The organism is Williamsia sp. Y853 (genome assembly GCF_056786495.1).
Map to the genome: position 1 here is coordinate 2,572,716 of NZ_JBXCJC010000001.1, position 42,965 is coordinate 2,615,680.

The window sequence follows — 42,965 nt, forward strand, 5'->3', positions numbered from 1 at the left end:
CGGGGTGGCATCGATCTGGAGGGAATCGAGCCGGTGCCGAAGCCGAGATGGCATCACCTGCCGCAACTTCGACATCGCCCGCGCTCCGGCTTCGTCGAGCCCGGTGACCGATGCCGTGGCTCCGGCTCCGAGCCCGAGCGCCACCGCCAGGACCTCTTGGTCGTCGAGGAGTAACGGAGGCATCTCGGCGCCTGCACCGAGTTGATAGCCGCCGCCGACACCCACCGTGCCGTCCACCGGATAGCCGAGTTCGCGGAGTCGGTCGATGTCTCGACGGACCGTGCGGGTGGTGATGTTCAGGCGTTCGGCCAGATCGGCACCCGACCATTCTTTGCGGGTCTGCAACAGGCTCAGTAGGCGGAGCAGTCGCGCTGACGTGTCCAACATGCGTTTCACCATGCCAGATATTGCGGACCGTCTCTGTCCTCATTGCGTCGTAACTTCATGTCGACGCAGTTCGCGGGCAATTTCTGGAGGGACATGATGACAATCAGCACAGGTAAGGCAACGCCGGCGATCGAGGTCGCGGCACTGACCAAGACATTCAAACAGGGGAAAAACACGGTTGAGGCGGTCAAGGGAATCGACCTGACCGTGGCCGAAGGGGAGCTCCTGGCCCTGCTGGGCCCGAACGGGGCGGGAAAATCGACGACCCTACGCATGATCACCACGCTGCTGCGGCCGACCTCGGGTTCGGCCTGGCTCGCCGGTCACAACATCGCCGACGACCCCGACGCCGTCCGGCGCCAGATCGGTTACGTCGGACAGGGCAACGGTGGTGGCAACAATCAGCGCGTCCGTGAAGAACTCGTGACCCAGGGGCTGTGCTACGGCTTGAAGAAGTCCGAAAGTGCCGCCCGTGCAGATGAATTGATCGGCGCTCTCGATCTGAGCGGCATGGAGAGCAGGAAAGTCAGCACGCTCTCGGGTGGGCAACGTCGGCGCCTCGATATCGCCCTCGGAATAGTTCATCGGCCGCCGGTGATCTTCCTCGACGAACCGACCACCGGGATGGATCCGCAGAGCCGAGCCAACTTGTGGACGCACATCCAACGACTGCGCGCCGAGACCGGAGCCACCATCGTGCTGACCACGCACTACCTCGAAGAAGCCGACACGATGGCCGAGCGGGTGGTCGTCATCGACAAGGGCACCGTGATCGCCGACGACTCCGCGGCAGCGCTGAAAGACAAACTGTCCGGCGACCGCATCGAGTTCACCGTGGACTCGACCGCCGACGCCGACGAATTGGCCCGCCTGGCAACAAGTTTTGACCAGACCCGGGGCGCCACAGTTGACGCACTGACCGTGGGACTGCAGGTGGAAGGCGCCGATGTGATGTTGCCGAAGTTGATCGCCGCGGCCACCGAGCGGGCGATCACCATTCGAACGGCACAGGCGACCCGTCCGACGCTCGATGACGTCTTCCTGTCACTCACCGGGCGCAGCCTGCGCGAATCCGCAGCCGCCTGATCCACTGCATCCAAGGAGAATTCAGATGACAACAAACATCGTCCGAGATAGTTCGATCGTCCTGGTTCGCGAGCTACGTCCCACCATCCGTGACCCGTTCACGGTGATCTTCAGCCTGGTGCAACCGTTGATTCTGCTGGCACTGTTCGGCCCGCTTCTCAAAGGTGTTCCGGGCGCGGCAGATTCGGGCAACGTCTGGAATTGGTTCATCCCGGGTGTACTTGCGATGATCGCGATCTTCGGAACCTCGATGACCGGCGCCAACCTGCTCGATGAGATGCACAGCGGTAGTCATGAACGGATGCTCGTGACCCCCCTGAGCCGCAGTTCGCTGCTGCTCGGCCGCGCTCTCAAAGAGATGGTCCCGCTGGCGGCGCAGGCAGTGGTGATTCTCTTGATCGGATTGCCGCTGGGCTTTGACATCAACATCGGGGGAGCGGTGATCGGGATCGGAATCCTGGCCGTCTTCGGTGTCGGACTGGGGTCGTTGTCGTACAGCTTGGCTCTGGCTGTCCGCGACCAGGATTGGGTGTTCTGGACCGTGCAGCAGACCCTGATGTTCCCGCTGCTGATCCTGTCGGGAACGATGTTGCCGCTCGACGACGCACCCGGATGGATGCGGTTTCTGGTCAACATCAATCCGTTGCACTACGTCGTCGAAGCCGAACGGGCGCTCTTTGTCGGCGACTTCGATTTCTCGGTGATCGGTGCCGGTGCACTCGCCGCCGTCCTGATGGCATGCGGCGGTCTGGTCGTGGGCATTCGGGCGATGGGCGCGGCCTCCCGAGCCTGACCCGGGGTGGGTCAGGTGAGGATGTTTGCGGCCTTGGCGGCGCGGAGCCAGTCGGGGAACTCGAAGAGCAGCCGCTGGTAGAGCTCGTCGTCGGAGACCTTGTCGATGTCGTCGAGGGCGAAGAAGCCTGCGTTGTCGACAACACGGCCGTCCATCTCATCGAGCTGTTCGAGTACGCCGTAGTTCGCCTTGCCGATACCGACGAACTGCCAGAAGACGGGGGCGTTAGATGCCGCCCGCATCAGTTCGCTGATCGGACCTTTCTTACGGAATCCACCGTCGGTGAAGAACAAGACCAACACCGGATGCCCCGGTGTCACCGAACTGAGGATTTCGTTCATGATCGGCAGTTCGTCGTTGGTGGCACCGATCTCGTCGTAGTCGAACCCGCCGTGCTTACCGTAGATGTGGAGGTACTCGCCGGTCCAGGCCTCGACGTTGCCGACGTTGATGTCCGGCACCCGTACGAAAGACTTGGCGTACATGTACGGCTCGAGCTGCCCGTCGTCGTCGATCTGGGTGGCCACGGCCAACATTCGCTCGACAACGCGGTGGATCACCTTTTTGGAGTACTGCTTGGCCATGCTCCCGGTCTTGTCGATGACGATGACGACTCGGGCGCGCACGCCGGTGGCGTTCTTGGAGAGCAATACCTTGTGGACTTCACGCTTGCGCATATCGAGGCGCTGACGCTTTTCGAGGGAAAGTTTCTCCTCACCCGCAACGTTTCTCACTTCTGGGTCGGTTGGTGGTGGTGTGGCCGGGGCGTCGTCGACGCTCACCCCGTGTTCGCGGACGAGATCGGCGAACCCGCGGTCCCATCCGGCGCTGACGTTCCGGATCTTCCATTGACCGCCGCGGCGGTAGACCTCACCGAGTACGGCCGCACGCTCGGTCGTGAGTCCACTGGCCGGCAATTCCACCGCGACGCCGGAGCCACTGGCGGCGACGGCGAGGTCGGGCAGCGAGGCCAGGCCCGCGGTGAAACCCTCATCGCACGCGACGGCGATGGCGATGGTGTCGATGTCGGCGGGGATCCGCGCGAGGTCGATCGAGAGTGTGGCGGTCCCGGTCAGGACAACCGCGCCTTCTGGGGAGGACGGTTGGTTGAAGAAGATGAAGTCGTTGTCGGTGCGCGTCTTGTGATTGCCTGCCAATTGGAAGGCCATCACATCGACCATGCCGGGTTGTGCTCCCGAGACCTCAACAGTCAAAGGGCCGGTACTGATCGGAGTGTTGGCGCCACGCGTCAGGGAGACCATCGGCCCATTATCTACAGCTCCGGAAGGTTCCCGCGCGGGACGCCGTCCTCAGGCGGCGGGTAGGCCCGCGAGCGGTTGCGTTGTGCGGGCCATGCCGTACCGGGTGCTCCAGGGGTATTCGCCGGTGGCGTCAGGCCACACCAACTGCCACGCCGACACCTCCCCGTAGACCGCTCGCGCGACTCTGAGATCGCTCGTGGTGAGTGCTTCGATCACCATCAGATCGAGATCGTCCGTGATGAATCCGGAGAGGCGTTCACCCGCAGTGAGTTTGCCTCCGGCCAGTGCGATCCGATGGCCGACGGTGTTGAGGATCGATCCGGCGATACCCGGCTCGAGCCCGTACACGATCAACTCGGGATGACCGAGGGACGTCAGTCCTGTGGTGTACGCGTGCGACGGAAAACCTGCCCCGGGGTTGGCGCGTACCGCGGTGACGGTCCAGTACCGCTTGGCGATGGCGCGATGGGCGAAGTCGACGGGATCGGACTGCAGGTGCATCGTGTCCTCCTGTGTCGGGTGGGGGCGTGTGGCGGCGATCTTCGGAGCCGATCGCGTATGCGGTGGACCCTAATACCCGGCTCCGACAATCGAATCGACAAAGTGGTCAGACCGCTACGCCACTGACCGGATAGAGTTCGGCGGATGCGTGATGTGGCGGTGGTGGTCGGTGTCCTCGCGCTGATCAACGGGCTTGCGCATTTTACGTTTGACCACGCGATTTCGTTGTTCGTCCCACTCGGAGCACTCGGCTTGCTCATCTATGCCCGGTGGCGGGGATACGGCTGGGACGAGTTGGGGCTGGCCCGCAGTCAACACCGCAAGGGACTCAAATGGGCTGCGGCGATCCTGATCCCCGTTGCGGTCATCGCGATCGGGGGCGCGCTGCTGCCGTGGACCCGGTCCCTGTATTTGTCAGATCACTACGACACGGTGTCGGTGGCGCTGTGGGGTGCGTTTGTGATCATCCCGCTGCAGACGGTGATCCCCGAAGAACTTCTCTTCCGGGGTGTGCTCAACGCGGCCCTGGTGCGGGTCGCTCCGGTGTGGGTTGTTTACTTCGCCGGTGCGGGGTTGTTCGGGCTCTGGCACATCTCGTCGTCCCTCGGGTTGACCGAAGGCAATGGAGGTCTGAGCGATCTACTCGGGACAGGTGTGCTCGCTCAGATTGCCGGAGTGGCAGGGGCCGTCATCGTCACGGGTGTGTCCGGGTTGATCTTCATCTGGCTACGACGACGAAGCGACAGCCTGTTGGCGCCGATGGCTTTTCACTGGGCGGTCAACGGCACCGGTGCACTCGGTGCGGCGTTGGCGTGGCATCTGGCGGGATGACAGCTCTCACCGATAGCGGCGAAAGCCGGAACCGACATCGTGCTCAACCAGGGGCGGACTGCCTCATAGGTGCGCAATGTGTACAGCGCTGTGCGTTTCGTGGCTGTTGGCAAAGTCGTTCGGGCGGTTGACTTATAGGCGGAACATTCGAGAAATGAAGGAGAAACCATGGCGCCCCGCGTCAAACTCGTCCCCGATCTTGACAGCCTGTCTCCCGAGGCCAAGCAGGTCCTGGACGACTACGCCAAGAAGACCGGCGGTGAGTATTTCCAAATCGCGCAGACAGTCGATCACCCCTTTCGAGAGAAGGGAAGCGATGCGCATCACGAGTGGGTGAGTCAGTTCATCCGCGTCCTCGGGCTGAGCCCCGGCCTGCTGAAGGCATGGCTCGACAAGGACTGGTACATCGTTCGCGAGAGCCTGATTTCGAAGAAGGACCCGCAACTGGCCGAGTTGGTCGGCCTGGTCGTCGCGTTTGCCTTGGAGTGCCCGTACTGCATCGCATGGCATTCAGCGGCGTCACGGTTCGAAGGCGCCGAAGAGAGCTTGGTCGCCAAGATTCACACTTACGACGAGAATCGGGATGCATTCGACGAGCGCGTCCTTGCGGTCTTCGACTACTCGCGCAAGATTGCTCTGCATGCGTTCAAAGTGACCGATGAGGAAGTCGACAACCTGCGTCGCTGGTACTCCGATCCAGAGATCGCCGAGCTGACCGAGCTTGCCGCCCACATGTCCGCGCTGTCGAAGTTCTTCTCGGCACTTGACGTAGAGATCTGGTGACCATGACCATCGCAATTCTGGTGACCTTTTCCAGCGTCGCCGAACCAGAAGAACTCGGCGCGATCGCCGATGACTTTGCCGGGGCCCTTGGCGGCGTCGATGGACTGCTGAGTAAGACATGGCTCGAAATCGAGGGCGGTAGTGGAGGTTTCTACATCTTCCGGGACGACGCCGCAGTGGACGCCTATTTGACCGGCCCTCTGGTGGCTCAGCTCCGGACTCATCCGAAGTTCTCGGACTTCGACGTTCAGCGGTTCGGTCTTGACGAAAAACTCAGTGCTCGCACCAATGGGTTGCCGAAGTCCTGACAATGTTACATCCGAGCTGCCGGCGGCGAGACACCGTCGTCGGCAGTTCCGGTGTTTGTTACTGCGCCAGAACCTCTTTCGGGTATCTCCCAAAGGCGCTGCGGAACTCGGAGGCAAAGCGTCCGGGATTGTGGTGACCCCACCGTGCCGCGACGGTGGCCACTGTGATGCTCTCGAGGTCGGCCGCCGCCAGATCGTCGTACGCGCGCTGGAGTCGGACCTTCCGCACATATTCCATCGGTGTCATGTCCCGGTGTCGTCTGAATGCCACCTGTAGCGCTCGTGAACTCAAGCCGACCGACAGTGCGATGTCTCGCAGCGTGAGTGGATCTCCGGCATGCTCCTCGATGTACGAGACGGCGCGATCGACCGGTGGGCATGAGATGAACGGAACGCGTTCATCGCCCGAAACTCGAATCGCGGCCGGAAAGGCGTCGAGCAAGGCCGATGCTGTGGCCCGCGCAAGGTGAAACTCGGTGAGCGTGGGCAGCCTGCTGTCCACGAAGACTCCGGTCTGCGCAGCCATCACTGCAATCATGCGACCCCACGTCTCGATTGCAGGTCCGGACGGTTGCAGTTGCAATGAGAAGTCGAGACAGACCTTTTCGGCCGAGAGCCCACAGGACTCGGCGGCCACTTCGCGAGCCAGATCTCGGTGTATCACGACCTTGTACACAACGCTGTTCTTGCTCCAGTGCGTCCGGTAACGCTTACCCGCGTCGAGTACAACCGGCAGGAGGGGGTTGGAGACAACACCAACCGAATCGGCACTCACACCGATTCGGCCGGCGAGTGGATGGATGACCACGATGTGGTTGTCGTTCGGCTCGGGACGTAGATCAACGGCTGCCCCGCCGTAGGTCATCCTGTGCACCTGGACGCCGGGCATTGAGGTTGCTTGCGCTCTGGCGAGGAAGTCGACCACCCCATCGGGAAGTTCCATCCGGTGAGGTCCCAACGACTCGGTCAGGTGCTGGTGAACTTTGTCCGGGTCACAGGATTCGAATGTCCACGACGACGTATGTGCATGAACGGGATCTGCCTGAGCCTGCGAGAAGCCGAGTACAGCAGTCATGCCTCACCTTCAGAAGTAGAACGATCCATGCGAAATCTACTGAGCCCTGCGTCAACGGTCGAGAGTTGAGATCGACCAGATTTGAACCCGCACCTGGTTCGTGGAATGCGGGTGGCTGTGGATCAACACTCGTTCGCCCGCTCCCGGCGGTGTCAGAACCCGATGCTTCGTGGCCCGCAGGTATCCGTGTTGTTTACGTCGCCGGTGCGGGGTTGTTCGGACTCTGGCATATCTCGTAGTCCCTCGGGTAGGAGCTGGATCGGTGCCATTGCAGTCGGCGAATTACCCGAAAGGTAATCGACGTGACTCCCCGCCTGTTGCCACAATCGAACACATCCCAACGACGACAGGAAGCCAAACCATGAGCGAGAGTTATGCGGTCGCCGTCCTCACCGACGTCTCCATGGGAGACGACATCGCGGAATACCTCCAGCGTATCGACAGCACCCTGGCGCCATTTGACGGTCGGTTCATCATCCACGGCAGCAAGCCGAACGTCGTCGAAGGAACGTGGACGGGGGACCTCATCATGGTTCGGTTCCCGACGTCGGATGGCGCTGCTCGCTGGTACGACTCGGATGCCTATCAGGCCATTGCCCCGCTTCGCGTGAACAATTCCCGCGGGACCCTCGCGACTTTCGAAGGTGTCGATCCGGACCACCGGGCAACCGACATTCTCGAGAACTGAGCCCGGGGGATCGGCGACGACGGATCAGTGCCCGAGGCGGTCTCGTCCCCCGGCGATCCGGGCCTCGTCCGGATACCAGCGTGCATACACGTCCGGATGGGCGCGGGTTCGGCTTTTCCAGGTGTTCGCACCGTATGTCGAATAGAGCGGATTGGCCGGATCCTGTTCGACGCCGCGGGCATTGGCGGCGAGTTCGTCGGGCAGGTCGACCGTGGGTATCACCGCATCGAGAGCGGGACTGAAGAAGTACGGAATCGACAGGCGCTCGCCCGCACCGGGTGGTGTCAGGACCCGATGTCTGGTGGCCCGCAGGTAGCCGTGGGTGGCCACCTCCAGCATCTCGCCGATGTTGACGACAAAAGCGCCGGGCAGCGGCGGTGCGTCGATCCAGCTCCCGTCGGAGGTCTCGACCTGCAGCCCCGAGGAACCCTCCTCGAGCAGGAGTAAGGTCAGCACTCCCGAATCCTTGTGTGCCCCAACACCTTGGTCGCCGGCCACGGCCGCAGCAGGCCGGGCCGGGTAGCGCACCAGTTTGATCAGCGTCGCCGGGGCGTGCGCAAAGGTGTCGTCGAACAGGTTCGGATCGGCAGACAGCCCGGCGGCCCAATGACGCAACAGCCGAAGCGACACCTGTGACATGGCGGCGTCGTAATAGGCGATCGCCGAACGCAATTCGGGCAATGACTCGGGCCACTGATTGGGTCCCTGCAGGCGCATGTAGCCCCTCGCGTGATCAAGCGGGTCCCGCTCGGGTCCGATGTCGATCTGCTCGCGCCAGTCGACTTCACCATTGGTGAACTCGCCACCGAGGCGGTTGTAGCCACGGAAGTGGCGACTATTGATCATGGCGATCGACAGTTTGTCCTCATCCGGGAGCGCGAAGAAGGCGTGGGCGGCGGCCTGGACCCGGCTGATGAGCTGGGGGTCGACCCCGTGGCCGACGAGATAGAAGAAACCGACCTCGTGGGTGACGGTACGAAGTTGTTGGCGGCCTTCGGGTGTATCCAGTTCGGCCAGATCGATCACGGGTAGCACACCGACAACGGTAGTCCGTCGCGCAATCGCCGCAACCTGTCGACACCGATCCCAATTCCCGATTGTGTTTCATCGCGGCGAATGCAAGGTGGGCACTGCCGAAGCGGCGCATTTTGACATGCTTTTGCGATCGTCAGCGGATAACAATCGCCGGCGTTGCAGATTTTGTGTCCGAATTCGACCCATAGCGCCGCGTTCTGAGTATATGGTTCACTCACTCCTGTACGAATGTACAGCAGACTCCGTCGTCGAATGGTGACGGAGAACCCTTGCTCGACACCGTAATCCGGTCAAGTTGAAACCGGCGGTGTCGGCATCCGTTGTCCCCGGCCTTGGCCCCTTCGGCGAAGCAGCGTGGTCGCCGCATGAGTTCGCCTGCGCATCAGGTTCGGTAAGACCCCGAATCGAGCCGGATTGTCATCGCAATACTGCTCTGCCCTGATTGGTCATTGAATCGAGAGGTCGACTATGTTCCGAGATAAACGCTGGCCGCAATTGGCAATATCGTCCCTCGCCGTTGTGCTGCTCCTATTCGTGGCTGCCTGCGGCGGTGGCAGCACGTCCACCGGCAGTGGTGCGTCCGAAGGCGAAGGTATCCCGGTGGCGGGGGGTTCCGCGCGGATTCTGCAGAGCGGTGAACCGCGATCTCTCGACCCCGCGGCGCTGACAAACACCTGGTCGCACCAGCCAGTCCTGGGCAACGCGTTGTATGGCGCACTGATGGTCAACAATGGGGAATCTCTCGCGGTCGAGTACAAGATGGCCACCGATTTCTCCTCCTCTGACGGAGGCGTCACCTTCAATCTCGCCTTGCGACCGGGTCTGACGTTCACCGACGGCACCGCGCTCGACGCCGCAGCGGTCAAGTTCAATTGGGATCGACTGAAGGATCCGGCACTCGGTTCGACGTCGATCCGACAGGCGACCCAGGTGGCCTCAACCGAGGTGATCGACCCGCAGAACCTCAAGGTGACCATGGCAACCGCCAATCCGCATTTTGCACAATCGCTGCTCAGCGGGTCGATGAACTGGATCGCTTCTCCCACCGCCCTCGCGAAGGGAACGAAGTTGTTTGACGAAAACCCGGTCGGCGCAGGACCGTTCGTCCTGTCCAACTGGGCCCGCCAGGATGCGATCGACCTGACCAAGAATTCGGGGTTCTGGGGCGCACCCAAGCCGTATCTGGACCGAATCACCATCACCACCGTGGCTGACAGCAATCAGAGAATCAACGTGATGACCACCGGCGGTGCCGATCTCGCCTCCGAGACCAATTGGGCGAACATCCACAAGGCCGAAGATGCAGGCCTGACCGGACAGGTCGTCCCCACCAGCGGCGGCCAGATCGTCGGCATGAACTTTCGTCGGGCCCCGTTCAACGACGTTCGCGCCCGGGAAGCCATTGCGCTGGCCGTGGACCGCGACGCACTGAACACCGTTGTCTACAACAGTGAAGCAGAGGTTCCGGCAACGCTATTGGCCAAAGAATCCCCGTTCTTCAGCGATGTTCAGATTCAATCGGCCGACAAGGAACGTGCGCAGCAACTGTTCGATGAGTTGGCCGCAGAAGGAAAACCGGTCTCCTTCACGTTCCTGTCCTATCCCACCACCGAGAGCAAAGCGGTCGCCGAAGGCGTTCAGACACAATTGAGTGCGTTCGACAATGTCGACGTCAAGGTCGAGGTCGTGGACTACGCAGCGGCCACCGCACGTGCCGGTCAGCGCGATTTCGACATGACCATCACCGCATCACTCTTCGAAGATCCGGACACCGGCCTGTGGCCGTCATTCCATTCGGCATCGTCGGGAAACTTCCTGGGTGTCAACGATCCTGCGCTCGATCAGGCGCTGGATCTCGGACGAACCGCACCGACACCAGAGGGACGCACACAAGCCTACGAAACCGTCCAGAAGCGCTTGGCTGAGCTCTACCCCGGCGTCTGGTACGTCCGGGCGCTGCCGAGCGTGATCGTCGGGAAGGACGTGCACGGCGTCGATCTGTACACCCTCGGCTCACCGCTGCCCGAAGACATCTGGATGAACTGACGGGTCGCGCAGCACTTTGCCTGCGGCGGCGAATCCACGGACCCGGGCGTTGTCCCAGACCTGCGCAGGCACGCCTCCGCCGAGGAGTGCGCGGGTCAGCGCGGGGGACCGGCCGATCTCGGTATCGCTGCCTGCGATCACGATGTTGCCGTAGCGCCGCCCCTTGAGCATGGCGGGATCGGCGATGATCACCATGTGCTCGAAGACCGTGCCCATGGTCGCGGCCTCGGCCCTCGCCAGGGTCAGGTCGCGGGTGTCTCCGCAGTTCACGACGTAGATGCCGCCGGGCGCCAATACCCGTCGTACCTGAGTCACGAACTCCAGGGTGGTCAGCTCCGACGGCGTCACAACTCCGGAGAACACGTCCCGGATGATCAGATCGCGGGTCGTGTCGGTCAGCGACTCGGTGACCTCGCGCGCGTCACCCGCACGCAGTCGCAGAAGTGGCGCGCGCGGCAGGTTGAACCACTCGCGGACCAGTTCGGTGAGCCGCTTGTCGATGTCGACCGCAACCTGCCTCGCGTCGGGGTAGGTCGCGGCAAGATAGCGGGCCATCGAACACGCACCGGCACCCAGGTGCAGTGCGCGCAGTCGCTCGGTGGTCGGCCAATGGTCGCCGATCAGTTCGGCCATCCACTGCATGTACTCGAAGTCGAGCATCGTCGGATCGGCCAGGTTGATATGCGAGCTCTGGGCGCCGTTGACGGTGATCATCCAGCCGTCGGTCAGGTGATCGCGGACGAGTTCACACGTGCCCGTGTCGATGGGGTAGATGCCCGGCTGCGGCCCGTCGGTTTCGCGTGCCGGTGCGGTCTTACGGGACTGCGTGTTCTTGCGCGATTTGGCCATCGACGTCAGTACACGTCACGCAGATAACGCTTTTCGCGTTTGAGGGTGTTCACGAAGTCCTCGGCGGCGTCGGTGTCGAGGCCACCGTGCTCGGCGACCACATCGTGCAGCGCGGCGTCGACATCCTTGGCCATCTGCGACGCGTCGCCGCAGACGTAGAGGTATGCACCTTGTGCGAGCCAACGGAACAGTTCATCGCCGTTCTCGCGCATCCGGTCCTGGACGTAGATCTTGTGTTCCTGATCGCGGGAGAACGCGAGGTCGAGGCGCGTGAGAACGCCGTCACGCTGGAACTGGACGATCTCGTCCTCGTACATGAAATCGGTGGCCCGGTGATGGTCACCGAAGAACAACCAGTTGCGGCCGCGGGCGCCGCGGGCCTTGCGCTCGTAGAGGAACGACCGGAACGGCGCCACCCCGGTGCCGGGGCCGATCATGATCACCGGTGCCGAGTCGTCGGTCGGCAATCGGAACGCCTTGTTCTTCGAGAGGAAGACGCCCGCGGTTCCGCCTGCGCTGATCCGGTCGGCCAGATATGTCGAGCACTGTCCGCGTCGATCGCGCTCGGCGCTACGGTGCCGCACCGCCGCAACGGTCAGATGGACCATGCCGCGATGGGTCAGAGGACTCGACGAGATCGAGTACACGCGGTGGGCGAGCGGGCGCAACAGGTCGATGAGTTCGGTGGCGGAGATCTGCAGGGTCGGTTCGAGGTCGAGGAGATCGAGGACGTCCTTGCCCCACAGCCAGCCCTCGAGCGAGTCACGGTCTTCCGTCGACAGGATATGGACGAGTTCGGCGTCGCCGGAGTGATCGGCCATGTGGTTGATCAGCTCCCGCGTCGGCAACGAGATCTCGTAGTCGTGGGAGAGCAGGTCGATGAGTGTCGACTCGCCGGTTCGGGTAGTGATCATCTCATCGGGGTCGGCGCCGATGCGCTCGATCAGCGCGGCCACCAACGCCGGATCGTTGACCGGCTTGATGCCGAGGCCGTCGCCGGCTTCGTAGTCGATGTCGCTGTCACCGAGATCGAAGACCACGTGGCGGACATCTTTGCGAGAGTCTGATCCGCGTAGGGGACGGTTCGCGACGAGTGTTGCGCCGTACGGATTCTTGCGGGTCCAGGGGGAGCGTTTCGGTTTGTCCGCCCGTGGCAGAGAAGGGGTTTCGGTGGTGGCGGTCACAGCGTGCAGAATCTCCGGTGCATCAGTTGTCGTATCGAGTTCACGTAGCGCGATCAGAGCGCGGGCGAGTACATCCTCGCGGGTCGCGACGGTGGTTCCGGACGTCGATCCGGTGTCGTAGCCGGCAAGGAAGCCGGACAACCACAGCCGCTCGTCTCCGGTGAACTCGGCGTCATCGGGCAGGTTGGACGTTTTCATGGCCTGGCTGTGCTCTTTCGAAGTCTGCGCGTACGTGTTCACTGCGTCGGGCACCGCTGCTCCGTTGAAGCGGCACCAGACTGGCTAAGGGTACCCTCAGCTGGTGTTGGCGGCCGATCGCGTGGATCTAAGATGTGGCCGGTGAAGTCATCGGGAGTGCACCGCAGCACAGGGTTGGCGATCGGCTATCTCCTCGATCGTAGGTTCGGCGATCCGCGGCGATTGCATCCGGTGGCTGGGATGGGGATATCGGCGGGCAACCTCGAACAGCTCCTGTATCGCGATTCGCGGCCGGCCGGAGCGGTCTTCACCGCGGTCTGCGTGGGCACCGCGCTGGGTGCCGGAATCGTCGGCGGACGCTGCGGTGTCGTCGGAGTTGCGTTGGCCACGTGGGTTGCGCTGGGCGGATCGTCGTTGGCGGCCGTCGGCGACCGGTTGGCCGACGAGTTGGAAGCCGGTCACATCGACGGTGCCCGTGAGCTCATCCCGAGTCTGTGCGGCCGCGATCCGAACAGCCTCGACGAATCCGGGATGGCACGAGCGGCCGTGGAATCAGTGGCAGAGAACACATCTGATGCGGCGGTTGCGCCGCTGCTGTGGGGTGCGGTGGCGGGCGTTCCCGGCTTACTGGCCTATCGGATGATCAACACCCTCGACGCGATGGTCGGATACCGCAACGAGCGATACGAGAACTTCGGGTGGGCCGGCGCACGGCTCGACGATGTTGCGAACTATCTGCCCGCGCGTGTGACCGCTGCGCTGGTGATAGCCATCGGACCGAATCGGCGACGTGCGGTGGCCGCGGTCCGGCGTGATGCCCGGGCGCATCCCAGCCCGAATGCCGGTGTGGTCGAGGCCTCGTTTGCCGGGGCGCTCGGTGTTTCGATCGGTGGGCGGACCGTCTACCGCCATCGGGTCGAGGACCGGCCCGTACTCGGCCAGGGGCCGGCGCCGGCCGCGGTGGACGTACGACGGGCAGCGCAGCTGTCGCGGCGCGTACAGGTGGGAGCGTTAGCGACCGTAGCGATCGGACAACTTGTCGCTGCCATCCTGATCGGCCGTCGGACCCGAACCGATCACCCCGCCGCGAACCTCTGAATCGGCGCCACCGGTCGACGACGCAGCCAGCGCATCGCGGGTCTCGCGTCCACGTTCGCGGGGCTTCTTGGGGATCGTTCCTTCTTTGGCGGCGCGGCGTTGCTTGTACTCCGACCAGGCGAAGTAGCCCAACCCCAACGGGGCCATCACACCGAACGCGATCCACTGCAATCCGTATGACAGGTAGGGACCCGAATCGAGTTGGGGCAGATCCATGGCCCCGAGGCCGCCGGGTTGTCCCTCGTCGAGTTGGAGGTATCCGTTTGTCAGCGGGAGATCGACGGCGGCACTCAGGACCACCGGATCGATGGAATACACCTGCAGGGCACCGGCTTCGACACGTGGCTCGCGCCCGGGACTGGTGCCTTCGGCGGAACGGATCCGCGCCTCCACCGAGACCTCGTCGGTCGGCGGCGCCGCGATCGGTGGCAGGGCCGTGCCCTGTACGGGCGTCACATATCCACGATTGACGAGATAGGTGGCACCGTCGGTGCTCCGCAGCGGTGTGAGCACCTCGTATGCGGGGGCCCCGTCGATGTGGCGCAACCGGACGACGGCCTGCTGCTCGGGTAGGTAGGTGCCGGTCACCTGTACCTTGCGCCACTCCGAATCCTTGACCGGCTGGCCATCGTTGTACAGATCGGCGATCTGCACGGGGTCCGTGGTCTCGGCTTTGCGGAGCAGGTCGTTCTGATGTTCGGTGTTCGAGTTCTTGCCCAACTGCCAGGGCGCGAGAAGCCAGAAGCACGCCACCGCAAAAGCGACCACAACTACGGCGAGCAGAAGCCAGCCGGGCCGAAGGAAACTACGGAGGATGCGCACCCCTATACGGTACCGAGCGCATCGATGTGGCCCTCGACTCCCCATACCCGGCTTTCGAACCCTGCCGACCCACCTCGTCCTGGCTAGTCTTGGCGGGGTTGGCGTGCGGTCGGCGCGCCACGTCTTGGGGAGGCTCAAATGCGCGATCTGGTCTGTCGTAAATGTGGACAGAAGTTGTCCTTCGAGAACACGTTGTGCTTGAGCTGCAACAGCCCGCTGGGGTTTCATCTGCCGTCGCGCACCATGTTCACACTCGACGAGGACGCGACCACCGAGACCGACGGCGACGTCCTCGTCCGGTGTGCCAACTTCAAGCTGATTTCGTGCAACTGGTTGGTACCGCCGGTCGAGCCGGGTGCGAGCACACCTGACGGAGAACCGAATCCGTCGACGCTGTGCGAATCGTGCCGCCTGACGCGAACCCGTCCGGCCGACGAGGACACTGCTGCGATCGTGGCCTTCGGCACCGCCGAGACCGACAAACGACGCGTGATCCTGGAGCTCAGTGAGCTCGGTCTGCCCATCGAAGGCCGCGATGTCGATCCGCAGACCGGGCTGGCCTTCGATCTGCTCTCGAGCGCCAAGACGCCGGTGATCACCGGTCATGCCGACGGGGTGATCACCCTGGATCTCGCCGAGGGCGACGACGTACACCGCGAACAGTTGCGGGTGTCGATGGACGAGCCCTACCGGACCCTGATCGGGCACTTCCGCCACGAGATCGGGCACTACTACCAAATGGTGCTGGTCGGAACCGGTGAGCACCGACCACGCTTCGAAGAGCTCTTCGGCAACCCGGACGACGACTATCAGGCAGCCCTCGACCGGCATTACAGCCAGGGCCCGCCCGACGACTGGAAGAGCGACTACGTCTCGTCCTACGCGACGATGCACCCGGCGGAGGACTGGGCCGAGACCTTTGCGCACTATCTCCACATCCGCGACACCCTCGACACCGCGGCCGCGTTTGCGATGGCACCTGCGGGCGCGACACTCGACAGCGTGCTGGTGGGGGATGTGGGGTTCGATCAGATCATCGATCTGTGGCTACCGCTGACCTGGGCGCTGAATCAGATCAACCGGTCGATGGGACACCACGATCTCTATCCGTTCGTGCTGCCCGCGAAGGTGCTCGACAAGATGCGGTTCATCCACGGACTGATCGCGCCTGCCGCTCTCTGATCCCTATACGCGGCTGCGTACCCAATCGAGGAGTCCGGGCATCGCGGCCTCGATCTGGGTCCGCACCGTCCGGAAGTCGTCGTCGCTGCCGTAGTACGGATCGGCGATGTCGACGTCATCGGCGTCGGGATCGAAACTGCGCAGCAGCCGGGTCCGGTCGCCGGCGCCCATCTTGTGCAGGGCTGCGGAGTGACCGCTGTCCATCGCGATCAGCAGGTCTGCGTCGAGATGTTCGGGGCCCACTTTTGCTGCGGTGTGTTCGTCGTCGTAGCCGGCCGACGTGAGTTCGGTGCGAGCGCGGGCATCGGCCGGCTCGCCGACGTGCCAGCCGCCGGTGCCCGCACTGGTCACACGCACCTTGTCGTCCAGGCCGGCGTCCTCGAGCGCCCGCCGGAAGATGTTCTGCGCCATCGGTGAACGGCAGATGTTGCCCGTGCAGATAAACGTGACGTGCAGTGGTTCAGCCATGGATCAGCTTCCTCAATTGGTCAACCGAGTCCACCGTCCAGGCGGCATCGGCACCTTCATCGCCGACCGCGTAACCCCAGTCCACGAAGATTGCCGGGATTCCGAACTGCGCCGAGCCGTGGACGTCGTGGGAACGGTCACCGATCATGACCACCGGGTGGGCGGCGACATCGGTGATCCCGAGTGAGCTCAGGGCGTGGGCGATCACGTCGGACTTGCTGCGCCTGCTGCCGTCGTCGGAGGCCCCGGCGATGTATTTGAAATGCGAGGCGAGGCCGAAATGCTCGAGGATCGCCCGGGCGGTGCCCTGGTTCTTCGAGGTCGCGACGGCCATCAGTCGACCGGACTGCGTCAGGTCGGCCAGCAGGTCGGCCATGCCGTCGAATACCGAGTTCTCCAGCCAGCCGGTCTCGACGTAACGCTCCCGATAGGCGGCCATCGCGGTCTCGATATCGGCGTCATCGAGGTCCATACCCCGCAGACTGTCGATCATGGGTGGTCCGGCGAGTCCGGCGACCAACGCCGGATCGGGCTCGGGTGCTCCGACCACGGCGAGCGCATGCCGGAAACTCTTCTCGATGCCGTCGAACGAATCGGTGATCGTGCCATCGAGGTCGAACAGCAGAATGGTCGCCGGATCGGCCGGGTCCGGAAGGTCAGGCCTGTTGCTCAAACTCACCACTCCATCCTGCCCGTAGGCTCGACAACTGTGAAATCGGACGAGCTGACCGACCTGGGTCGCCATGGCGACGCAGATGCCCAACCAGGCCTGATCGACTTCGCGGTCAACGTCCGCGGCGACACCCCGCAGTTCGTTCTCGACGCGCTGGCGAGGCGGCTCGGTGACCTGGCCGGCTATCCCAGCGCCGACGACCAGCAGCGGGCCGTCACGGCGATTGCCGGGCGTCACCACCGCGATCCGTCCGAGGTGTTGTTGCTCGCCGGTGCCGCCGAGGGTTTTGCGCTCCTGCCCGAGCTGGCCCCGCGCCGCGCGGCACTGATCCAGCCGTCGTTCACCGAACCCGAGCGCGCGCTGCGTGCTGCCGGAATCGCCATCGACCAGGTGGTGTTGCCGTCGCCCTGGACTCTGGACCCGGAGCTGGTGCCCGAGGATGCGGACCTCGTTGTCCTGGGCAACCCCACGAATCCGACGTCGGTGCTGCATCCCCGCCAAACCATCGAGGCGTTGCGGCGCCCCGGCCGGGTCATCGTTGTCGACGAGGCGTTTGCCGACGTGGTGCCCGGTGAGCCGCAGAGCCTGGCCGGCCACCGCGGCGACGACATCCTGGTCTTGCGCAGCATCACCAAGACGTTTGCACTGGCCGGGCTGCGGGCCGGGTACTTCCTCGGATCGCCCGATCTCCTCGAGCGGTTGGGGCGCCGACGACCACATTGGCCGCTGGGCACCCTGCAACTGGCGGCGCTCGAGCTCTGCGCCGGTGACGTGGCAACCGGTTACGCCGACGCCGAAGCGGTTTCGGTTGTCGATCAACGTGATTGGATGATCATCGCGCTGACTGCCGCTGGGGTCGAGGTGGTCGGGGAGCCGTCGGCATCGTTTGTGACGATCGCGGTGGCCGACGGTACCGCGCTCAAAGAGGCTCTGCGGGATCATGGTTATGCGGTCCGCAGCTGCGCCAACTTCGTCGGGATGGATGCGAACCATCTACGGCTCGCGGTCCGGGACCGCACGACTGTCGACGGATTGGTCGACACGATCAGAAAGGTGCTCGGGTGACGGCTACAGGGACGACGGATATGACGACATTGGCCGACGTGATCGGGATTCTCGAACGCGCATACCCGATCCGGCTGGCGGAGAGCTGGGATTCGGTGGGCCTGGTCTGCGGCGACCCGGATGATGCCGTCACCTCGGTGCTGTGTTGTGTCGACGTCACCGACGCGGTGGTCGAGGCGGCCTTGGAGTCCGGTGTGGATCTTGTTGTGGCCCACCACCCGTTGCTCCTGCGCGGGGTCGACACCGTCGGTACCCACACCCCCAAGGGCAGGCTTGTGCACCGCCTGATCAAGGGCGGTTGTGCCCTCTACACCGCGCACACCAACGCGGATTCGGCAAACCCCGGTGTCTCCGATGCCTTGGCCGCGCTGCTCGGGCTGATCAACGTGCGACCGCTGGATCCCAAACCCGCGGAGGCGATGGACAAGTGGTCGGTGTTCGTTCCGGCCGGCGATGTAGTGGCCGTCCGCGAGGCGATGTTCGACGCCGGAGCCGGTGAGATCGGTGACTACAGCCACTGCTGTTGGAGCACCTCCGGTACCGGTCAGTTCCTGCCGGGTGCGGGCGCCGATCCGGCGGTCGGGGAACGTGGCGAGGTGACGCAGGTGGCCGAGGACCGTGTCGAGATGGTGTCGAGCCGCCGGGTTCGCGAGCGTGTGCTGACCGCGCTGCGCGCCGCACACCCGTATGAGGAACCGGCCTTCGACCTCATCGAGTTGGCACCCGCTCGCGGCGACGAGGGCCTGGGACGGGTGGGTGAGCTCGGTGAACCGATGAGCCTGGCCGCGTTCACGGAGCAGGTTGCGCGGGCTTTGCCGTCCACGACTGTGGGAATCCGGGCCGCCGGTGACCCGGAGATGACCATCACAACGGTGGCGGTCTGCGGAGGCGCCGGTGATTCGATGCTGGCCACGGCCCGCGCGGTGGGCGCGGACGTCTACGTCACCGGCGACCTGAGGCATCACCCGGTCGACGAACACCTTCGCGGCGGTGGTCCGGCCCTGATCGACGCCGGTCATTGGAGTACCGAGTTCCCGTGGTGTGAGCAGGTCGCCGGTCTGCTCGCCGACGCCGTCCCCGGACTTGCCACCGGCGTGTTCGCCACTCCGACAGATCCATGGACAATTCATCGGAGCGGCCACTGAGGCGCGGTACCGCGTACGGTTGCAAAAATGTCATCACCGGCGCTTGACGGCGCCGAACGACTTGTTGATCCGGCCCGTGGGACCGGACAGTAGAGGAATGAAGGAACACTGGTGAAAGCAGATCCGGCCGACCAACGATTGATGTTGGACATTGCCGATGTCGATGCGGAATTGCATCGAATCGAACACCGGCGGTCCACGTTGCCCGAGATCGCCGAGCTGGATCAGCTCGCGCAGCAGCTGAATACCCAGCGTGACGAGGCCGTGCGGGCTCAGATAGCTGCAGAGGACCTGCACCGTGAGTCCCGGCGGCTCGACAACGAGATCATGTCGATGTCGATGCGTGAAGAGAAGGACAATCAGCAGTTGGCCGCGGGTTCCTTGCCCGCCAAACAACTCAGTGAGCTGTCGCACGAGGTCACCGGGCTGATTCGTCGTCGCGCATTGCTCGAGGACGAGCTGCTCGAGGTGATGGAACAGCAGGAAGCCGTCGGTGCGGACGAACAGCGGGCCTCTGCCATGACCAACCACACCGAGCGGCAGATCGCAGAAGCCACCGCCCGACGTGATGCGGCGTTGGCGAAGATCGACCAGGACATCGCCGCCGCGCGGGAGAAGCGGGCGGCGCTGACCGCCAACGTGAACCCGGATCTGATGGCCGTCTACTCCAAGCAGGTCTCGCAGGGACGGATCGGTGCCGGACTGCTCCGGGCCGCCCGCTGTGGCGCCTGCCGGATGGAACTCGATCGGGGTCTGCTCAGCCGGATCAACGCAACCCCGACCGACGAGGTCGTCCGCTGCGACGAGTGCGGCGCCATCCTGGTGCGTACCCACGAGTCGGGTTTGGCTTCTTCGTGAGAGTTGTTGTCGAGGCCGACGGCGGTTCGCGGGGCAACCCGGGACCGGCGGGCTACGGCGCGGTGGTGTTCGACGCCGACCGCGCCTCGGTCCTGGCCGAACGCAAGGAGGCCCTCGGTATCGCGACCAACAACGTCGCCGAGTACCGCGGGCTGATCGCCGGTCTGGCCGCGGCCGAGGACGTGGGCGCCGACGAGGTGTCGGTCCGGATGGATTCGAAGCTGGTCGTCGAGCAGATGTCCGGTCGCTGGAAGATCAAGCATCCGGACATGATTCCGCTGGCCGCGCAGGCGAAGGCGCTGGCGTCGGGATTCTCGCGCGTCGACTACACCTGGATCCCACGGAACCAGAACTCTCACGCCGACCGCCTGGCCAACGAGGCCATGGACGCCGCGGCCGCGGGCGAGCAGGTAGCCGTCGTGACCGAGAAGCCGGTTGAGAAGCCGGTTGAGAAGCCGGTTGAGAAGCCTTTGAAGCCGGCACCCAGGGCGCCCGGATGGAACGGTGCGATGGGTGCTCCGACGCGAATGTTGTTGCTACGACACGGGCAAACCCCGTTGTCGGTGGAGCGGCGTTACTCCGGGCGCGGTAACCCGCAACTGACCGAACTGGGCCGCGATCAGGCGGCCAGGGCGGCCAAGCGACTGTCGACCCGGGCGCAGACCGCGGCCGAGCCGGACGGTATCTCGGCCGTGATCTGTTCCCCGCTTGGGCGGGCCCGCGACACCGCCGAGGCCGCTGCGCAGGCACTGGGTCTGTCGGTCACCGTGCACGACGGTCTGATCGAAACCGACTTCGGTGACTGGGAAGGGCTGACCTTCGCCGAAGCCGCGGATCAGGATCCCGACCTCCACAAGGCATGGATCGGCGATACGAGCATCGCGCCTCCCGGAGGCGAGAGCTTCGACACCGCCACCGTGCGAATCCTGAAGGCGCAGGCGGAGATCGTCGATCAGTACGGTCCGGGCGAGGTGCTCGTGGTGTCCCACGTGACACCCATCAAGGTGCTCCTACGGGAAGCGCTCGGTGTCGGATCATCGATCCTCTACCGGATGCACCTCGACCTGGCATCGCTGAGCATCGCCGAGTTCTATCCCGACGGTGGTGCCTCGGTCCGGTTGGTCAACGACACGAACCACCTGGGTGAGATCTGATCTCTCCCAGGTGGTTCGGGGCGAACGTGAGGTACGCGATCAGCTCGCGCGTGATTGCGCCTCGGGGACGGCCGCCGCGCGGCGGTCGACCTGCTCGAAACCCGGCCGCTTGCTGCCGATGAACGCGTAGAGCCACGATACGATCGCGGCAAAGCGGTTGCGGAAACCGATCAGGTAGAACAGGTGCACCGCCAGCCAGGTGATCCAGGCGAACATGCCGCGGAACCGGATCTTCTCGTTGATGGCGACGACCGCGCTGAACCGGCTGATCACGGACATGCTGCCCTTGTCGCGGTATTTGAACGGTGTGCCCGGCAGCTTCTTCCGGCTGATGACGTCGGCTGCGTGACGGGCCTCCTGCATGGCCACCGGGCTCTGCCCCGGGTAGCCGTTGAGTGAGGTCATGTCGCCGATCGCGTACACGTTGGCGTAGCCGCCCACGGTCAGGTCCGCGTTGATGAGAATCCGTCCGGCGCGATCGGTCTGGGCTCCGGTTGCCTCCGCCAGGACTGCGGTGAACGCGCTGGCCTGCACGCCTGCCGACCAGATGATGGTGTCGGCCGCGATCTTGCGGGTCGCCGCACCGGATCCGATCTTGACGGTGACGCCCTCGGAATCCATGTCTGTGACAAGCGAATTGAGCAGGAGTTCCACGCCGGTGGCCTCGAGGGCCTTCTTGGCGTAGGCCGAGAGTGAACCACCGTAGACGGGAAGTGCGTCGCCCGCGCCCTCGACGAGGTAGACGGACACGTCGTCACGCTTGTAGTAGCGGGTCGCCAGCTCACGGATCTGCCCGGCGACCTCGACACCGGTCGGCCCGGCACCGACGATCACGAAGCTCAGCAGTCGGCGGCGCAGATCTTCGTCGGTGGTCTGCGCGGCCCTTTCGAAGTTCTGGCGGATCTGCGTACGCAATTTTGTCGCATCTTCGATCGTCTTGAGTGCGTAGGAGTACTGCGCGAACTCGTTGCGTCCGAAGTACGACTGTGTCGCGCCGGTGGCTGCGATCAGATAGCGGAATCGAACCGTCTCGGTCGGGCCGTCATGCCGGAAGTGCAGTACGCCGGCGTCGGGGTCGACATCGGTGACCGTGCCAAGGCGGACCTCGATGTTGCGGTGCTTGCGCAGGATGCCTGCGATGTCGGGAGCGATCTCGTCGCTGGAGAGCACGCCGGTCGCGACCTGATAGAGCAGTGGCTGGAAAAGGTGTTCGGGGGTGCTGGAAATCAACACGACGCGCAGTCCGGTTTTGGCCAGCCGTTGTGCAGCTGTCAGTCCACCGAATCCCGAACCCACGATGGCCACGTCGGCCTCGAGGTGGGTGGGAACGCTGTGCGGTGTGGGCATGAGTTAATGATCCTTTTATCTCTTGATGGCAACTACTTCCATGTATAGCGCAATTAACTGGGTTGAAAATCCCTAATCAGGCCATTTTCGGCCATTTTCCAACCTGTTCTAAAGATAGAACTTATCTGGATCACTCATATAAGCTGGTCGCATGGAACTTCGTCAGTTGACGTACTTCGTAGCCGTGGCCGAGGAGCTGAGTTTCAGCCGGGCCGCGGCCCGCTGCTTCATTTCGCAATCGGCGATCAGTCACCAGGTCGCTCGGCTCGAGCATGAACTGGGCTCCAAATTGATCGCCCGGTCGACGCGTACGGTGCGCCTGACCGACCTCGGAGCCCAGGTGCTTCCGCTGGCTCAGCAGATGATCCGGCTGGAATCGATGATCACCGCGACCGCACGTACGCCGGGTGGTCGGGTGCGGATGGCGGCCAACATGTCGTTTGCGCAGCAGTCGCTGGCCGCGATCGCCAAGCTGCGCACCGAACACCTCGACGTCGAGATCGAATTCATTATCAAGAGCTTCGATCAGCGGATCGATGCGGTCTTGGGCGGCGACGTCGACCTGGCCCTGATCCGTGGGGGCCTCGAGCGACCCGGGCTCGCCATCGAGCACCTGTGGGTCGACGACCTGGTGGTTGCGATGTCGCAGCGGCATCCACTGGCGGGATCTGCCGAAGTCGGGCTGGCGGACCTCGGCAAGTATCCGCTGCTGTTGCCGTCGGCACGCGATCAGGTGTTGTTGCACAACGTGATTCGCGAGGCATTCGACCGTCACGGACTGGATCGGCCCCGTCAGGCCCCGCCGCTGCCAGTCGACCACACCGCGACCATGGAACTCCTCAACCACCCCGAAGAGTGGACGGTGCTCTACGAGCGCACGCCGCTCGCGGGTATCGCCTTCACGCGGGATATCGAACGCGCACTACGGGTTCCGGTGTCGGCGGTGGTGCGCGCACCGACCGGACAATCCGAGATCGTCAACGACCTGATCGCTGCACTGCGATCGGTGCGCGCGGATCTGGCCGGGGGAGACGACGTTCCGCCGGGTATCTGACCAGCGAACCGACTCCGGCTAGGTGACCAGCCAGAGCGCGAACACCGAGGCCAGCAGGGTCAACGGCACGGTCACCAGGCCCACCATGGTGAACTCGGTGACCTTCACGCGGTTGCCCTGCGCGTTGACCAGGTTGCGCCACAGCAGGTTCGCCAGCGACCCCAGATAGGTCAGGCTGGGACCGATGTTGACCCCGAGCAGCATTGCCAGGATCAGTGCCGCCGGTGCGCCGCTGCCCAGTGCCGCGAGCATCAACAGGGTGGCCGGGATGTTGTTGATCACGTTCGACGCGATGGCCGCGACCACGGCGACGATGAGCAGGTCGAGCATCCCGGTCCCGTCGGGCAGCAGGTCCGCGAGCCAACTCCCTATCCCGCCGTCGGAGATCCCGGTCACCAACACCCCGAGTGCGCAGACGAACAGCAGGAATCCGGGTTGCGCCGACATGGCCAATGCCCCGGCCCCGCAGGCGCGTCCGCGCAGCGCCAGGTAGGCCATCGCGACGGCACCTGCCACCGCGCACCACACCGGTTCGATGCCGACCAGTGAACTGACACCGAATGCGGTCAGGGTTGCGGTGAGAACGATCAGCGGCGCGCGCGGTGCCGGGCCGGGTAGGTCGAGTACGTCTGGGCCGGGTGCTACCTCGAGGTCGTCGCGAAAGTACCAGCAGAACAACGCGAATTCGACCGCAAGGGTGACCAGCCAGGGCAGAGCCATCAGGAGTGTGAACTCGACAAAGCCCAGACCGGTGGCGGCGAACGCGAGCAGGTTGGTCAGGTTCGAGACCGGCATCAAGGTCGAGGCCGAATTGGCAAGCGTGACGGTGGCGTAGCTGTGTGGACGGGCCGGTACCCGGAGCGCCGATGTCATCGACAACAGGACGGGTGTCAACAGCAGTACGGTGGCGTCGAGACTGAGTGCGGCAGTGGTGATCGCGGCGGCGGCGAACACGAGTCCGAAGAGTCTGCGCCCGGACCGGTGGCCTGCGTCGCCTTGCGGGGATGCGCGGTGCGCGATCACCCGGGCCACCCATTCGAAGACGCCCAGCACCGAACAGGCGTAGGAGATCACCAACAACGCCGCCAGGAACAGCACGGTGGATGACAACTCGCGCAGCTCGTCCCAGGCTCGGTCGGGTTCCACGACGCCAACGACTATGGCCAGCGCTGCCGCCGGGACCGCAACCGCCGCCTCGGACAGGCCACGCGGACGCCACACGGCCAATCCCAGTGCGGTCACCATCAGGACCGCCGCGACAACATCCACGGCGCAATGTTCCCCCGATACCCGGACCGGGCACCAATCCGGCACCGCGAAGGATGCGTGGATCCGGGGCCGGAGAACGTACAGTGATGATGCGAACGAGCCGGCTGGGCGGCCGCGGTCGCGGGGACAGTCGCATGGGCGGCGAGCCCGTGATCGAGGAAAGTCCGGACTCCACAGAGCAGGGTGGTTGCCAACAGCAACCCGAGGCGACTCGCGGGACAGTGCCACAGAAAACAAACCGCCGGCGCAAGCCGGTGAGGGTGAAAAGGTGCGGTAAGAGCGCACCAGCATCACGGGTGACCGTGATGGCTCGGTAAACCCCACCCGGAGCAAGGTCGAAGGTTGCACCAGGTAACTGGTGTGGCTGCGCAGGTGTTCGAGGGCTGCTCGCCCGAGCCTGCGGGTGGACCGCTCGAGGTACCCGGTGACGGTGTGCCCAGATGGATGGCCGCTGCCGACCCTCGTGGTCGGTACAGGATCCGGCTTACAGGCCGGCTCGTTCGCCCCGCAGCGTGGCCTCGCACCGATTACTCCGGTGTGGAGGTCACTGCCCGCTAGTGTTGGTGCGGTGCAACGGATACTTCGCGCCGACGACATAGATTTTGGTGCCATCCGCACCGACCTCGGTCTGTCCGAGGAATTCGGAGCCGCCGCCCAAACCGAAGCCCAGACGGCATCGGACAGCTTCGCCGCGCGTCGTGTCGACCGGACCGACCTGCCGCTGGTGACCATCGATCCACCCGGATCGGTGGACCTCGACCAGGCCGTCCACATCGCCCGTGACGGCACCGGATTTGTGGTGCAGTACGCAATCGCCGATGTCGCGGCGCTGGTTCGGCCCGCAGGTCCACTCGACCTCGAGACCCGCAGGCGTGGGCAGACGATCTATTTCCCGGACGGTAACGTGCCGCTGCATCCGCGGGCGTTGTCGGAGGATCGCGGATCGTTGCTTCCCGATCAGGTCCGTCCGGCGGCCCTGTGGCGAATCGCCGTCGACGGGGACGGACATCCGACCTCGGTTGACGTACAGCGGGCGCTGGTGCGGTCGGTGGCCCGGCTGGACTACGAAACCGTGCAGGCCGACGCCGACGCCGGGCGGTTGCATCCGTCCATCGAGGCGCTCCCGGATTTCGGTGAGCTCCGGCAGCGGTTGGCGATCGAGCGGGGCGCGGTCGAGTTGGGTCTGCCCGAACAAGATGTGTTGAGAGACGGGGACGGCGGGTGGCGATTGGTGGTGCAACCGCGGACCCGGGCCGATATGTGGAACTCGCAGGTCTCGTTGCTGACGGGCATGTGTGCCGGACAGATGATGCTGGACAACAAGGTCGGGCTGCTGCGCACGTTGCCGTCGGCGACCGACGACGCGGTGAAGGTCTTCCGGGCCTCCGCGGGGGCGCTGGATGTGCCTTGGCCGGAAGATGTTTCGCCGGGTGCGTTCCTCGCCGGTCTGGATCCGCAGTCCCCGCTCACCCTGGCGGTGATGTCGGATGCCACCACGTTGCTGCGCGGCAGTGACTACCTGCCGATGCTGGGTGTGATCCCGGACGATGCGGTGACAACACACGGCGGAATCGCCGGGGTCTATGCCCACGTGACCGCGCCGCTGCGCCGGTTGGCCGACCGCTTTGCCACCGAGACCTGCTTGGCGCTGGCGGCCGGAAAACCGGTACCCGACTGGGTGTGCAGCGCTTTGCCGACACTGCCCGAGGTGATGAAGAGTTCGAGTGCGGTCGCAGGCCGCGCGGACCGGTCGAGCCTGGACATGGCCGAAGCCATCCTGCTTGCCGACCGGGTCGGCGAGACGTTCACCGCCACCGTGTTACATGCCGCGCGTGGCAAGCGGCCCGCACAGATCTTCATCGCAGATCCGGCCGTGTTCGCCACGTGCGGTGGCGATCCGGCCGAGGGCCGGCACGTGCAGGTGAAACTGATGGACGCCGATCCCCGCACACCGAATGTGACGTTCATGCCGGTGTAGGCGGCCGGGTGCGAGCGACGGTGGCGACTACACGGGCCGGTACGTCGCGAGATTCCGCGCCGCAGCGGCTTCTTCGCGGGCGTCGAGACGCCCGTACACATACGCGTCAGCCACGCTGACATCGGATCCCATGGCCAGAAGTGCAATATGGCTGCGGCTGATGACGGCGTCGTGGAAATCCCCGAGAGCGCTCTGGGCCCGTTTGGCCTTCTTGCCGAGCTTCCGGTACTTGTCGGTGTTCAGCCGGATCCCGGAATCGGTGGTGTACCGCAGCTGTTTCGCGCGTTTGCGCAGGGTGTGTAGTTGCTCGACCCACTCTGCCGAACCTTCGGTCATGCCGATGAGCTTCTTGTGCGCCTTGCGAACACGTTTGGTGCTGTGCGCGACGGCCTTGTCGAAGACCACACGGGCCTTCTCCTCGGCGTCGACACCCGGTTGCGGTTCCGCGATGGTCCGGTCGAGTTCGTCCAGCAGATCGAAATATCGCTTGGAATGCAGGAAGTCGATGGTAATCGCCAGTGCGACGCGCTGTGTTTCGAGTTGACCGTCGATCAGTGCGTGCGTGACATGCGCTGATGCGGCTTCGCCTTTGAGTAGGTGGCGATGTCGCTCGAGCTGCACTTCCGCGTCCCGGGCATCGCCCAAAACGCTTGCCAGATACTTCAATTCGCCTTCGAGCTGTTCGACATCTGTGCCTCGCAAGACGTCCGGGAACGATCGCAGGACGCTGCGTGCTCGCCGGGTCGCGACCCGCATCTGGTGGACGGAGTCGGGAGCACTGCACCGAACCTGCGGATCATGGGCGATGAGGTGGTCGCGATGCTCGGCGAGCTCGGCGACCACCAGTTCCAGCGCCGTCGACTTCTTGCCGAGTCCGGACCTCTTCGCACGCCGACCACCGTCAGAACTGTCATGAGTGGTCGGGGTGGTGCCGATGGCGCGCGCGAGTTTCGACACACTCGAGGCGGTGTGCGCACCATTGGCGCGCAGTACCTCGTCGGCGGCATATAAGAATTTGGTGTCACCGGTCACCAATTCGAGTTCCCATTCGCGCCAGCTCTGGGCGATACCGCCGGGCAGCAGGGATTGTGCGGCGACCGAGTCCTCGCACAACACCGCGAGCACCGCGCCCTGCGCGTCCTTGAGCTCGGTGATGCGGCGAATCGTCGAAATGGTTGCGATGGGTGCCAGGTGTCGACCGCGGATGTGGACCTCGACCGGGTCGGTCAGCTCCGACGGCACAACGACCTCGGCGAACGGATCGGCCGCGGTCTGCAGTGGGACGTGCATCTCGCGCCGGCCCAGGGGAGTGCCGATGCCGGGTCGCTTGAGGTGCCAGCCCTCGTCGTGACCACCTTCTCGCCGTCGGAGGGTGATCTTGTGGCCCGCGAGGTCGAGCGCGTCGGTGTCGTAGTAGGTCGCGTCGAGATGTTCGATCACCGGACCCGATACCGACTGGACCGCAGGTAATACCGTCAGGTCGGGGACAGAGGCGTTGGTGTCGAGGTCGTATTTGAGTTCGACTTCTGTTGTCTCCTGGGCGCTCACCGTGCGTCCTTCCCGCTGCTCTGGTTGCCGACTCCGGCAAAACGATCCGTTGCCTCGATCAGATGATGCCGGATTCCGGGTTCGAACGATGCGTGTCCGGCATCGGCGACGATATTCAGCTGTGCGGTCGGCCAGGCGTGGTGCAGGTCCCACGCGCTGCGGGCCGGGCACACCACGTCGTAGCGGCCCTGCACGATGACACCGGGGATGTCGGCGATCAGATGCGCGTTGGCCAGCAGCTGACCGTCTTCGAGGAAACCGCCGTTGACGAAGTAGTGGTTCTCGATGCCGGCGAACGCGAGGGCATACCGGGCCGGATCGCTGTCCTTGTCGTCATCGGATTGGGGGAGTAGATGGCTTGTCGTCTGTTCCCATGTGGTCCACGCGAGGGCGGCCGCGGCCGCCTTCTCACGGTCGTCGCCGGTCAGCAGCCGGTGATAGGCGGCAACGAGATCACCGTCACGCTCGTCGGCCGGGATCGGCTCGAGGTAGCCCTCCCAGCGGTCGGGGAAGATGTTCGCCGCACCGCCGTTGTAGTACCAATCGATCTCGCTGCGACGAAGCAGGAAGATGCCACGCAGCACCAATTCGGTCACCCGATCGGGGTGGCGCTGGGCGTAGGCCAGACCGAGCGTCGAACCCCAGGAGCCGCCGAACACCTGCCACTGCTCGATCCCGAACTCTTCGCGGAGCAGCTCCATATCGGCGATCAGGTGATCGGTGGTGTTCACCGACAGGTCGCCGCCGTCCGCGATGTGCGGGGTCGACCGGCCGCAGCCGCGCTGGTCGAACAAGATGATGCGGTAGGCGTCTGGATTGAAGAACTGCCGTTGCGACGGGCTGGTGCCGCCGCCTGGTCCACCGTGTACAAAGATTGCCGGTTTGCCCGTGGGGTTACCGTTCTGTTCCCAGTAGATCTGTTGTCCGTCACCGACATCGAGATGGCCGGTGGCGTAGGGCTCGATCGGGGGGTAGAAGTCGCGCATCCCCCCACTATGCCGGGTGCGGTCAGTACGCGTGCTCGGGGCCGGGGAACTGGCCGCGACGGACCTCGTCGGCGTACTGCTCTGCCGCGCGGCGCAATTCGCCACCGACATCGGCGTAACGCTTGACGAACTTGGCGGTCTTGCCGTGTGTGAACCCGGCCATGTCCTGCCAGACGAGGACCTGGGCGTCGGTTTCGTTGCCTGCGCCGATACCCACGGTCGGGATGGTGAGCTTGCGGGTGATCTGCCCGGCGAGGTCTGCGGGCACCATCTCCATCACGACAGCGAATGCGCCGGCCTCCTGGACGGCGATCGCGTCGGCGATGAGCTGATCGGCGCCGTCACCACGGCCCTGGACCCGGAAACCACCGAGTCCGTTGACGCTCTGCGGTGTGAAGCCGATGTGCGCCATGACCGGGATACCCGCTGCGGTCAGCGTCGCGATCTGATCGGCGACACGTTCACCGCCTTCGAGCTTGACCGCGTGCGCGCCACCCTCCTTGAAGAAGCGGATCGACGATTCGAGGGCCTGCTGCGAACCGGCCTCGTAGCTACCGAAGGGCAGATCGGCGACGATCAGTGCGTGCGGGGCACCCTTGACGACACCGCGGACCAGCGGAAGCAGTTCGTCGATGGTGACCGGGATGGTGGTGTCGTATCCGTACACCACATTCGCTGCCGAGTCGCCGACCAGCAGGACCGGGATCTGTGCGTCGTCGAAGATGCGCGCACTGGAGTAGTCGTATGCGGTGAGCATCGACCATTTGTCGCCCTCAGATTTCATCTGGGCCAGATGGTGCACGCGCGTTGCGCGGCGGCGGGGAGAAGAAGTGTCTGCTGAGGGCGCAGCGCCATATACCGAAGTTTCGGACATCATTGTCTCTTTCGTGCCTCGAGTCCTGCATCCGCAGGTACCCGGGTTGGTGGATGACCCCACCAGTGTGGCACCGCGGGTCGAGCAGGGAAACGCCTGGTGGTGTGCAATTTGTCACAACTGCGCTGCTCAGGACGCCGGTGCGCTGTTGCCGGCGTGGCACGATGTGACTGGTGAGGATACGAGCACGGGATAGACGGGGCATCCTGTGCGGGATCACCGCAATGGCGGCAGCGGCACTGGTGGTCGGCGGTTGCAGTACCGATCTCGACGGTTCCGCAGAGCCCGCGACCTTCAGTTCGGGTGTCGCTCCGTCGCCGTCGCTGGACCGCTTCTACGGACAGCGACTCCATTGGGAATCGTGCGACGACTACGCCGATCAGGAGTCGTTCGGATACCCCGAGGACCGGACCGACTGCACCACCGTGACGGTCCCCGTCGACTACGACAACCCCGACGGAGATACCGCCGAGATCGCGATCCTGCGGGTGCGCGCCGGCGGCGACAAGATCGGTTCGTTGTTGATGAATCCTGGCGGCCCCGGCGGCTCCGGCGTGGATTTCCTGGCGGGGCAGGCCTCGGACTTCGCCGATCTCGACCTCGCCGAGCGATTCGATCTGATCGGATTCGATCCGCGGGGGATCGGTAAATCGACACCGGAAATCCGTTGCCTCACAGATGCCGAACGGGATGAGCAGCGGGCGCTGACCCTGGCCGACATGACCCCGGCCGGTATCGCGAAGCAGGAACAGCTAGCCAGGGAAACCGCCGAGAAGTGCGAGCAGCGCATGGGGGCCGAGTACCTCTCGCACATCGGGACAGTTGATGTGGTCAAAGATCTCGATGTTCTGCGCGCGGCGCTCGGCGACGACAAGCTCAACTATCTCGGCTATTCCTACGGCACCCGGATCGGGGCGGCCTATGCCGAACAGTTCCCGTCCGAGGTGCGGGCGATGGTCAACGACGGTGCGGTCGATCCGGCAGCGGATCCGGTGGAGGACACCATCAAACAGATGGCTGGTTTCCAGTCCGCGTTCGATGCCTTCGCCGCTGATTGCATAGAGCGCGGTGGGTGTCCGCTGGGGGATGACCCGGCGCTGGCGACCACCCGTTTCCAGGAGCTCACCCGACCGTTGATCGACCGGCCGGCACCGACGGGTCTGGGCCGGACCCTGACCTACGGTGACGCGATGACAGGGGTCATCCAGGCGCTGTACAGCGATGCGCTGTGGGATCCGCTGCGTGAGGGTCTGGAGCAGTTGGCGCGAAACAACGGTGACACCCTGCTTCGACTCGCCGACATCTACGAGGGGCGAGACGAGCAGGGTCTCTACAGCAACAATTCCGATGCCTTCACCGCGATCCGGTGCGTCGACGACCCGCCGATCACCGACCAGGCGACACTCGATCGGCTCGACACCGAGGCGCGCCGGGCGGCACCGTTCGCCGATGACGGCCGGGGGACCGGGGTCGGTGCCCGAGATGCCTGCGCGTTCTGGCCGGTTCCGCCAACCAGCACGCCGCACGAGTTGAACGTGGAGGGCCTGCCGACGACGGTTGTCATCTCCACGACCAACGACCCGGCGACCCCTTATGAGGCGGGTGTTGCACTCGCGAAAGAGCTTGGTGCCCGGCTCATCACGTTCGAGGGTGACCAGCACACCGCGTCGCTCGAGGGTAAGGACTGCGTCGACGATGCGGTCACGGCGTACTTCGTTGATCTCACATTGCCGGATGAAGGCCTCACATGCTGAGAATTTTGGCTGAAATGCCCAGGATATTCTGGATGATGCGCGTCCGTAACATGCATTTAACAGGGCACTCCTAGGCTCGTTTGTCATGGATCGCCAAAAAGAATTCGTGCTCCGAACCCTCGAAGAGCGCGACATTCGCTTTGTCCGCCTTTGGTTCACCGACGTACTGGGTTACCTGAAGTCGGTTGCCATTGCGCCCGCCGAGCTAGAGGGTGCTTTTGCCGAGGGGATCGGCTTCGACGGATCGGCGATCGAGGGCTTCTCGCGGGTGTCGGAAGCCGACACCATCGCCAAGCCTGATCCCTCCACATTCCAGGTCCTGCCGTGGACCACCAGCGCAGGCAGGCCGCACTCCGCCCGCATGTTCTGCGACATCGTGATGCCCGACGGCGAACCGTCGTGGGCCGATTCGCGGCATGTGTTGCGTCGCCAGCTGAACAAGGCCGCCGATCAGGGTTTCAGTTGCTACGTCCATCCCGAGATCGAGTTCTTCCTGCTGAAGAACCCGCCGTTGCTCGACGGCTCGGTGCCGATCCCCGCCGACGGTGGTGGCTACTTCGATCAGGCCGTGCACGATTCGGCACCCAACTTCCGCCGCCATGCCATCGACGCACTCGAGTCGATGGGCATCTCGGTCGAGTTCTCGCACCACGAGGCGGCACCGGGCCAGCAGGAGATCGACCTGCGGTACGCCGACGCGCTGTCGATGGCCGACAACGTGATGACGTTCCGCTACGTCGTCAAAGAGGTCGCGATCTCGGAAAACGTGTGGGCCACGTTTATGCCGAAGCCGTTCAGTCAGCACGCCGGTTCGGCGATGCACACCCACATGAGCTTGTTCGAGGGCGACACGAACGCCTTCCACAACCCCGACGATCCGATGCAGCTGTCGACAACCGGTAAGCAGTTCATCGCAGGCATCCTGCATCATGCCGATGAGATCAGTGCGATCACCAACCAGTGGGTCAACAGCTACAAGCGACTCATCCACGGTGGTGAGGCTCCGACCGCCGCGAGCTGGGGTGCGGCGAACCGTTCCGCCCTCATTCGATTGCCGCTCTACACACCGAACAAGGCGTCGTCGCGGCGTATCGAGGTCCGCAGCCCCGACTCGGCCTGCAACCCGTACCTGACATTTGCCGTCCTGCTGGCCGCGGGGCTCAAGGGCATCAAGGAAGGCTACGAACTTCCCGAGCACGCCGAGGACGACGTGTTCTCGTTGACTCCCGCAGAGCGTCGCGCCATGGGCTACAAGGAGTTGCCGGGGTCGTTGGCCGAGGCACTCACGAAGATGGAGAAGTCCGAACTGGTCGCAGAGGCCCTCGGAGAGCACGTCTTCGAGTACTTCTTGCGCAACAAGTGGGCGGAGTGGACCAACTACCGCAGTCAGGTGACACCTTTTGAGCTGCAGAACTATTTGGCGCTCTAGAGCTGCTCGCGGGCTCCGGGTGGGGTCATGGTGTGACCGGGACCTCGCGCAGTACGGTTTACCTCTGTGACACCACCTGCGTCCCGATCCCGAGTTCCCAGCGTCGGCCGACTCGGTCTGCTCGAACCGACCGCCGCCGCGGACCTGGCCGAACTCGGCTGGGGTGACGAAGCAAGCATCGACCTGTTGTGGGCGTTGTCGCGCGCGCCCAGCGCCGATATCGCCCTGCGCGCTCTGGTACGCCTGCGTAGTGCGGTCGAAGCGGAGTGGGCCGAGATCGATCGCCTCCTGCGCACGGACCGCAGTTTCCGCGGCCGGTTGTTCGCGGTCCTCGGTTCGTCCACCGCGCTCGGCGATCACCTCGTCGCAGAGCCGGAGGCCTGGCGACTGCTGACCCGCCCCGATCTGCCCGGTCTCGACGAGGTCAGGCAATTGATGCTCGATTCGGTGGACGCGCAGCCGGAGCCCGCATACAACGATCACGGAACCGGCGCCGATGACGGAAACCTGGTCTTCCGTGCGCATCTCACCGGTCCGAAGTCGGTTCTCGCGCTCCGGTTGGCCTACCGCAACCTGCTGCTGCAGTTGGCTGCCCGGGACCTGGCGCCGACCGTCGAGGATGAACCGGTCATGCGGTTCAGTGAAGTCGGCGCCTACCTTGCCGACCTCGCCGACGCGGCACTGACCGCGGCGCTCGCGGTGGGCATCGCAGAAGTCTGCGGTGACAAACCGCTGAAATCCAGGCTCGCGGTTGTCGCGATGGGCAAATGTGGTGCGCGAGAGTTGAACTACGTCAGCGACGTCGACGTCATCTTCGTCAGCGAACCCGCCGACGCCGAGACGAGCCGGATCGCAGGGGAGATGATGCGGGTCGGCTCTCTGGCCTTCTTCGAGGTCGATGCCGCACTACGCCCCGAGGGCAAGGCCGGTGCACTGACCCGGACCCTCGAATCGCATCTGACCTACTACCGGCGCTGGGCGAAGACCTGGGAGTTCCAGGCCCTGCTCAAGGCTCGCCCGATGACCGGGGACATGGAGCTCGGGCGCGCCTATGTCGACGCCGTCAGTCCGATGGTCTGGGAGGCCTCCGAGCGCGAGGACTTCGTTGTCGATGTTCAGGCGATGCGCCGGCGGGTGGAGTCCCAGCTACCCGAAGATCTGCGGGTGCGCGAGATCAAGCTCGGTCGGGGCGGGCTGCGGGACGTGGAGTTCGCCGTCCAGCTGTTGCAGATGGTGCACGGGCGTGTGGATGAGTCGCTCCGGGTCAAGAGCACCGTGGAGGCGCTGACCGTCTTGCGGGACGGTGGTTATGTCGGTCGCGATGACGGCGCCAATCTTATTGCGTCCTACGAGTTCTTGCGATTGCTGGAACATTGCCTGCAGTTGCAGCGGCTCAAGCGAACCCACACCTTGCCGGAGTTCGACGACTATGAGGCGGTGCGCTGGCTGGCCCGCGCGGCCCACATCCGGCCGGAGGGCGACCTCGATGCCGGTAGCACGCTGCGCGAGGAAGTCCGTAGACAGTCTTATCGGGTGCGCAAGTTGCACGAAAAGCTCTTCTATCGTCCATTGCTCGAAGCGGTCACCCGTTTCGAGAAGGACGAGTTGCGCCTGTCGACCAGTTCAGCGGTCCGGCGGCTTGCCGCCCTGGGCTACACCAAACCGGAGAACGCCCTCGGGCATCTCAAAGCCTTGGTCTCCACGGCTGGTCGTAAGGGGCAGATTCAGGAACTCCTGCTTCCGACCTTGCTCGAATGGCTCAGCCGCACACCGGATCCCGATGCGGGACTGTTGAACTACCGGCGGTTGTGTGACGCAGCGGCGGACCGGGACTGGTTCTTGCGGTTGCTCCGGGACGAAGGTGTCGTCGCCGAGCGCCTGATGACCGTGCTCGGTACCTCGGTGTACGCCGCAGAGTTGCTGATGCGGACGCCCGACGTGATCCGCCTCTACGCCGACGGGGCCAGTGGCCCGAAACTGACCGAGGTCGACTCGGAGGACGTGGTGGCAGGCATGGTCGCCTCGGCCCTCCGGCACCGCGACGTCAAGATGGCGATCTCCGTGGCCCGTTCGCATCGCCGCGGAGAGCTCGCCCGGATCGCCTCGGCGGACCTCCTCGGCATGTACGACGTCCCCGAGGTCTGCCGGGCGCTGTCGCTCGTGTGGGCCGGGGTGCTCAATGCGGCTCTGCAGGTCGTGGTGAATGCCTCTGTCGCCGAACGTGGTTCACCCGCACCGGCGCGCATCGCAGTGATCGGCATGGGCCGGCTCGGCGGCGGTGAACTCGGCTACGGATCCGATGCCGATGTGCTCTTCGTCTGTGAACCGGAAAAAGGCGTCGACGACGCCGAAGCGGTGCGATGGGCCAACAGTGTCGCGGACAAGGTGCGATCGTTGCTCGGGACACCCAGCGCCGATCCGCCCCTCGAGGTCGACACCGGTTTGCGTCCGGAGGGCCGCAACGGTCCCGTCGTCCGCACGCTTGCGGCCTATGCGGCCTACTACGAGCAGTGGGCACAGGCCTGGGAGGTCCAGGCGCTGTTGCGGGCTCATCAGGTGGCCGGTGACGACGAGGTCGGCCTCGCTTTTCTGCACATGGCCGACAAGATCCGTTATCCGTCCGGCGGTGTCTCGTCCGACGCGGTTCGGGAGATCCGCCGGATCAAGGCCCGCGTCGACGCCGAGCGGTTGCCGCGAGGTGCCGATCCCGCGACCCACACGAAGCTGGGACGCGGTGGTCTGGCTGACGTCGAGTGGACGGTTCAGCTGCTGCAGTTGCGGCACGCCCACCGGATCCCGGCGCTGCACAACACATCGACCCTGGAATGTCTCGACGCGATCGGCGCGGCCGAACTGCTCGCCGAAGAAGATGTGATGCTCCTGAAAGAGGCGTGGCTGACCGCGACAAAGGCGCGCAACGCATTGGTGCTGGTGCGCGGAAAGGCCATCGACCAACTTCCCGGACCAGGTAAAGCGTTGCGTGCGGTCGCTTTTGCCGCCGGCTGGCATGACGACGACTCGGGGGTGTTCTTGGACAACTACTTGCGGGTCACGCGCCGGGCCAAGGCTGTGGTGCTGAAGGTCTTCGGCGGGTGAGGCGGACTTCGGAACGCCTCGCCGGGCGTGGTCCGGTATTCAAGGTTCTGTATCTGGTTGCCGTGCTTCTGGGCTGGGCGCTGCTCGGGGCCGTCGTCGCGGCGATCTGGCTGCACTTCTATCCCGGCAAGGGGCGGGTTTCCACTGCATTCGCCAGTGCGGTGCCGTGGCTCCTGCTCGCCGGCATTCCGGCGGCCATCATCCTGGCCGTCACACAGCGGTGGCTCACCACGGCTCTGACGGTGACCCTGCTCGGCGTCGGCATCTGGACGCAGGCGCCACTGTTCATCGCTTCGGATGCACCGTCCGGCGAGCGAATCGTGGTGGTCCAGTCCAACATCACGCTCGGTGAGGCCAACGTCGAGGAGTTGGTGGCACAGGTGCGGGCCAGCAGGGCGCATCTGCTCACGGTCGAGGAACTGACGCCCGAAGCGCTCGAACGGATCGAGAAGACCGATGTGCGGAGCCTGCTGCCGTACGAGTTCGTCGTACCCGGCGAAGGTGGTGTGGGGACCGGGATCTTCAGCCGCTATCCACTGCGAAACACCGCGGAGCTGGACGGCTTCGGGCTCAACAATCTCCGGGTCGAAGTCGACCTCCCTGGTGCCGCGAACACCACAGTTTTTGCCGTGCACCCGATTCCGCCTTATCCGTACGATCCGTGGCGCTGGGTCGAGGAGATGAAACGTCTACGCGGGATCGTCCACTCGACGGCCACCGAGCGGGTGATCGTCAGCGGCGACTTCAATTCGACCTGGGACCACAAGCAGTTCCGCGATCTGCTGACCGACGGATTCGCCGACGCCACCGATCAGTCCGGGGCCGGCTGGAAGATGACCTTTCCGGCGGGCCGCAGCTATCCGCCTGCGATCGGGATCGACCACGTGATCTCGCGCGGATTCACCGCGGTGGAACTGGACAGTTTTGGGATCGAGGATGCCGACCATCGCGGACTGGTGGTATCACTTATACCTAACTGAGGTTCACCTAACCTGGTGAGGTTCGACCCATTGGTTCGAAAGAGGACGCGATGACGGAAACACCTGTTGCATCGGGCACGACAATGGATCGGTTGCGTGCGGCAACAGCGAGTGCGCACACTCGGGCAGAAGGCGCCGCGTTCATCGGAAATCTCATGGAGGGTGAGCTGACCGTCGACGCCTACCGGGCGATGGCGGCGCAGCAGTACTTCATCTATGAGGCTCTGGAATCGGTGTGTGATCAGCTCGTCGACGATCCGATCGCCGGTGCGGTGATGGACGAGCGTCTGCGGCGCCTGCCACGGCTGACCGCCGACCTCGACGCGCTCGGGATCTCGGTGTCTGACATCGAGTTGCTCCCAGCGACCGCCCAGTACGCCGCGTGTATCCGGGACAGCGCCGCTGATCCGGTTGCCTTTGTGGCACACCACTACACGCGGTACCTGGGTGACCTCTCAGGCGGCCAGATCGTCCGGAGTCGGCTGAAGCTGCATTACGGACTGACCGATGACGTCTTGACTTTCTACAACTTCGACATCGACAAGCTGAAGCGATTCAAGGACGCCTACGCCGAGTCGATCGATGGATTGGGTCTCGATGAAGAAGCGGTGACGCGTCTTCTCGACGAGGCAGTGCGGGCCTTCGGCTTCAACGAGGCGCTGTTCGCCGAACTGGGCGTGCACACCGGCTAGAGCGCCGATGATTTTTCCTGCGCGCTGTTGTCGATATCAGCGGAGTTCATTCGACGTGAGTGTAGGAACCACTCAACAAGGAGAATCATTATGCGAACGCTGATCGTCACTGCTTTTGTCTCACTCGACGGGGTCATGGAGGCCCCGGGCGGCGAGCCGGGCTACCGGAACTCCGGATGGACCTTCAAGGACGTCGAGTTCGATCCGGCGGCCTATGAGATCAAGGGCACCGAACAGCAGGAGACCACCGCGCTGCTGTTGGGCAGGACTTCATACGAGGCGTTCGCCCCGGTGTGGCCGACTATGGACGACTTCGCCGAATACAATGCGATGCCCCGATACGTGGTGTCGACAACTCTGGAAACGGACGATGCGCGCTGGCCTGCCACGATCCTGAGGTCGGTTGATGACGTGGCCGCGCTCAAAGAAACCGAGGGCGGCCCGATCGCCGTGCACGGCAGCGCGACTCTCGGTCGCAGTCTGGCCGACGCCGGCTTGGTCGACCGCTATCACCTGCTGGTGTTCCCGCTCTTGCTCGGCGCAGGCAAACGCCTGTTCAGTGAGGCCGACAAGGACGCCACCAAGCTGAAGCTCACCGAGCACGCGGCGTACGGCAACGGCATCACCAAACAGGTCTTCGACGTCCTGCACTGAGGGAACCCGACGCGGAGCGAATCCGATCAGCGATCGCCGACGAGTATTGCGAACAATGCGCGGATGTCGTCGCTGGTCGGTGTCGGGAGGCTGGCGTGGCCGTGGATGAACCCGATGCCGGCGTAGACCAGGAGTCCGGCGCGTAGTCGGGCGTCCTGTTCGCTGAGGTTCAGCTCGATGAGCGCTTCGCGGACGAGGTCGAAGATCCGGCGATCGAGCTCACGGACCGACTTGGCGACTTCTTCGTTCCGCAGCGCCCATTCCCTGATCGCGGCCTCGACCGACCAGTTGCGTTCGACCAGCATCCCGGCCATCTGCTCGAGTCGCTGGTCGGCGGGGATGTTCTCGATGTCGGCCAGGCCGCGCAGGGACTCGACCTGAGTAGTCTTCCAGTGGTCGGCGAGCGCGTTCATCAGTGCGTTGATGTCCTCGAAGTGCCAGTAGAAACTGCCCTTCGTCACGTGGAGTTCTTCGCACAGGCGGCTGATCTTGACCTCACCCACACCTTCACGGATGAGGAGGTCGAGTGCCGCGTCCAGCCAGTCCTGCATCGACAGCCGTGAGCTCGTGTCCCGCTTCGATCGAGTGGCCAATTATCGCGCCACGCAATCGGATCCAGCAGGGATGTCTCGATTCGGGCGCATGAATCCGATCATACGTCGGACGATCGGCGGGCATCTTCGCCCATACCCTGCAGTAGGGTAGTGTGACGGCCGCCTCAATCGGGGCGGATCGGAGGCCGGGTGAATTTGGGTAAGCAGATCGATCGCCGCACCGCATTGCGGGGTGCGGCCGTCGCGGCCGCAGCGGGCTTCGTTGCGACCCGCACAGGCGTTGCCGGTGCGGGGCCGCCAATCCCGGATCCTCCATTCGACAGCCCGCTTCTCTTTCATTCGCCGACGATGCGCAAGTTTGTCGACGACATGCCGCGTCCGCCGGTGATCAGTGGCAGTGAACTGCATCTGACCGCGAAAACCACGCGCACGAACTTCCATGGCGATCTGCCTGCTTCTCCGGCGTTCGGGTTCAACGACATGTCGTACCTGGGGCCGACGATCGAAGCGCATGTTGATCAACCGGGACTCGTCACGCTCACCAACGCCATTGACGGACATCCGTTCGGCGCCGACCTGGATACTTCGATACACGGGGTCGCGGAGTCGTGGCGGACGCATCCGCCCACCAATCTGCATCTTCACGGTGGTGTCAGTGCGCCCGACAGCGACGGCCACCCGCAGCGACTCCTGTTGCCGGGCGGTGGCACGGCGACCCACTTCTTTCCGCATCGGCAGGAGGCCGGTCATCTCTGGTACCACGACCACGCCATGGGCATCACCCGCGCCAACATCACCGCCGGCCTGGCGGGCATGTACTTCCTGCGCGACGACCACGACACCGGTCGGGAGGGCAATCCGCTGACATTGCCTGCCGGTGACTACGAGATGCCGTTGATTCTGCAGGAGAAGTTGTTCTCTGCCGACGGGCATCAGAGTCTTCGTTCGACTTTGTTTGTGCCGGAAGGTGGTTGGGAGGGCGGTGCGGTCGGCGACGTCGGTCTGGTCAATGGCAAGGCCTGGCCGCAGCTGCAGGTCGATCGTGGGCTCTATCGTTTCCGGCTCATCAATGCCGCATCCTTCAGTGTGTGGAATCTGTTCTTTTCCAACCGGATGCAGTTCTGGGTCATCGGCAACGAACACGGTTTGTTGGGAGCTCCGGAACCTGTCCGCTCGATCAAAGTCGCCCCGGCCGAACGCTATGACCTGCTGGTCGACTTCTCCGGAATGTCCGCCGGCGAAACAGTGGAGCTCTGCAACGACGAGGCGCCGCCGTTCCAGGCCAAGATCCTGGGCGCAGTGGCGATGCCCGTGTTCTGCCGTTTCAAGTCCACTGGCGGGGCGGGTTTCACCAAGCCGGTTCCGACCGAACTGCGTGGTGGGTATGGCCTGCCGGTGGCGTTGCCGCCGTTGGCAAAACCGACGTTGGAACGCACTGTCACGGTGAGCCAGCCTTACGCACTCCGAAATCCACCTGCCATCATGTCGCTCAACAACCTTCGGTTCTCGGATCCGCAGATCGAGACGCCGAAGCAGGGGACCACCGAGATCTGGAACATCGTCAACATCACCGATGATCCGCATCCGATTCACATCCATCTGGTGACCGTTCGGATTCTGGGACGGACCCCGCTGCGGACCGTCGATTACCAGGCGGCACATCCACAACCGGCCATCGGCGTGAAGTGGACGCCCGATCCGACGAACTTCCTCGCAGGCCCGATGGTGGTGCCTGCGCGTTGGGAGGCCGGTTGGAAGGACACCGTTCGCGTTGATCCGGGAACCGTGACCAGGATCGTTGTCCGCTTCCCGACCGCAGAAGAACTGCAATTCGACCCCGATGCGATGTTCTCCTCCGACCCGACCACGTTGCCCGTAAACCTCCCGGCCGCCGAACCTGTTGTGCCGGAGACGATGCCCGAACCGGAGCCAGAGGTGGAGCAGGCCACACCTGAACCCGATCAGGCGGCGCCTCCACACCATCAACATTCCGACGGGCACGGAGACATCCCGGCCATGCTGCAGGGTTATGTCTGGCACTGCCACCTCCTCGATCACGAAGATCACGACATGATGCTCAGGTTCCGGACGGTCGAGTAACCGCCGCAATCGCGTAGCGTCAGAATGGCGCCGGGGGAGTGTTCCTTTCCTGTTCTTCTCGGAGTCGGCGGTTCCGTTGGCGTTCTTGCTGTCGGCGTGCGTGTTTGGCAGCAGTGCGTGGTTGCTGCCGTGACGGTGAACTTGGCGGTCGTAGTCGGCTTGGTGAGCCGCGTTGGTTGTCGAAGACGATCAACCGCAACGTCGGGAACAGGTCGTCGCCGGTCCAGCCCGGGCCGTGGTAGTTGCGGCGTTCGGGAGTGGTGAATATCAGCCGGGTCCGCCCGGTCTCGGGGTCGGGGTACTGGTCGTCAAGCCAGTCGGAGTAGGTCTTGAGCAGGTGGTGAAAACGGCACAGTGTCTTCATCTCTGAGGGGTGCGTGCAGCCACCGGCGTCGGGGTCGTTGTGGTTGTACTCGCAGGTGTGGTCGAGGTCGGCGCCCCATGCCTTGTGCTCACAGCCGGGCCACATGCAGTAGACATCGCGGATCCGGAGGTAACTGTCCAGGACAACCGAGGGCCGGTACTGGTCACCAGGCTGGGTGGCCGGGAGTGGAATGACTTGAGGGAACGGGGCGGTGACTATGCCGCTCTCGGCTGGTGGGTTCTGTGGTCCGCGCATGTATATTTTCGGCCGCTTTGTCTTTGGTGTCTCCGGTTCGGGCCGCTCGGGTGCAGGCTGCACTGGTTCGGGCTGCTCGGGTGCTGGTTGTGCAGGGGCGGCTGCAGACTGCGGCAGCGCGGGTTCGGGTTGAGGCTCGGGCTGCACGGTAGCGGGTGCGGGCTTGTTGCCCATCGGCCGCTGCACGGTTTCGGGGCGGGCAGCGATGTCACGAATGTGATCGCCGGAGATGACACCGTGTCCGTCCATGAATCCGGGGTTGGTTGCGGTTCCTTCGAGGGTCGGCTGGTCGGTGATCACGTGCAGCACGATCTTCACGTCCACGCCTGAGATAACTTGTCCGGCAGGAACAGTGACAATCTCTGCTGTGCAGGGATGCTTGGGGTCATTCGGGCATTCACAAATGAACTCACGGCCCATCACCGTGGCGAACAATGCATCGGCCATCCGATCAGACTTTTTCCGTGGGTCAGCTTTGCACGTGGCCATGGCCAGCTTCTCCAGCCTGGCCATGATCAGCGTCATCTCTTCGGCGGTGGA

At 64.2% G+C, this 42,965-nt stretch carries 39 protein-coding genes and 1 other RNA gene (1 of these 40 only partly in view); 23 read left to right on the forward strand and 17 right to left on the reverse strand.

Annotated features, from left to right (window positions below; translation table 11 throughout):
* Positions 1 to 387, reverse strand: partial view of a helix-turn-helix transcriptional regulator gene (locus AC1TPF_RS11815; protein ID WP_482143933.1) — the beginning only. The gene continues 582 nt to the left of window position 1, outside the view; only the first 387 of its 969 coding nucleotides appear in the window; it begins with the start codon at positions 385 to 387; its stop codon lies beyond the left edge, outside the window.
* Between the two features lie 93 nt (positions 388 to 480).
* Between AC1TPF_RS11815 and AC1TPF_RS11820 the strand changes: the two genes are divergently transcribed.
* Both AC1TPF_RS11820 and AC1TPF_RS11825 read left to right on the forward strand, forming a co-directional pair.
* On the forward strand, positions 481 to 1,473 hold the full coding sequence (locus tag AC1TPF_RS11820) for an ABC transporter ATP-binding protein (RefSeq protein ID WP_482143935.1): 993 nt from the start codon (positions 481 to 483) through the stop codon (positions 1,471 to 1,473).
* Positions 1,474 to 1,498: 25 nt separating this feature from the next.
* Positions 1,499 to 2,266, forward strand: coding sequence for an ABC transporter permease (locus AC1TPF_RS11825; protein WP_482143937.1), 768 nt, complete (start codon positions 1,499 to 1,501; stop codon positions 2,264 to 2,266).
* An 11-nt stretch (positions 2,267 to 2,277) separates the two neighbouring features.
* On the opposite strand, the gene AC1TPF_RS11830 is transcribed toward AC1TPF_RS11825, so the two are convergent.
* Both AC1TPF_RS11830 and AC1TPF_RS11835 read right to left on the reverse strand, forming a co-directional pair.
* Complete coding sequence (locus tag AC1TPF_RS11830; protein ID WP_482134945.1) at positions 2,278 to 3,528, reverse strand: vWA domain-containing protein; 1,251 nt, start codon at positions 3,526 to 3,528, stop codon at positions 2,278 to 2,280.
* Positions 3,529 to 3,576: 48 nt separating this feature from the next.
* Positions 3,577 to 4,029, reverse strand: coding sequence for a DUF4262 domain-containing protein (locus AC1TPF_RS11835; protein WP_482134944.1), 453 nt, complete (start codon positions 4,027 to 4,029; stop codon positions 3,577 to 3,579).
* Positions 4,030 to 4,173: 144 nt separating this feature from the next.
* Between AC1TPF_RS11835 and AC1TPF_RS11840 the strand changes: the two genes are divergently transcribed.
* The 3 genes from AC1TPF_RS11840 (at position 4,174) to AC1TPF_RS11850 (ending at position 5,951) form a co-directional block, all read left to right on the forward strand.
* Entirely contained in the window at positions 4,174 to 4,860 is a 687-nt protein-coding gene (locus tag AC1TPF_RS11840; protein ID WP_482143939.1) for a CPBP family intramembrane glutamic endopeptidase, read from the forward strand.
* Positions 4,861 to 5,028: 168 nt separating this feature from the next.
* Positions 5,029 to 5,643, forward strand: coding sequence for a carboxymuconolactone decarboxylase family protein (locus AC1TPF_RS11845; protein ID WP_482134942.1), 615 nt, complete (start codon positions 5,029 to 5,031; stop codon positions 5,641 to 5,643).
* Positions 5,644 to 5,645: 2 nt separating this feature from the next.
* Complete coding sequence (locus tag AC1TPF_RS11850; RefSeq protein ID WP_482134941.1) at positions 5,646 to 5,951, forward strand: YdhR family protein; 306 nt, start codon at positions 5,646 to 5,648, stop codon at positions 5,949 to 5,951.
* Between the two features lie 58 nt (positions 5,952 to 6,009).
* On the opposite strand, the gene AC1TPF_RS11855 is transcribed toward AC1TPF_RS11850, so the two are convergent.
* Positions 6,010 to 7,026 carry an AraC family transcriptional regulator gene (locus tag AC1TPF_RS11855; RefSeq protein WP_482143940.1) on the reverse strand — a complete coding sequence of 339 codons (1,017 nt, stop codon included), beginning with the start codon at positions 7,024 to 7,026 and terminating at the stop codon, positions 6,010 to 6,012.
* 361 nt (positions 7,027 to 7,387) lie between these two features.
* Here AC1TPF_RS11855 and AC1TPF_RS11860 point away from each other — a divergent pair, with 361 nt between their 5' ends.
* Positions 7,388 to 7,714, forward strand: coding sequence for a DUF1330 domain-containing protein (locus AC1TPF_RS11860; RefSeq protein WP_482143942.1), 327 nt, complete (start codon positions 7,388 to 7,390; stop codon positions 7,712 to 7,714).
* A 24-nt stretch (positions 7,715 to 7,738) separates the two neighbouring features.
* On the opposite strand, the gene AC1TPF_RS11865 is transcribed toward AC1TPF_RS11860, so the two are convergent.
* Positions 7,739 to 8,749, reverse strand: coding sequence for an isopenicillin N synthase family dioxygenase (locus AC1TPF_RS11865; protein ID WP_482143944.1), 1,011 nt, complete (start codon positions 8,747 to 8,749; stop codon positions 7,739 to 7,741).
* A gap of 495 nt (positions 8,750 to 9,244) precedes the next feature.
* On the opposite strand from AC1TPF_RS11865, the gene AC1TPF_RS11870 reads away from it, so the two are divergent.
* On the forward strand, positions 9,245 to 10,795 hold the full coding sequence (locus AC1TPF_RS11870) for an ABC transporter substrate-binding protein (RefSeq protein WP_482143945.1): 1,551 nt from the start codon (positions 9,245 to 9,247) through the stop codon (positions 10,793 to 10,795).
* Here the strand turns inward: AC1TPF_RS11870 and AC1TPF_RS11875 are convergent.
* Together AC1TPF_RS11875 and AC1TPF_RS11880 are read right to left on the reverse strand one after the other, a co-directional pair.
* Entirely contained in the window at positions 10,763 to 11,644 is an 882-nt protein-coding gene (locus AC1TPF_RS11875) for a spermidine synthase (RefSeq protein WP_482143947.1), read from the reverse strand. The two genes, AC1TPF_RS11870 and AC1TPF_RS11875, sit on opposite strands and share 33 nt — an antisense overlap.
* 5 nt (positions 11,645 to 11,649) lie before the next feature.
* A complete protein-coding gene (locus AC1TPF_RS11880) occupies positions 11,650 to 13,080 on the reverse strand; it encodes a sulfite reductase subunit alpha (RefSeq protein ID WP_482143949.1) in 1,431 nt (476 codons plus the stop codon).
* A gap of 78 nt (positions 13,081 to 13,158) precedes the next feature.
* Between AC1TPF_RS11880 and AC1TPF_RS11885 the strand changes: the two genes are divergently transcribed.
* Positions 13,159 to 14,124: a cobalamin biosynthesis protein gene (locus AC1TPF_RS11885; RefSeq protein ID WP_482143951.1), complete on the forward strand. Its 966-nt coding sequence runs from the start codon at positions 13,159 to 13,161 to the stop codon at positions 14,122 to 14,124.
* Here the strand turns inward: AC1TPF_RS11885 and AC1TPF_RS11890 are convergent.
* Complete coding sequence (locus AC1TPF_RS11890) at positions 14,038 to 14,946, reverse strand: SURF1 family cytochrome oxidase biogenesis protein (protein ID WP_482134934.1); 909 nt, start codon at positions 14,944 to 14,946, stop codon at positions 14,038 to 14,040. The genes AC1TPF_RS11885 and AC1TPF_RS11890 overlap by 87 nt on opposite strands.
* Before the next feature lie 138 nt (positions 14,947 to 15,084).
* On the opposite strand from AC1TPF_RS11890, the gene AC1TPF_RS11895 reads away from it, so the two are divergent.
* The gene (locus tag AC1TPF_RS11895) at positions 15,085 to 16,128 is read left to right on the forward strand and encodes a zinc-binding metallopeptidase family protein (protein WP_482134933.1); all 1,044 of its coding nucleotides are present in this window, start codon (positions 15,085 to 15,087) and stop codon (positions 16,126 to 16,128) included.
* 3 nt (positions 16,129 to 16,131) lie between these two features.
* Here AC1TPF_RS11895 and AC1TPF_RS11900 read toward each other — a convergent pair whose 3' ends face one another.
* Positions 16,132 to 16,596, reverse strand: coding sequence for a low molecular weight protein-tyrosine-phosphatase (locus AC1TPF_RS11900; protein ID WP_482134932.1), 465 nt, complete (start codon positions 16,594 to 16,596; stop codon positions 16,132 to 16,134).
* Complete coding sequence (locus AC1TPF_RS11905) at positions 16,589 to 17,275, reverse strand: HAD-IA family hydrolase (protein ID WP_482143953.1); 687 nt, start codon at positions 17,273 to 17,275, stop codon at positions 16,589 to 16,591. The genes AC1TPF_RS11900 and AC1TPF_RS11905 overlap by 8 nt, the downstream gene beginning before the upstream one ends.
* Positions 17,276 to 17,305: 30 nt before the next feature.
* On the opposite strand from AC1TPF_RS11905, the gene cobC reads away from it, so the two are divergent.
* The 4 genes from cobC to AC1TPF_RS11925 all read left to right on the forward strand — a co-directional run bounded on the left by cobC (position 17,306) and on the right by AC1TPF_RS11925 (position 21,491).
* Positions 17,306 to 18,334, forward strand: a complete 1,029-nt coding sequence (gene cobC / locus AC1TPF_RS11910; protein ID WP_482134930.1) for an Rv2231c family histidinol phosphate aminotransferase CobC — start codon at positions 17,306 to 17,308, stop codon at positions 18,332 to 18,334.
* 20 nt (positions 18,335 to 18,354) lie between these two features.
* Complete coding sequence (locus AC1TPF_RS11915; RefSeq protein ID WP_482143955.1) at positions 18,355 to 19,479, forward strand: Nif3-like dinuclear metal center hexameric protein; 1,125 nt, start codon at positions 18,355 to 18,357, stop codon at positions 19,477 to 19,479.
* A gap of 111 nt (positions 19,480 to 19,590) precedes the next feature.
* The gene (locus tag AC1TPF_RS11920; protein WP_482134929.1) at positions 19,591 to 20,337 is read left to right on the forward strand and encodes a zinc ribbon domain-containing protein; all 747 of its coding nucleotides are present in this window, start codon (positions 19,591 to 19,593) and stop codon (positions 20,335 to 20,337) included.
* The gene (locus AC1TPF_RS11925; protein WP_482143956.1) at positions 20,334 to 21,491 is read left to right on the forward strand and encodes a bifunctional RNase H/acid phosphatase; all 1,158 of its coding nucleotides are present in this window, start codon (positions 20,334 to 20,336) and stop codon (positions 21,489 to 21,491) included. Before AC1TPF_RS11920 ends, AC1TPF_RS11925 begins: the two co-directional genes overlap by 4 nt.
* Before the next feature lie 39 nt (positions 21,492 to 21,530).
* Here the strand turns inward: AC1TPF_RS11925 and AC1TPF_RS11930 are convergent, their stop codons facing one another.
* The gene (locus AC1TPF_RS11930; protein ID WP_482143957.1) at positions 21,531 to 22,838 is read right to left on the reverse strand and encodes an NAD(P)/FAD-dependent oxidoreductase; all 1,308 of its coding nucleotides are present in this window, start codon (positions 22,836 to 22,838) and stop codon (positions 21,531 to 21,533) included.
* 151 nt (positions 22,839 to 22,989) lie between these two features.
* Between AC1TPF_RS11930 and AC1TPF_RS11935 the strand changes: the two genes are divergently transcribed.
* Positions 22,990 to 23,892, forward strand: a complete 903-nt coding sequence (locus tag AC1TPF_RS11935; RefSeq protein ID WP_482134926.1) for a LysR family transcriptional regulator — start codon at positions 22,990 to 22,992, stop codon at positions 23,890 to 23,892.
* An 18-nt stretch (positions 23,893 to 23,910) separates the two neighbouring features.
* On the opposite strand, the gene AC1TPF_RS11940 is transcribed toward AC1TPF_RS11935, so the two are convergent.
* The gene (locus tag AC1TPF_RS11940) at positions 23,911 to 25,161 is read right to left on the reverse strand and encodes an SLC13 family permease (protein WP_482143958.1); all 1,251 of its coding nucleotides are present in this window, start codon (positions 25,159 to 25,161) and stop codon (positions 23,911 to 23,913) included.
* 96 nt (positions 25,162 to 25,257) lie between these two features.
* Between AC1TPF_RS11940 and rnpB the strand changes: the two genes are divergently transcribed.
* Together rnpB and AC1TPF_RS11950 are read left to right on the forward strand one after the other, a co-directional pair.
* Positions 25,258 to 25,664, forward strand: an RNA gene (gene rnpB / locus AC1TPF_RS11945) — RNase P RNA component class A.
* Between the two features lie 65 nt (positions 25,665 to 25,729).
* The gene (locus AC1TPF_RS11950) at positions 25,730 to 27,139 is read left to right on the forward strand and encodes an RNB domain-containing ribonuclease (RefSeq protein ID WP_482143959.1); all 1,410 of its coding nucleotides are present in this window, start codon (positions 25,730 to 25,732) and stop codon (positions 27,137 to 27,139) included.
* Between the two features lie 27 nt (positions 27,140 to 27,166).
* Here the strand turns inward: AC1TPF_RS11950 and AC1TPF_RS11955 are convergent, their stop codons facing one another.
* The 3 genes from AC1TPF_RS11955 to panB are packed head-to-tail and all read right to left on the reverse strand — an operon-like array spanning position 27,167 to position 30,547.
* On the reverse strand, positions 27,167 to 28,687 hold the full coding sequence (locus AC1TPF_RS11955; RefSeq protein ID WP_482143961.1) for a CYTH and CHAD domain-containing protein: 1,521 nt from the start codon (positions 28,685 to 28,687) through the stop codon (positions 27,167 to 27,169).
* Complete coding sequence (pip, locus tag AC1TPF_RS11960) at positions 28,684 to 29,673, reverse strand: prolyl aminopeptidase (protein WP_482143962.1); 990 nt, start codon at positions 29,671 to 29,673, stop codon at positions 28,684 to 28,686. Before pip ends, AC1TPF_RS11955 begins: the two co-directional genes overlap by 4 nt.
* Before the next feature lie 22 nt (positions 29,674 to 29,695).
* On the reverse strand, positions 29,696 to 30,547 hold the full coding sequence (panB, locus tag AC1TPF_RS11965) for a 3-methyl-2-oxobutanoate hydroxymethyltransferase (RefSeq protein WP_482134921.1): 852 nt from the start codon (positions 30,545 to 30,547) through the stop codon (positions 29,696 to 29,698).
* Between the two features lie 224 nt (positions 30,548 to 30,771).
* Between panB and AC1TPF_RS11970 the strand changes: the two genes are divergently transcribed.
* The 6 genes from AC1TPF_RS11970 to AC1TPF_RS11995 all read left to right on the forward strand — a co-directional run bounded on the left by AC1TPF_RS11970 (position 30,772) and on the right by AC1TPF_RS11995 (position 39,152).
* Positions 30,772 to 32,301, forward strand: a complete 1,530-nt coding sequence (locus tag AC1TPF_RS11970; protein WP_482144093.1) for an alpha/beta hydrolase — start codon at positions 30,772 to 30,774, stop codon at positions 32,299 to 32,301.
* 85 nt (positions 32,302 to 32,386) lie between these two features.
* Positions 32,387 to 33,730: a glutamine synthetase family protein gene (locus tag AC1TPF_RS11975; protein WP_482134920.1), complete on the forward strand. Its 1,344-nt coding sequence runs from the start codon at positions 32,387 to 32,389 to the stop codon at positions 33,728 to 33,730.
* A 66-nt stretch (positions 33,731 to 33,796) separates the two neighbouring features.
* On the forward strand, positions 33,797 to 36,826 hold the full coding sequence (locus tag AC1TPF_RS11980) for a bifunctional [glutamine synthetase] adenylyltransferase/[glutamine synthetase]-adenylyl-L-tyrosine phosphorylase (RefSeq protein WP_482134919.1): 3,030 nt from the start codon (positions 33,797 to 33,799) through the stop codon (positions 36,824 to 36,826).
* Positions 36,823 to 37,806 (forward strand): endonuclease/exonuclease/phosphatase family protein, encoded by a 984-nt coding sequence (locus AC1TPF_RS11985; RefSeq protein WP_482134918.1) that lies wholly within the window; start codon positions 36,823 to 36,825, stop codon positions 37,804 to 37,806. The genes AC1TPF_RS11980 and AC1TPF_RS11985 overlap by 4 nt, the downstream gene beginning before the upstream one ends.
* 50 nt (positions 37,807 to 37,856) lie before the next feature.
* A complete protein-coding gene (locus tag AC1TPF_RS11990) occupies positions 37,857 to 38,498 on the forward strand; it encodes a biliverdin-producing heme oxygenase (RefSeq protein ID WP_482134917.1) in 642 nt (213 codons plus the stop codon).
* 90 nt (positions 38,499 to 38,588) lie between these two features.
* Positions 38,589 to 39,152 carry a dihydrofolate reductase family protein gene (locus AC1TPF_RS11995; RefSeq protein ID WP_482143964.1) on the forward strand — a complete coding sequence of 188 codons (564 nt, stop codon included), beginning with the start codon at positions 38,589 to 38,591 and terminating at the stop codon, positions 39,150 to 39,152.
* Positions 39,153 to 39,178: 26 nt separating this feature from the next.
* Here the strand turns inward: AC1TPF_RS11995 and AC1TPF_RS12000 are convergent, their stop codons facing one another.
* The gene (locus tag AC1TPF_RS12000; protein ID WP_482143966.1) at positions 39,179 to 39,745 is read right to left on the reverse strand and encodes a TetR/AcrR family transcriptional regulator; all 567 of its coding nucleotides are present in this window, start codon (positions 39,743 to 39,745) and stop codon (positions 39,179 to 39,181) included.
* A gap of 156 nt (positions 39,746 to 39,901) precedes the next feature.
* Here AC1TPF_RS12000 and AC1TPF_RS12005 point away from each other — a divergent pair, with 156 nt between their 5' ends.
* Positions 39,902 to 41,806, forward strand: coding sequence for a multicopper oxidase family protein (locus AC1TPF_RS12005; RefSeq protein ID WP_482144095.1), 1,905 nt, complete (start codon positions 39,902 to 39,904; stop codon positions 41,804 to 41,806).
* 19 nt (positions 41,807 to 41,825) lie between these two features.
* Here the strand turns inward: AC1TPF_RS12005 and AC1TPF_RS12010 are convergent.
* Positions 41,826 to 42,965, reverse strand: a 1,140-nt coding sequence (locus AC1TPF_RS12010) for an HNH endonuclease signature motif containing protein (protein WP_482143967.1), incomplete at its 5' end; no start/stop codon positions are given.

Coding starts and splice junctions, on each gene's coding strand:
- AC1TPF_RS11820 (WP_482143935.1), top strand. CDS start 481: ATGATGACAATCAGCACAGGTAAGGCAACGCCGGCGATCGAGGTCGCG.
- AC1TPF_RS11825 (WP_482143937.1), top strand. CDS start 1,499: ATGACAACAAACATCGTCCGAGATAGTTCGATCGTCCTGGTTCGCGAG.
- AC1TPF_RS11830 (WP_482134945.1), bottom strand. CDS start 3,528: ATGGTCTCCCTGACGCGTGGCGCCAACACTCCGATCAGTACCGGCCCT.
- AC1TPF_RS11835 (WP_482134944.1), bottom strand. CDS start 4,029: ATGCACCTGCAGTCCGATCCCGTCGACTTCGCCCATCGCGCCATCGCC.
- AC1TPF_RS11840 (WP_482143939.1), top strand. CDS start 4,174: ATGCGTGATGTGGCGGTGGTGGTCGGTGTCCTCGCGCTGATCAACGGG.
- AC1TPF_RS11845 (WP_482134942.1), top strand. CDS start 5,029: ATGGCGCCCCGCGTCAAACTCGTCCCCGATCTTGACAGCCTGTCTCCC.
- AC1TPF_RS11850 (WP_482134941.1), top strand. CDS start 5,646: ATGACCATCGCAATTCTGGTGACCTTTTCCAGCGTCGCCGAACCAGAA.
- AC1TPF_RS11855 (WP_482143940.1), bottom strand. CDS start 7,026: ATGACTGCTGTACTCGGCTTCTCGCAGGCTCAGGCAGATCCCGTTCAT.
- AC1TPF_RS11860 (WP_482143942.1), top strand. CDS start 7,388: ATGAGCGAGAGTTATGCGGTCGCCGTCCTCACCGACGTCTCCATGGGA.
- AC1TPF_RS11875 (WP_482143947.1), bottom strand. CDS start 11,644: ATGGCCAAATCGCGCAAGAACACGCAGTCCCGTAAGACCGCACCGGCA.
- AC1TPF_RS11885 (WP_482143951.1), top strand. CDS start 13,159: ATGTGGCCGGTGAAGTCATCGGGAGTGCACCGCAGCACAGGGTTGGCG.
- AC1TPF_RS11895 (WP_482134933.1), top strand. CDS start 15,085: ATGCGCGATCTGGTCTGTCGTAAATGTGGACAGAAGTTGTCCTTCGAG.
- AC1TPF_RS11900 (WP_482134932.1), bottom strand. CDS start 16,596: ATGGCTGAACCACTGCACGTCACGTTTATCTGCACGGGCAACATCTGC.
- AC1TPF_RS11915 (WP_482143955.1), top strand. CDS start 18,355: ATGACGACATTGGCCGACGTGATCGGGATTCTCGAACGCGCATACCCG.
- AC1TPF_RS11930 (WP_482143957.1), bottom strand. CDS start 22,838: ATGCCCACACCGCACAGCGTTCCCACCCACCTCGAGGCCGACGTGGCC.
- AC1TPF_RS11935 (WP_482134926.1), top strand. CDS start 22,990: ATGGAACTTCGTCAGTTGACGTACTTCGTAGCCGTGGCCGAGGAGCTG.
- pip (WP_482143962.1), bottom strand. CDS start 29,673: ATGCGCGACTTCTACCCCCCGATCGAGCCCTACGCCACCGGCCATCTC.
- panB (WP_482134921.1), bottom strand. CDS start 30,547: ATGTCCGAAACTTCGGTATATGGCGCTGCGCCCTCAGCAGACACTTCT.
- AC1TPF_RS11970 (WP_482144093.1), top strand. CDS start 30,772: ATGGCGGCAGCGGCACTGGTGGTCGGCGGTTGCAGTACCGATCTCGAC.
- AC1TPF_RS11975 (WP_482134920.1), top strand. CDS start 32,387: ATGGATCGCCAAAAAGAATTCGTGCTCCGAACCCTCGAAGAGCGCGAC.
- AC1TPF_RS11990 (WP_482134917.1), top strand. CDS start 37,857: ATGACGGAAACACCTGTTGCATCGGGCACGACAATGGATCGGTTGCGT.
- AC1TPF_RS11995 (WP_482143964.1), top strand. CDS start 38,589: ATGCGAACGCTGATCGTCACTGCTTTTGTCTCACTCGACGGGGTCATG.